Origin of the sequence: Mesorhizobium sp. M1227, assembly GCF_040318315.1 — a bacterium.
GTDB lineage: Bacteria > Pseudomonadota > Alphaproteobacteria > Rhizobiales > Rhizobiaceae > Mesorhizobium.
This window is the reverse complement of sequence record NZ_JAMYLZ010000025.1, coordinates 1-56,239: the sequence shown is the minus strand read 5'-3', so window position 1 is coordinate 56,239 and position 56,239 is coordinate 1. Positions and strand designations below refer to the sequence as shown.

At 62.9% G+C, this 56,239-nt stretch carries 54 protein-coding genes; 28 read left to right on the top strand and 26 right to left on the bottom strand.

The genetic code is table 11. From position 1 onward, the window contains the following. Window positions 1–122: 122 nt before the first annotated feature. On the top strand, window positions 123–1,211 hold the full coding sequence (locus NKH28_RS24100) for a S1 family serine peptidase (protein ID WP_352980605.1): 1,089 nt from the start codon (window positions 123–125) through the stop codon (window positions 1,209–1,211). A gap of 92 nt (window positions 1,212–1,303) precedes the next feature. Here NKH28_RS24100 and NKH28_RS24095 read toward each other — a convergent pair whose 3' ends face one another. After that, a complete protein-coding gene (locus tag NKH28_RS24095) occupies window positions 1,304–1,654 on the bottom strand; it encodes a hypothetical protein (protein WP_352474874.1) in 351 nt (116 codons plus the stop codon). Window positions 1,655–1,844: 190 nt separating this feature from the next. On the opposite strand from NKH28_RS24095, the gene NKH28_RS24090 reads away from it, so the two are divergent. Further along, entirely contained in the window at window positions 1,845–2,141 is a 297-nt protein-coding gene (locus NKH28_RS24090; protein ID WP_352539431.1) for a DUF2934 domain-containing protein, read from the top strand. A 604-nt stretch (window positions 2,142–2,745) separates the two neighbouring features. Beyond that, window positions 2,746–3,042 carry a hypothetical protein gene (locus NKH28_RS24085; RefSeq protein ID WP_352980604.1) on the top strand — a complete coding sequence of 99 codons (297 nt, stop codon included), beginning with the start codon at window positions 2,746–2,748 and terminating at the stop codon, window positions 3,040–3,042. 129 nt (window positions 3,043–3,171) lie between these two features. Here NKH28_RS24085 and mgrA read toward each other — a convergent pair whose 3' ends face one another. From mgrA to NKH28_RS24050, 7 genes are all read right to left on the bottom strand, one after another. Then, the gene (mgrA, locus tag NKH28_RS24080) at window positions 3,172–4,218 is read right to left on the bottom strand and encodes an L-glyceraldehyde 3-phosphate reductase (RefSeq protein WP_352980603.1); all 1,047 of its coding nucleotides are present in this window, start codon (window positions 4,216–4,218) and stop codon (window positions 3,172–3,174) included. 129 nt (window positions 4,219–4,347) lie between these two features. Further along, on the bottom strand, window positions 4,348–5,496 hold the full coding sequence (locus tag NKH28_RS24075; RefSeq protein WP_352613089.1) for a Gfo/Idh/MocA family protein: 1,149 nt from the start codon (window positions 5,494–5,496) through the stop codon (window positions 4,348–4,350). A gap of 12 nt (window positions 5,497–5,508) precedes the next feature. Beyond that, window positions 5,509–6,255 (bottom strand): sugar phosphate isomerase/epimerase family protein, encoded by a 747-nt coding sequence (locus tag NKH28_RS24070; RefSeq protein ID WP_352980602.1) that lies wholly within the window; start codon window positions 6,253–6,255, stop codon window positions 5,509–5,511. An 86-nt stretch (window positions 6,256–6,341) separates the two neighbouring features. After that, the gene (locus NKH28_RS24065) at window positions 6,342–7,454 is read right to left on the bottom strand and encodes an ABC transporter ATP-binding protein (protein ID WP_352448362.1); all 1,113 of its coding nucleotides are present in this window, start codon (window positions 7,452–7,454) and stop codon (window positions 6,342–6,344) included. 5 nt (window positions 7,455–7,459) lie between these two features. Then, window positions 7,460–8,389 carry a carbohydrate ABC transporter permease gene (locus NKH28_RS24060; protein ID WP_023675222.1) on the bottom strand — a complete coding sequence of 310 codons (930 nt, stop codon included), beginning with the start codon at window positions 8,387–8,389 and terminating at the stop codon, window positions 7,460–7,462. Beyond that, window positions 8,382–9,275 (bottom strand): carbohydrate ABC transporter permease, encoded by an 894-nt coding sequence (locus NKH28_RS24055; RefSeq protein ID WP_352448363.1) that lies wholly within the window; start codon window positions 9,273–9,275, stop codon window positions 8,382–8,384. The genes NKH28_RS24060 and NKH28_RS24055 overlap by 8 nt, the downstream gene beginning before the upstream one ends. 107 nt (window positions 9,276–9,382) lie before the next feature. Continuing rightward, window positions 9,383–10,621: an ABC transporter substrate-binding protein gene (locus NKH28_RS24050; protein ID WP_352980601.1), complete on the bottom strand. Its 1,239-nt coding sequence runs from the start codon at window positions 10,619–10,621 to the stop codon at window positions 9,383–9,385. Between the two features lie 394 nt (window positions 10,622–11,015). Between NKH28_RS24050 and NKH28_RS24045 the strand changes: the two genes are divergently transcribed. Together NKH28_RS24045 and NKH28_RS24040 are read left to right on the top strand one after the other, a co-directional pair. After that, window positions 11,016–12,065 (top strand): LacI family transcriptional regulator, encoded by a 1,050-nt coding sequence (locus NKH28_RS24045; protein ID WP_352980600.1) that lies wholly within the window; start codon window positions 11,016–11,018, stop codon window positions 12,063–12,065. Between the two features lie 428 nt (window positions 12,066–12,493). Continuing rightward, complete coding sequence (locus tag NKH28_RS24040) at window positions 12,494–12,895, top strand: hypothetical protein (protein ID WP_352980599.1); 402 nt, start codon at window positions 12,494–12,496, stop codon at window positions 12,893–12,895. Window positions 12,896–12,971: 76 nt separating this feature from the next. On the opposite strand, the gene NKH28_RS24035 is transcribed toward NKH28_RS24040, so the two are convergent. The 10 genes from NKH28_RS24035 to NKH28_RS23990 all read right to left on the bottom strand — a co-directional run bounded on the left by NKH28_RS24035 (window position 12,972) and on the right by NKH28_RS23990 (window position 25,432). Next, window positions 12,972–13,694 carry a hypothetical protein gene (locus NKH28_RS24035; RefSeq protein ID WP_502906657.1) on the bottom strand — a complete coding sequence of 241 codons (723 nt, stop codon included), beginning with the start codon at window positions 13,692–13,694 and terminating at the stop codon, window positions 12,972–12,974. 18 nt (window positions 13,695–13,712) lie between these two features. Next, on the bottom strand, window positions 13,713–14,201 hold the full coding sequence (locus tag NKH28_RS24030; RefSeq protein WP_352980597.1) for a Panacea domain-containing protein: 489 nt from the start codon (window positions 14,199–14,201) through the stop codon (window positions 13,713–13,715). Window positions 14,202–14,565: 364 nt separating this feature from the next. Next, the gene (locus NKH28_RS24025) at window positions 14,566–18,915 is read right to left on the bottom strand and encodes an NACHT domain-containing protein (RefSeq protein ID WP_352980596.1); all 4,350 of its coding nucleotides are present in this window, start codon (window positions 18,913–18,915) and stop codon (window positions 14,566–14,568) included. Window positions 18,916–19,209: 294 nt separating this feature from the next. Next, window positions 19,210–19,440, bottom strand: coding sequence for a hypothetical protein (locus tag NKH28_RS24020; protein ID WP_095488311.1), 231 nt, complete (start codon window positions 19,438–19,440; stop codon window positions 19,210–19,212). A gap of 184 nt (window positions 19,441–19,624) precedes the next feature. Further along, window positions 19,625–21,049 (bottom strand): NADP-dependent phosphogluconate dehydrogenase, encoded by a 1,425-nt coding sequence (gene gnd / locus NKH28_RS24015; RefSeq protein ID WP_352980595.1) that lies wholly within the window; start codon window positions 21,047–21,049, stop codon window positions 19,625–19,627. A 140-nt stretch (window positions 21,050–21,189) separates the two neighbouring features. Next, entirely contained in the window at window positions 21,190–22,815 is a 1,626-nt protein-coding gene (locus tag NKH28_RS24010) for a copper resistance CopC/CopD family protein (protein ID WP_352980594.1), read from the bottom strand. 56 nt (window positions 22,816–22,871) lie between these two features. Next, window positions 22,872–23,390: a YcnI family copper-binding membrane protein gene (locus tag NKH28_RS24005; protein WP_352980593.1), complete on the bottom strand. Its 519-nt coding sequence runs from the start codon at window positions 23,388–23,390 to the stop codon at window positions 22,872–22,874. Between the two features lie 25 nt (window positions 23,391–23,415). Beyond that, on the bottom strand, window positions 23,416–23,952 hold the full coding sequence (locus NKH28_RS24000; protein WP_352980592.1) for a copper chaperone PCu(A)C: 537 nt from the start codon (window positions 23,950–23,952) through the stop codon (window positions 23,416–23,418). A gap of 101 nt (window positions 23,953–24,053) precedes the next feature. After that, window positions 24,054–24,410, bottom strand: coding sequence for a DUF2946 family protein (locus NKH28_RS23995; RefSeq protein WP_352980591.1), 357 nt, complete (start codon window positions 24,408–24,410; stop codon window positions 24,054–24,056). A 119-nt stretch (window positions 24,411–24,529) separates the two neighbouring features. Then, window positions 24,530–25,432: a GntR family transcriptional regulator gene (locus NKH28_RS23990; RefSeq protein ID WP_352448373.1), complete on the bottom strand. Its 903-nt coding sequence runs from the start codon at window positions 25,430–25,432 to the stop codon at window positions 24,530–24,532. A 256-nt stretch (window positions 25,433–25,688) separates the two neighbouring features. Here NKH28_RS23990 and NKH28_RS23985 point away from each other — a divergent pair, with 256 nt between their 5' ends. The 5 genes from NKH28_RS23985 to NKH28_RS23965 all read left to right on the top strand — a co-directional run bounded on the left by NKH28_RS23985 (window position 25,689) and on the right by NKH28_RS23965 (window position 32,226). Continuing rightward, window positions 25,689–27,194, top strand: a complete 1,506-nt coding sequence (locus NKH28_RS23985) for a UxaA family hydrolase (RefSeq protein ID WP_352980590.1) — start codon at window positions 25,689–25,691, stop codon at window positions 27,192–27,194. A 329-nt stretch (window positions 27,195–27,523) separates the two neighbouring features. Beyond that, window positions 27,524–28,519 (top strand): ABC transporter substrate-binding protein, encoded by a 996-nt coding sequence (locus tag NKH28_RS23980; RefSeq protein WP_352980589.1) that lies wholly within the window; start codon window positions 27,524–27,526, stop codon window positions 28,517–28,519. Window positions 28,520–28,623: 104 nt separating this feature from the next. Continuing rightward, a complete protein-coding gene (locus NKH28_RS23975; RefSeq protein WP_352980588.1) occupies window positions 28,624–30,177 on the top strand; it encodes a sugar ABC transporter ATP-binding protein in 1,554 nt (517 codons plus the stop codon). Next, window positions 30,174–31,139 carry an ABC transporter permease gene (locus tag NKH28_RS23970; RefSeq protein WP_352448376.1) on the top strand — a complete coding sequence of 322 codons (966 nt, stop codon included), beginning with the start codon at window positions 30,174–30,176 and terminating at the stop codon, window positions 31,137–31,139. Before NKH28_RS23975 ends, NKH28_RS23970 begins: the two co-directional genes overlap by 4 nt. 70 nt (window positions 31,140–31,209) lie before the next feature. Next, complete coding sequence (locus NKH28_RS23965) at window positions 31,210–32,226, top strand: zinc-binding alcohol dehydrogenase family protein (RefSeq protein ID WP_352980587.1); 1,017 nt, start codon at window positions 31,210–31,212, stop codon at window positions 32,224–32,226. 18 nt (window positions 32,227–32,244) lie between these two features. On the opposite strand, the gene phnF is transcribed toward NKH28_RS23965, so the two are convergent. Next, window positions 32,245–32,988, bottom strand: a complete 744-nt coding sequence (gene phnF / locus NKH28_RS23960) for a phosphonate metabolism transcriptional regulator PhnF (protein ID WP_352980586.1) — start codon at window positions 32,986–32,988, stop codon at window positions 32,245–32,247. A gap of 135 nt (window positions 32,989–33,123) precedes the next feature. Between phnF and phnG the strand changes: the two genes are divergently transcribed. The 11 genes from phnG (at window position 33,124) to phnE (NKH28_RS23905) (ending at window position 43,119) form a co-directional block, all read left to right on the top strand. Beyond that, window positions 33,124–33,585, top strand: coding sequence for a phosphonate C-P lyase system protein PhnG (gene phnG / locus NKH28_RS23955; protein ID WP_352613115.1), 462 nt, complete (start codon window positions 33,124–33,126; stop codon window positions 33,583–33,585). Beyond that, entirely contained in the window at window positions 33,585–34,193 is a 609-nt protein-coding gene (gene phnH / locus NKH28_RS23950; protein WP_352980585.1) for a phosphonate C-P lyase system protein PhnH, read from the top strand. Before phnG ends, phnH begins: the two co-directional genes overlap by 1 nt. 1 nt (window position 34,194) lies before the next feature. Further along, entirely contained in the window at window positions 34,195–35,307 is a 1,113-nt protein-coding gene (locus tag NKH28_RS23945; protein ID WP_352980584.1) for a carbon-phosphorus lyase complex subunit, read from the top strand. Continuing rightward, a complete protein-coding gene (locus NKH28_RS23940; protein WP_352980583.1) occupies window positions 35,304–36,215 on the top strand; it encodes an alpha-D-ribose 1-methylphosphonate 5-phosphate C-P-lyase PhnJ in 912 nt (303 codons plus the stop codon). Before NKH28_RS23945 ends, NKH28_RS23940 begins: the two co-directional genes overlap by 4 nt. Then, window positions 36,212–36,988: a phosphonate C-P lyase system protein PhnK gene (phnK, locus tag NKH28_RS23935; protein ID WP_352980582.1), complete on the top strand. Its 777-nt coding sequence runs from the start codon at window positions 36,212–36,214 to the stop codon at window positions 36,986–36,988. Before NKH28_RS23940 ends, phnK begins: the two co-directional genes overlap by 4 nt. A 175-nt stretch (window positions 36,989–37,163) precedes the next feature. Beyond that, complete coding sequence (gene phnL / locus NKH28_RS23930) at window positions 37,164–37,871, top strand: phosphonate C-P lyase system protein PhnL (protein WP_352980581.1); 708 nt, start codon at window positions 37,164–37,166, stop codon at window positions 37,869–37,871. Further along, window positions 37,868–38,485: a DapH/DapD/GlmU-related protein gene (locus tag NKH28_RS23925; RefSeq protein ID WP_352980580.1), complete on the top strand. Its 618-nt coding sequence runs from the start codon at window positions 37,868–37,870 to the stop codon at window positions 38,483–38,485. Before phnL ends, NKH28_RS23925 begins: the two co-directional genes overlap by 4 nt. Before the next feature lie 235 nt (window positions 38,486–38,720). After that, window positions 38,721–39,569: a phosphonate ABC transporter ATP-binding protein gene (phnC, locus tag NKH28_RS23920; RefSeq protein ID WP_352980579.1), complete on the top strand. Its 849-nt coding sequence runs from the start codon at window positions 38,721–38,723 to the stop codon at window positions 39,567–39,569. 90 nt (window positions 39,570–39,659) lie between these two features. Further along, window positions 39,660–40,568 (top strand): phosphonate ABC transporter substrate-binding protein, encoded by a 909-nt coding sequence (gene phnD / locus NKH28_RS23915; RefSeq protein WP_352980578.1) that lies wholly within the window; start codon window positions 39,660–39,662, stop codon window positions 40,566–40,568. Between the two features lie 159 nt (window positions 40,569–40,727). Beyond that, on the top strand, window positions 40,728–41,684 hold the full coding sequence (gene phnE, locus NKH28_RS23910) for a phosphonate ABC transporter, permease protein PhnE (protein ID WP_352980577.1): 957 nt from the start codon (window positions 40,728–40,730) through the stop codon (window positions 41,682–41,684). Window positions 41,685–41,751: 67 nt separating this feature from the next. Then, window positions 41,752–43,119 (top strand): phosphonate ABC transporter, permease protein PhnE, encoded by a 1,368-nt coding sequence (gene phnE, locus NKH28_RS23905; protein ID WP_352613131.1) that lies wholly within the window; start codon window positions 41,752–41,754, stop codon window positions 43,117–43,119. 24 nt (window positions 43,120–43,143) lie between these two features. Here the strand turns inward: phnE (NKH28_RS23905) and NKH28_RS23900 are convergent, their stop codons facing one another. The 3 genes from NKH28_RS23900 to NKH28_RS23890 form a co-directional block, all read right to left on the bottom strand. Continuing rightward, window positions 43,144–43,995: a sugar phosphate isomerase/epimerase family protein gene (locus tag NKH28_RS23900; RefSeq protein ID WP_352823333.1), complete on the bottom strand. Its 852-nt coding sequence runs from the start codon at window positions 43,993–43,995 to the stop codon at window positions 43,144–43,146. A gap of 227 nt (window positions 43,996–44,222) precedes the next feature. Further along, window positions 44,223–45,410, bottom strand: coding sequence for a Gfo/Idh/MocA family protein (locus NKH28_RS23895; protein ID WP_352814567.1), 1,188 nt, complete (start codon window positions 45,408–45,410; stop codon window positions 44,223–44,225). 155 nt (window positions 45,411–45,565) lie between these two features. Further along, entirely contained in the window at window positions 45,566–46,621 is a 1,056-nt protein-coding gene (locus tag NKH28_RS23890; protein ID WP_352823336.1) for a sugar phosphate isomerase/epimerase family protein, read from the bottom strand. A 392-nt stretch (window positions 46,622–47,013) separates the two neighbouring features. On the opposite strand from NKH28_RS23890, the gene NKH28_RS23885 reads away from it, so the two are divergent. From NKH28_RS23885 to NKH28_RS23865, 5 genes are read left to right on the top strand one after another with little or no spacing between them, the layout of a single operon-like run. Further along, window positions 47,014–47,901, top strand: a complete 888-nt coding sequence (locus tag NKH28_RS23885; protein ID WP_352448392.1) for a sugar phosphate isomerase/epimerase family protein — start codon at window positions 47,014–47,016, stop codon at window positions 47,899–47,901. Window positions 47,902–47,956: 55 nt separating this feature from the next. Continuing rightward, window positions 47,957–49,126 carry a mandelate racemase/muconate lactonizing enzyme family protein gene (locus tag NKH28_RS23880; protein WP_292661184.1) on the top strand — a complete coding sequence of 390 codons (1,170 nt, stop codon included), beginning with the start codon at window positions 47,957–47,959 and terminating at the stop codon, window positions 49,124–49,126. Window position 49,127: 1 nt separating this feature from the next. Next, the gene (locus NKH28_RS23875; protein ID WP_292661187.1) at window positions 49,128–49,844 is read left to right on the top strand and encodes a FadR/GntR family transcriptional regulator; all 717 of its coding nucleotides are present in this window, start codon (window positions 49,128–49,130) and stop codon (window positions 49,842–49,844) included. 1 nt (window position 49,845) lies between these two features. Beyond that, complete coding sequence (locus NKH28_RS23870) at window positions 49,846–50,826, top strand: hydroxyacid dehydrogenase (RefSeq protein WP_352502603.1); 981 nt, start codon at window positions 49,846–49,848, stop codon at window positions 50,824–50,826. A 42-nt stretch (window positions 50,827–50,868) separates the two neighbouring features. Beyond that, window positions 50,869–51,252 carry a hypothetical protein gene (locus tag NKH28_RS23865; RefSeq protein ID WP_352474072.1) on the top strand — a complete coding sequence of 128 codons (384 nt, stop codon included), beginning with the start codon at window positions 50,869–50,871 and terminating at the stop codon, window positions 51,250–51,252. A gap of 14 nt (window positions 51,253–51,266) precedes the next feature. On the opposite strand, the gene NKH28_RS23860 is transcribed toward NKH28_RS23865, so the two are convergent. After that, window positions 51,267–52,562 (bottom strand): amidase, encoded by a 1,296-nt coding sequence (locus NKH28_RS23860; protein ID WP_352502602.1) that lies wholly within the window; start codon window positions 52,560–52,562, stop codon window positions 51,267–51,269. Between the two features lie 120 nt (window positions 52,563–52,682). On the opposite strand from NKH28_RS23860, the gene NKH28_RS23855 reads away from it, so the two are divergent. Then, window positions 52,683–53,030, top strand: a complete 348-nt coding sequence (locus NKH28_RS23855; protein ID WP_023675184.1) for a GFA family protein — start codon at window positions 52,683–52,685, stop codon at window positions 53,028–53,030. Here NKH28_RS23855 and NKH28_RS23850 read toward each other — a convergent pair. Continuing rightward, on the bottom strand, window positions 53,027–54,250 hold the full coding sequence (locus tag NKH28_RS23850) for an MFS transporter (RefSeq protein ID WP_352980576.1): 1,224 nt from the start codon (window positions 54,248–54,250) through the stop codon (window positions 53,027–53,029). The genes NKH28_RS23855 and NKH28_RS23850 overlap by 4 nt on opposite strands. 91 nt (window positions 54,251–54,341) lie before the next feature. On the opposite strand from NKH28_RS23850, the gene NKH28_RS23845 reads away from it, so the two are divergent. Next, entirely contained in the window at window positions 54,342–55,322 is a 981-nt protein-coding gene (locus NKH28_RS23845) for an AraC family transcriptional regulator (RefSeq protein WP_352980575.1), read from the top strand. A gap of 12 nt (window positions 55,323–55,334) precedes the next feature. On the opposite strand, the gene NKH28_RS23840 is transcribed toward NKH28_RS23845, so the two are convergent. Further along, entirely contained in the window at window positions 55,335–55,616 is a 282-nt protein-coding gene (locus NKH28_RS23840; protein ID WP_352616617.1) for a hypothetical protein, read from the bottom strand. 246 nt (window positions 55,617–55,862) lie between these two features. Further along, a partial coding sequence (locus tag NKH28_RS23835; protein WP_352980574.1) for a TOBE domain-containing protein occupies window positions 55,863–56,239 on the bottom strand: 377 nt, incomplete at its 5' end.

Here is a 56,239-nt window from a genome sequence, read left to right as displayed (position 1 = left end):
GGTGCTCGGCTTTGTGACGGATCGTGCTTCGCCGTGGAGCATGATCTCACCGGCCGGTTCCATTTCAGTGGACCATGCGTCGGCGACTGACCTGTCGGGAACATCGTCTCAGGGGGTTCGAGGTGAAGATCATCCATAGGTTCAGACCGATTGCCGCCGCCGCGCTGCTCGGCATCGCGGCGGCCTTGCCGGCCGTCAATTCCGTTCATGCCACGGACGCGGCCGCCCGGCCCGAGGCGGCGATCTCGCCGATGAAACGCGTAGCCGAGGCCAGGGCCAAGGCCAGGGCGGAGAACCCCGACGGCGCCGATCGCGTCTACGGCGGCAAAGAGGCCGAGAAGGGCGCTTACCCGTTCCAGGTGGCATTGCTGACCGCCGGCAAACTGGACAAAAGCCCGGCCTCGCAGGCGAATGCGCAGTTCTGCGGCGGCAGCCTGATCGCGCCGCAATGGGTGCTGACGGCGGCGCACTGCCTCAATGACGACGGCGAGCCGATTTCGCCTGATATGGTCACCGTGCTCACCGGCGCCACCGATCTGAGCGAGGGCAAGCGCTACAAGGCGGTGGAGATCATCGTCAACGAGGGCTACAGCGAGCAGACGCTGGACAACGATCTCGGCTTGATCCGGCTGGCCGCGCCGGCCGATGCCCCGACCATCAAAATTGCCCGTGAGCCGACACCGGACGCCGGCAAGACGACGGTCACCGGTTGGGGCAAGATGCAGGACGGAACGTTTCCCACCGCGCTGATGGTCGCCGACCTGGACCTCCAGCCGAACGCAACCTGCAACAGCGGCATCAAGGCGATTTATGCGCATGATTTGAAGGCAGCGCTCGGCGAGCTCGCCCGCCGCATGCGTTATTCGGAAAGGGGCATCGAGGCGGCCGCCAACGCGATTGCAGCCGATATGGCCGATCCGCTTACCGGCAACATGATCTGCGCCGGCACGGCCAGCGGCGAGCGCGACGCCTGCAATGGCGACAGCGGCGGACCGCTGTTCGTGACCGGCGCCGATGGTCCGGTGCAGGTCGGCGTCGTCAGCTGGGGCGAAGGTCCGGCCGACGGCGGCACCGCCTGCGGCCACAAGAACGCCTACGGCATCTACACGCGGCTGGCCAATTACACCGGCTGGATCGAGGAGAAGATGAAGACGGCGGCGCCCGCAGCGCCCAAAGCCCTCGGCACGGCGCAGAAGCCCGCCACGCCCTGACCGGTGTCATTTGCTGAACCAATGAACAGCGGGAGCAATCCCTCTGGTTCTTTCCCAAAACCCGGTTCTGTCCCAAAAACCTGGGGTCGGGACTAGAACCAGCGATCGCGGCGCTGATCTGTGGCGGCCAGGGTGAGGCCGAGTAGCGCTCCTACGGCCGCTCCGAGGATGAATGCCGACGATATTGTGCCGGGATTCTCCTGGACCACGCCCGACACCGTCTGCGCCCTGTTGCGCAGGGCTTGTGCTGTCCGAGAGGCGCGCTCGGCAGCGTTGTCATACCAGCCGCCGGCGTCTTCGATCGCCTCTTCCGCGCGTTCGGCCAAGGTCCGATTGATCTTGTTGATCTCGCGCCTCAGCTGCGCGACCTGCTTCTCCAGGGCTTCCTGAGCTTCACGTTGAGTCATCTTCGGTGCTGCGGATTCGTTCGGTTCGTCGGCCATTGTAATCTCCTTTGCTCAGGCTCGGCTCAACGGCCGGCCCACTGTGCAGGTTCCTCCGCAAAACGCGTATGTCCGGTGTTTGTTCGGTGAGAAACCGGCTTTTGTCCGGCATGTCTGCGAATTCGGCATCAACATCGGATCGTTCCGGCGCTCCCCGCGTTGGTGAAAACGCCACAAGGGAGGATCCGCCATGGACGACGATCGGCATGAAAAGATTCGGCAGCGAGCCTATGAAATCTGGGTGCGCGAGGGCCGCCCGGATGGCGCGCATGAACGTCATTGGCAGCAGGCGAAGCAACAGCTTGGCCTCGACGACGCGGACGTTCCGGCGGGAACGATCGCCAGCTCCGACGTTCTGACGGTCGAGGCACTGGCGATGCGCACCGGGATAACCGGTGATCAGGCGCAAGAGCTGATCGACAGGCTTGGCAACGACAGGGCGACGCTGGAGGAAGCCGCGCGGAACCTCAAGGCAGCCGAAAGCTAGCCGCTGGCTGTCGAGGTCGAAGACGGCTGCCAACTGAAGTGGCAAATCTGACCCCGCGCACGCGAGTTGCCGGACTTATTGTATCCCACGGCATCATCGCCGCGTCCGCATGCGCCGACCGCGGTCGGCGCCAGGACGCTGGCCTATGATGCCGAAATAAATTTTGATAAGGATTGCAGATGTACTGGAGAGTAGAGGAAGATGTATTGAGGTACCGTCCACCTCTTGTCGGCAGTGCGCGATGTCGGGTTGGACCCTGTGCGCGCGGGACTGGTGAGGCAGGCGGCCGATTGGCCTGGTCAAGCGCCCGGGCGCATCTGACGGATCAACTCGACGGCGTTGTGGATCTGAGACCGATGAAGGACCGGCTGCCATCGTCGACGGGCTGTTCGATTTGCTCGACACGGATGTCGCGGCTCAAAAAGGTGCACCGTCACCGTAATTAAATTTCACCAGTTACCGGGCGGACTGTACTGAATGATAGCGATCTTGCCTACTATGCTGTAAATCCATTCAATTCATTGAGGTTTCCGTAATGAGTAATCGGATATCGTGGATTGAGAATACCGAAGTAACTTTGATTAGAATCGAATTGTATTCGGTTGTGATTGAAGCTTTGTCCTTAGACATGGGAGATAGGATATCGATAGATATAAATAGCGATTTTAAAATCTATATTTCAGATGAGCTCTCAAAGTACGATGTCGTAAAACACAACGGATCACTTCCAATTCTTTGGAAATTAATAGGTATGAGCATAGTTTCCGTAAAATTCGATCAAGACGCCCTCGAAATAGAGCTCAACGACGGCGTACGCATCTCTGTCGAACTAGAAATTGGAAAGTTGGAGCAAGTTAGCTTTCGCCGCACAAAGCCAGATACACTCGAACACCTTCCCTGAAGCCCGGCAGAAATTACGGTGACAGTGCACTCTTTACTATGTTCGCCCGGCTGTCGTTGTGTAGATTGACCGCGTGGCTCAAATGCTCGCATCGTCGTTCCCGGTCTGAGTCGTGGATGCCGTCATCGCCTACTTCCTCGGCGGCCCCTTGCGCTCGGCCGATGCCGCCCAGAGATTGATGTCCGACTCGCGGGCAAAGGTGTCGATCTCGGCGAGTTCGGCATCGCTGAAGTCGAGCGCCTTCAGCGCGCCGACGCAGTCCTCGACCTGTTCCGGCCGGCTGGCGCCGATCAGCGCCGATGTGACCCTGCCTCGGCGCAGCACCCAGGCCAGCGCCATCTGCGCCAGCGTCTGGCCGCGGCGACGGGCGATGACGTTCAGCGCCTCGATATTGGCGATCGATTTGTCGTTGATGAATGCCGGGCGCAGCGACTTGCCCTGGCTGGCGCGGCTGCCATCGGGGATGCCGCCGAGATATTTGTCGGTCAGCATGCCTTGCGCCAGCGGCGAGAACACGATCGAGCCGACACCAAGCCCCTCCAGCGTATCGAGCAGGCCATCATCCTCGACCCAGCGGTTGAGCATCGAATAGCTCGGCTGATGGATCACGCAAGGCGTGCCGAGCTGCTTCAATATGTCGGCGGCCTCGCGGGTGCGCTGCGAATTATACGAGGAAATGCCGGCATAGAGCGCCTTGCCCGAGCGCACCGCGTGATCGAGCGCGCCCATCGTTTCCTCCAGCGGGGTGTCGGGGTCGAAGCGGTGCGAATAGAAGATGTCGACATAGTCGAGCCCCATCCGCTTCAGGCTCTGGTCGAGGCTGGCCAGCACATATTTGCGGCCGCCCCATTCGCCATAAGGTCCTGCCCACATTTCGTAGCCGGCCTTGGTCGAGATGATCAGCTCGTCGCGATAACCGGCAAAGTCCGTCCGCAGGATCTCGCCGAACGCCCGCTCCGCCGAGCCGGGCGGCGGGCCGTAATTGTTAGCGAGATCGAAATGCGTGATGCCCAGATCGAAGGCCCTGCGCGCGATCGCATGCTTGGTTCTATGCGGCGTGTCGTCGCCGAAATTATGCCACAGCCCAAGCGAGATCGCCGGCAGCTTCAGGCCGGACCGCCCGCAGCGATTGTAGACCATCTTGTCGTAGCGGTTTTCGGCGGGGACATACGGCATGGGAAATCCTCAAATCGAAACGAGCCCGACGGCGGCCGCCGCGACAGTGGGGCAGTCGAGCTTGCCACCCTTAGCCTCTCCCCGCGCAAACGGGGAGAGGCTTTTTGCGGTGCTTGGGAGGCGCGCCGCCTACTTGGTTTTCTGCTTCGCCAGCAGCTCCTTCGCCGCCTTGACGCCGAGCGCCGCGGGCCGCTCGCAGCTGGTCTGCATGGCGACGAACTTTCCGGTCTCGCCCGAACGCAACAGGCCGGTCATGACGTCGACGGCATGCAGCGCCAGTTCCATCGAGCAGCGGTGCGGCCGACCTTCCCTGATCGCGATCGCCATGTCGGCCAAACCGGCGGTGCGGTAGTTGGCCATCATGCCTTGCGAATGCATCTCGTTGGGCACGCCGAACGGATGCGGCCATTTCGGCAGCTTCTTCACCGGCTTGGCGGCATCGGTGTAGCGCACCTCGCCGCCGAAGAAGTTCGGATCCGGCACGAACACCGTGCCCGCCTCGCCATAGAGCTCCATCGGCGCGTGGCCGTGGCTCCAGACATCCCAGCTGGTGTTGAGCGTCACCACGGCGCCGTTCTCGAATTCCAGCACGCCGTGGATCGTCGTTGGCGTGGAGACCGGGATCTTTTCGCCGGCGCGCGGCTTCGAGCTGATGATGCGTTCCGTCATCGGGATCGAAGCGAAGGCGGCGACCCGCTTCACCGGCCCGATCAGCTGGATCAGGTTGGTGATGTAATAGGGTCCGATGTCGAGCACCGGCCCGGCGCCCGGCTGGAAGAAGAAGTCCGGATTGGGGTGCCAGTGCTCCATGCCATGGCTCATCACATGACAGGTCCCGCTGGTGATCCTGCCGAGCCTGCCGGTGTCGATCAGGTCGCGGACAAGCTGGTGCGCGCCGCCGAGGAAGGTGTCGGGCGCCGAACCGATGCGCAGCCCCTTGCTTTCCGCCCGTTTTTTCAGGTCGAGCCCTTCCTTGACCGACAGCACGAAGGGCTTCTCCGAATAGACGTGCTTGCCGGCGTCGAGGATCTGCTTCGACACCTCGTAATGCACCGCCGGAATGGTCAGGTTGACGATGATGTCGATATCGTCGGCCTTAAGCAGCCCCTCGACGGTCTCGGCGCGCAGTTTGAACTCTTTTGCCCGCGCTTTCGCCGCTTCCATGTTGATGTCGGCGCAGGCGCGCATCTCGATGCCGCGAAACAGCGGTGCCAGCGAGAAATACGCCTTCGAGATGTTGCCGCAGCCGATAACGCCGATGCCAAGTTTTGTTGCCATGCTGGTGTGCTCCTAATAGGTCTTGGCGGCTGCGATCGAGCGGCGGGCGAAGCGCTCGATATCATTGGGATTGTCCTGTTCCATGACGTAGTATTTTGCGGCGCTTTTGGCGCGCAGCGCCTTGATCAGGCCGGGCCAGTCGATGGTGCCGTGGCCGACATCCGACCAGCCGTCCTCGTCGAGGCCCTCGCCCGGCTTGGCCAAGTCCTTGACATGGACGGCGACGATGCGCTTGCCGTGCTTCTCGATCCAGGGCAGCGGATCGACGCCGCCGCGCACCACCCAGGCGACGTCCATCTCCCAGCCGATGTCGGGCGCGGAGGACAGGATATGGTCCTGCGGCACCGAGCCGTCGGCGAGCGCCTTGAACTCGAAATCATGGTTGTGCCAGGCAAAGCCATAGCCGGCTTTCCTGGCCGTCTCGCCGACCTTGGCCAGGCGTTCGCCGAAGCCGCGCCAGCCGGCTGTGTCGGCCGGCCTGAACTCGGCGTTCAGGAACGGGCAGATGAGCAGCGTGATGCCGAGCGCGTCGGCCGTCCTGCACACGCCGTCGAAATCCTTCTCGAGCGCGTCGATCGAGAAATGCCCGGTCGGCATGGCGAGCCCGTTCTTGTCGAGCTCGGCACGGAACGCCTTGGGATCGTCATAGACGCCGCCGAACCCTTCGACTTGGCTGTAACCAAGCTCCCCCAGCATCTTGAGCACGCCCTCCCAGGGCTGGAAATTGCGGGCGCTGTAAAGTTGGAATGACCAGTTCATCGTCTCTGTCCGTTTTCTTGTGGATGGTTAGTTTGGGGGGATGAGTCTTGCGGGAGTAGAAGAGTCTTGGGAGGCTAAATCATGCTCTAGAGGCGGTTACCTGTGGCGGCGTCGAAAAGCGAGGCGCGCATCGGGTCAAAACCGATGCCGACCGCCTCGGCGTTGTTTGGCGTGCGCTCGGCTGTCACCCGCACCGTGAAATTCTGGCCGGCGAGCTTCAGCCAGACCAGCGTGTCGGAACCCATGGGCTCGACGACCTCGACATTTGCCGTGGCTGCGAACGGCCATCCCGTGCCGCTGTTGAACGCCACGTGCTCGGGGCGGATGCCGAACACGGCCGGCCCTGGCACCGGGTCCTTCTCGAAAGCATAGGTGGCAAGCGGTATCCGCACATCTTCGGCGACGAAGTGCCAGTCGCCTGCCGCTTGCTCCAGTCTGCCGTCGAGGAAGTTCATTGCCGGCGAACCCAGGAAGCCGGCGACAAACCGGTTGACCGGCCGGTTATAGATGGTCTGCGGCGCATCGAGCTGCTGGATGACGCCGCCCTTCATCACCGCGATACGGTCGGCCAGCGTCATCGCCTCGATCTGGTCGTGGGTGACGTAGATCATGGTGTTCTCGAGCTTGCGATGCAGCAGCTTGATCTCGACGCGCAATTCCGCGCGCAGCTTGGCGTCGAGGTTGGAGAGCGGTTCGTCGAACAGAAAGACATCGACGTCACGCACAAGTGCGCGCCCGATCGCCACGCGCTGGCGCTGGCCGCCGGACAGCGCCGCCGGCTTGCGATGCAAAAGCGGTTCGATCTGCAGGATCTCGGCGGCCCGGGCGATGCGCTTGGCGATCTCGTCCTTGGCGAGGCCGGCAACGCGCAGCCCGAACGACAGGTTCTTCTCCACCGTCATCTGCGGATAGAGCGCGTAGGACTGGAACACCATGCCGATGCCGCGATCCTTGGGCTCTTCCCAGGTGACGTTCTTGCCCTTGATGAAGATGCGGCCTTCGGAAACGTCGAGCAGCCCGGCAATGCAGTTGAGCAAGGTCGACTTGCCGCAGCCGGACGGGCCGAGCAGCACGATGAATTCGCCTTCGGCAACATCGAGGTTGAGCGTCTGCAGCACCGATATCGCACCGAAATTCAGCGACAGGTTCTGGATCGAGACGCTGGTGCCGTTTGCCGCAATGCTGCCGTTTGCGTTCATCGCCATCATCCTTTCACCGCGCCGGCGGCGATGCCGCGCACAAACAATTTTCCGGACAGGAAATAGACGATCAGCGGCACCAGGCCGGTCAGGATGGTGGCTGCCATGTTGACGTTGTATTCCTTCACGCCTTGCACCGAGTTGACGATGTTGTTGAGCTGCACCGTCATCGGATAGGTGTCGGGGCGGGTGTAGACGACGCCGAACAGGAAGTCGTTCCAGATGCCGGTCACCTGCAGGATGATGGCGACGACAAAGATCGGCAGCGACATCGGCAGCATGATGCGGAAATAAATGCCCCAGAAGCCGGCGCCATCGACACGCGCTGCCCGGAACAGCTCCTCCGGCATGGAGGTAAAGTAGTTGCGGAACAACAGTGTGAGGATCGGCATGCCGAAGATGGAATGGACGATCACCAGGCCGCTGAGGCTGCCGTAAAGGCCGACTTCGCGCAGGATGATGACGATCGGATAGATCATCACCTGATAGGGGATGAAGGCGCCGACGATCAGGATGATGAAGAAGGTGTCGGCACCTTTGAAGCGCCAGTTGGCAAGCGCATAGCCGTTCACCGAGGCGAGCGCGATCGACAGGATCACCGACGGGATCGTGATGCGCACCGAATTCCAGAAGCCACGCGACAGCCCGTCGCAGTTGAGCCCGGTGCAGGCGCTCGACCAGGCCTTGACCCATGGCTCGAAGGTGATCTCCATCGGCGGCGAGAAGATGTTGCCGAGGCGTATCTCGGGCATGCCTTTGAGCGACGTCACCACCATCACATAGAGCGGCAAAAGATAGTAGAGCGCCACCACGATGAGCGTGCCGTAGAGGAAGATGTTGCGGCGCGAGAACATATGCCGCGGCTTCGGCCCGCTCGGCCCGTACGCTTCGAGCGTGCCGGGGCCGGCCGGCAAGGAAACGGTATGGTCAGACACGCTTCTTGCCTCCAAACTCGAGATAGGCCCACGGCACGATGACGATGATCACCGACAGCAGCATCATGGTCGAGGCGGCGAACCCCTGACCGAGGTTCTGGGCGAAGAACATGTAGTCATAGACATATTTGGCCGGGACTTCGGAGGCGATGCCGGGCCCGCCGCTGGTCTGGGCGACAACCAGGTCATAGATCTTGACGATACCGGCAGCGATGATGACAAGCGTGGTGATGAAGACCGGCCGCATCATCGGTATGATGATGAACAGATAGGTCTTCCAGGTCGGTATCCCGTCGACCCGCGCTGCCTTCCAGATATCCTCGTCGATCCCGCGCAGGCCGGCCAGCATCAGGCACATGATGAGCCCGGTGCCCTGCCAGAGAGCGGCGATCAATATGCCGTAGATGACGATGCTGGAATCATAGAGCGGATTGAAGCTGAAGCTCGTCCAGCCGAGGCTGCGCACCACTCCCTGGATCCCGAACTCGGGGTTGAGCAACCACTGCCAGACGAGGCCGGTGACGATGAAGGAGAGGGCGAAGGGATAGAGGAAAATGGTCCGGAACGTGTCCTCGAACCGGATCTTCTGGTCGAGCAGGGCGGCAAGCAGGAAGCCGATCACCAGCGAGAACAGCAGCGACAGCACGCCGTAGATCAGCAGGTTCTCGATCGAGACCAGCCAGCGCGGCACCGACCACAGCCGGTAGTACTGGTCGAGCCCGACGAAATTTAGCCGTGGCAGGAGCTTCGAACTGGTGAAGGAATAAAGCACCGTCCACGCGCTGCCGCCGACAAAGATCACCAGCGCTGTGAGGATCATTGGGATCGAGGCGATCTTCGCATTGAGGTTGCGAAAGAGTTGGCTAGGGCGTTCGCTCTTGCTCATCTGCACAGCCGCTTTGGATCGGGTAAGGGCCGGAGGGTCAAGAGGCCTTGACCCGAGCTCCCGACCCTGCGTTTGCAGGGGCGGGAGTGAGGCGGTCGGTCGATCGCTCAATCGGCCGAACCGACAATGGCGGCGAAGCGCTTCTGCGCATCTTCCACGGTCATGTCCTGCTTGGCGAAGAACTCGGAGAAAAGATCCTCCTTCTGCTTCTGGGTATCCTGCGAAAGCAGCTGGTCGGTCCAGGGCATGACATTGCCCTTGGCGAGAATTTCGAGCCCCTTCTTCATGCAGTCGTTCGCCGCCTTGAGGTCGACGTCGCCGCGTACCGGCAGCGAACCTTTCTTGAGATTGAAGGCGACCTGCGTCTTGGGATCGAGCAGCGTGTGGGCCAGCACTTCCTGTGCCTTCGATTTTTCGGGATCCTTCAGCAGCGGGAAGTAGAAAGCGTCGCCGCCGGTGGCGATCATCTCGTTGAGACCGAGGCCCGGAAGGCAAGTATAGTCCTTGCCGGCGACCTGACCGGCAACCTGGAACTCGCCCTGCGCCCAGTCACCCATGATCTGGCCGCCGGCCTTGCCGGTGATGACCAGATTGGTGGCCTGGTTCCAGTCCTGCACATTGGTGTTCTTGGCCATCTTGCGGGCGTCGTCCGCGGCCTTGAAGACCTTGGCGACCTCGGGCCCAGCGGCGAATTCCGCGTCCTTGTCCTTGTAGACCTTGAGGAAGGCGTCGGTGCCGCCGACCGCCGCAAGCAGCACGTCGAAAGCGCCGGAGGCCTGCCAGGGCTGGCCGCCGACCGCGAGCGGCTGGATGCCTGCTTTTTCAAGCGCGGGCGCCGCAGCGACATATTCATTCCAGTTCTTCGGCACCGGCACGCCGGCCTTTTTGAAGGCCGCATTCGACAGCCACAGCCACTGCCAGGAGTGGATATTGACGGGCACGCAATAGATCTTGCCGTCGAGGGTACAGCCGTCGAGCAGGCTCTTCGGCTGCACGATTTCCGTCCACTTTTCCTTGGTGGCGAGATCGGTGAGGTCGCGCATCAGCCCGGCCTGCACCAATTCTTCCGCCTGCCGGCCGTGATTGAACTGGGTCGCGCCCATCGGATCGCCGCCGGTGATGCGGCTGATCATGATCGGCCGCGCCGTGCCGCCGGAGCCGGCGATGGCGCCGTCAACCCAGTGATTGCCGGTTGCGTCGAAAGCCTTGGCGAGTTCGGCGACCGCTGCCGCCTCGCCGCCGGAGGTCCACCAATGGGTGACTTCCAGATCCGTCGCGGCCGCCGGGCCGGCAAATTGCAGCGCGGTCGTCACCGCCAGCGCGGCAGTCATGAGTTGGTATCGCATTTCGTTCCTCCCAGAATCTGAAACGTTACAGATTTTCGATACGGCAATTGCTTGAGGCGCGCAACCCCTCAGGCGAAGGTGGCATCAAGTTTTTTCGAAGCGCGAATAAAATCGCGCGGCTCGTCGGCCTACCGCATCGCAACAAGAGGGGTTGCACTGCAAAATGCAATGCTGCGACGCCAGAAAACCGGAAAAGCCCCTTCTGTCGCTCTTTTTTGCGCCGACCGGAGTGCCGCTCGTTTTGCGCCTATCACCAGTGATATCGCCACGGCAGTGACAATCTGTAACGTTTCAGTATATAGCGGTCTCATTCGGTGAAGGCCCGCGGCGTACCCGCGGCCCGCCGATTGCCGGCCTGCCCGGCAACTGCTATGCGCCTGACGGGGCGGGATGAATGAACAGGCATCAAAAAGAGAAGGCCGACGAAGCGTCGGGCCAGGGCCGGCCGACACTGAAGACGCTCGCCTTCATGACCGGGCTGGGCGTCACCACCGTGTCGCGCGCGCTGAAGGACGCCCCCGAGATCGGCGCCGAGACCAGGCGGCGCGTCCAGCTTGTCGCCAAGCAGATCGGCTATCGGCCCAACCGTGCCGGCGTACGCCTGCGCACCGGCAAGACCAATGTCATCAGCCTGGTGCTCAACACCGAGCACGAGATTATGAGCTTTGTCTCGGACATCATCTACGGTGTTTCGGAAGTCATCGCCGACACGCCCTATCATTTGATCGTGACGCCCTATTCGCGCTCCCAGGATCCGCTCGACCCGATCCGTTACCTCGTGGAAACCGGTTCAGCCGACGGCGTCATCATTTCGCGCACGCAGCCGAACGATCCGAGGGCCCGTTATATGCTGGAGCGCGGCATCCCCTTTGCCACGCATGGCCGCACCGATATGGGGCTGATCCATCCCTACCATGATTTCGACAATTACGCTTTCGCAGCCGAGGCAGTGCGCCATCTGGCCGGCCTCGGCCGTCGCCGCCTGGCTCTGTTGGCGCCGCCGGTCGAGCTGACCTATCACGGCCACACGCTCGCCGGCTTTGCCGATGCGCTGAGCGAGGTCGGCGCCAGCGAAATCCCGTTCAACACCGTTTCGATCGATCATTCGATCGAGCAGATCAGAATGCGGACCGCGCAGCTGATGCGCCGCGAAAGCCGCCCGGACGGTTTCATCAGCAGCGCCGCCGCCGCGACGCTCGCCATCGTCGCCGGCATCGAAGACGCCGGCCTCAAGCTTGGCCGCGATGTCGATGTGGTGTCCAAACAATCGTCGGAGCTTCTGCACCTGTTTCGCAGCGAATTGCTGGTCGTCAACGAGAACTTCCGACTGGCCGGCGCCGAACTCGCCCGCTCGGTGCTGGGCTGGATCGGCGGCGCCGCACCCGGCACCCTGCAAAGCCTGAGCGAGTCGGGCGAAGTGCAGGCCTATCGCCGCCCGGCGTGAGCGGGATACGTTCAGATTGAACTCCCGCTCCATCTATTTGTCATAGCCGCATTTCTGCGGCGCCAAGTGATTCCACTTGGCTGCAAAATGCGCGCTGCTGACTGGCAACCTTGGGGCCGGGGCCGACCGACCGATGTGGGGAGGCATTTGGTTGAAGCGGACGTTTCGCAGAGGCCCCTATCCCCCGACGTGTCCGCCCATTGCGTCACCTCGACGCGAACCTCGGAAACCGGCCACCGGATCGCGATCGGACCAACCCGAAGCGCCATAGAGATTGTCGCGACGCTAGATGCCGCGGTATTGCTCGGCCACAACCAATCGCAGGTGGTTGGCCATGCTTCCTGTCGTCTATGCCTGGTGGGCGGTGGACTGGGGGCTTGTGGGGCCTGAACGATGGTGCTTACGTCGCGATGACGGTGGGAGAGACAATGCCGAAGAAATACACGCACACTGCGGCCTTTGCGCATTTCGGTACAGTTCCGGTTAACGTGCAGTGGAGTTGGTCGGCTCGAAATGAGGGGACTAAGACCGTTGCCGTTACCCTTTGGCAGGACGAGTTCAAAAAATCGCCAGACGGTCGCCTTGTTTATGAGCGCGGACCTATTTGGGATGACAGCAAAACCAGTCGTGGCCACTACGAGTTGATGGAAAACCTCAGGTGGGCGCTCGATCACTGCGACGGGTGGGTAAAGGTGATCATCGCTATCGCGAAGGACAAGAATGCCAAACCGAGATCAATTAAGGATTGCGCGCCGACAAAGATGCAGGTGAAGGTCATGCAACTAGACGAAGGCAGTGGCGAGTTCTCACTGGAAGCTTTCGGCCTCTAGGAGCATGCCATGACTGGTTACTCTCAGGGGTGAGCGGTGCCGCCGTTAAGCGACGAGGCTGTTTGCTATAAAAGGATCAGGCGGGCTCTGGCTCATCTCCGAGATCGAGCAGCAGATCGTGGACACTTTGAATTTCAGGCGTCAAGTCGTCCAGTGAGAGCAGGTCAGAGCCTTCGAGACGTATTATTCGAGGATCACGGACCCTCGGCAATCGCTCCCGACGACTGGTAGGAGTTTCAAAGTCGCAGCTTAAATCAGCAAATTCGATAACAGCGCCCTCACGGTCACCGGTCGCATAGGCGTGATGGATGAGCGATAGTAGAATTGTTATTGTGCGATCTTCGAACCGAGTTCTTCTAGGCGAAGGGAACTGAAATATGAGCTCGCCATCTTTGACAAGTTCGCACTCCAAGCCAATGGCCGCTGTTCTTTTCAGCCCCAAAGGCAGATTCTTTGGAGGATGGTCATAAGCCGCATATCCTTTTGAGCGAACCATGTCGAAGAGGTGCAAAGCAGCATCGATATTGATCGCCTCGTCTACGCCCTTACAGGCCGTCTTTATATGACGCTCCAGATCGGATCGTCCGACAGGTGGGGAAGGGTCCAAGCCTCTTCTGACACCATAGATCGTGGGTATAGCCGCACGAAAATACCTATAGCTGGGAAACTTTCCGCCCTTCACGGCACGCCGAAGGTATTCTCTCAGCCAATCTTTCCGAGCGCTCGGGGGCAATGTCACCGCTTGCGCAAGGTCGATAAACTGTATTCGATTGAGAAGGCCGATGGCCTTACGCTTCATCTGTCCCAATGAAAGCCCCTACGCGATCTGCAAACCTTCAAAAAACGACCTAATGAGGTCATCCTTGATTCGCATACCGACGTTAACACGGGTTTTGGCTGATTCGACAGTTCGAGACCATGGTGTTCCAGGTCTATGCGTAAGGTCTACCAGAGCAAAGCTTGGGATTTCGAGATAATTGTAGAGGTGCCGTTCGATCGTCGTAACCGCGGCATTGTCAGTTAGTCTCGGGAAGGCCGTTGATGTCCGCGCTACCGGATCGAATTTTTGTGCCATTTCGTCAATGGGGTGATCTCCAAACCTCTTATACTCGTCGTACACGACCCGCTGAACTGGTCCGAAATCCCATGCCTCAAACTCTGTTTTGATTAACGGCTTCCCGTGTTCGACGAGATGGTGCCCGTGCAAAAAATACAGTATTTTCTGCACGTCAATCTGTGTCAGTTGAAGGTTCTCTTCCCATGCTCGAATGAGAACCTCATTCGCGATAATTCGGGCATCAAACATATTTCTCGTCCATTTGCAGCTTACCTATAATGGTGAATAGCGAGTTAAGATGGATTTAACATTTCTAGGCCGGCATTCCTAGTTTCGCTCCTTCGGCTAGAAACTTCGCTGACCTCAAGGCGGCGCTGCCGGCCGGCGACTACGCGGTCGTCTCGGAGAAGTCGGACAACAGCTCGAAGGAGGGCACGGTGACGGTCAAGGCCGGCGAGCGAACCGAACTGACGATCCAGTAGGACGCAATTCGACACCGGTGGTCGATTGCTCGCGACGGAAACGCGCCCAGCCTTGAAGGCGAGATATCGAGGCGATCGACTCCGCGCCTGACAACCCGCCGCGATAGCGCAATAGGCCAAAGCTGTGAGGATCAGCCGCCGTCTTCTGCGTCGGGATCGGGCACTAAGGTCGGCCACGGCTTACCGGACGCCAGATCAGGATGGCGCGGCTCGTCTTTGGGCGCACCGTTTTCGTCGCGAACGCGGTCGATTTCACGGAGCACGCGCGCGGCGGAATCATGAGGCCCGCCATCCGTCGTCATCGCCAAGAGCTTCCGCCGCAGCTCAGTTGCTGCAACGGGAAGTACATCGAACCCGCCGCGCCAGTGTTCGGAGGGAACGTGCTCGGTGACAGCTCTCTGAATGGTTTGCCATGAGATCAACGGGCGCTGAAGCTCATTTTCCAGCTCCACGAGCAATAGTAAACCGTTAGGGTCGTTACCCTCAGCCACGGCGCTCGCCAGCAGCGCGGCCTTTGGCGAAATGCCGTCTTTCAACAGGCCGTATGCGTAGTCGCGCAGTTCTGAATGCGTACTCAGCAACCCGGCGATTTCCTGCGACGTGTGCCAGCTATCGCGCCCGTCGACTTTGCCCTCAATGACCAGATCGAGATAGCGGCGCGCCGATGTGGGCGTGCCCCGACGCCTCACGGCATCACACCATGCGTGATTGGTGTAGAATGCGCCATCATTCTCAGCGAGCTTGAACAGCGCTTCCTCGATCTCCGGCGTCTGCACTGTCTCGGTGGCGCGGATCATCTCTTCGAGAAAGTGCGGCTCGCGCTGCTGTCGCGGCAATTCCGCGATCGTGTCGGCGAACCGCGCTGGATGGTCGGTGAATGGCAGCAGAAGGAGCCATGCCTTTAACTGCCAACCGTCATCCAGAATCCAACTGTGCTTCTTCGCATCCTCTAAGACTTCATTGATCCCGGCTTGCACGACGCAAAGCGGGATTGTCTCGCCGGAGAGGATCAGGTTCAGCACAAAATTTGATCGCGCCCCCTGCGGTGAGATCAACAAGAGCGCGTTGATCGTCTCAGGGCGCTCGCCGTGCGGCAGGCGCACGGCGTGAATAGCCAGCTTGATAGCGTGCTTCTTCTGCGCCTCGGTTACGCCCTCGGCGATAAGCGGTGCAATCGCCTCGAATATAGCCTCGGCTTCGTTGCATGTCAGCGTGGCGCGACGGGCGCGCAGCGCGCGCATTTCCTCCACGCGGGAAAAGTCCACGCTTCCACGGAAGCGTGGATCGCTCTTGGGTTCGTTCGTGAGAATCCATTGCACCTTGAGCACGAGCGCAGCGGTTTCGCCGAAATGCTCGTCGGGCAAATAGCTGACCATCAGCGCCGTCGTCTCTGGCGCATTGATCGCTGTGAACGCTTGCTGATACCTGTTCAGATAGTTCATGCGCGCTTCATTCGTCGCCTTGCCTCGCCAGCGTTCGGCCTCGGCCTGCTCGTGGAAGGCGCGGTAGCGGCGCAATTCGTCGTCGAGCAGCCGCTTGAGCATCGGAAGCAGCGCGACTGACGGGAAATGGCCGATGAGGCCGGCCACCGCGAACAGTTGGCCCCGCGTGGCGTTATGGCCGCTCGCGATCAGCCGGTCGCCCCATTGCTCGACCAACTGCATTACAGCTGCATCCGCTTCCTTTGGAAACGGGCGCGCTCTCTCGCCTTCCCCATCACGGCGGCACAGCAGGTCCGCGAGTTCACGGATGTCGTCATTGCTGGTCGGGACAGAGCGCTCCTGGACGGCGGCGACAAGGCTCGCACCGGGCGCGTGCGCGATGCGATCGCGAAGGCCGTAGTAACGGTCGCTCAAGCTTTTCTCGTATTTGCCGAGCTGCCTGATCTCAGCGAGCACGGCGAGCTTGGCGTCGATGAGTTTGCCGACGCTGCCAGGACCGAGGACGGATGCGGCGGCCTCGGCGCGGCTATCCCTCCGCTCTTGTGGGGATAGCACCATATCTAGAAGGGCGTCGTCTTCGACTACGATCCCAGAAGCGGCCAAGATGTTGTCCGCTCCATAGAACAGCTCGCGTCCCTCGCGCAGGCGCCTGAGCAATCCCAGCGCGACCGCTTGCTCGTACTGCTTGCGGGCCTCGTAGATCAGCCTGGCTTCGGCGTCTCGCTTGCGTTCAATTTCAATGGTCGCGACGAGCGCGGTAAGCTCCGCGCTATGATCTTTGCCATCGCGCGCGTACACGATCGCGTGCAACCGCTCGTAATCGGAAATCTCATTTTCGGCACGCGCACGCGCCGCCGCCAGCCGGTCTTGCACAGCCTTGTCGTCAATCTCTTCGAGATGGCTCCTTCGGTAGACGAGGTCGAAGGTGTCGTCATCGGCCGTGCTCAATACGTCCGCGACATGGCGATCCGCGCGGCGGAAGGACATTCCGCCGAGGGCTTCGGCCTTCAGTTCGGGGTCAGGGTCGCACTTCGCGATTTGTGCCGCAAGGTCGAGCCCGTCCATTCCGCTTCTGTGGGCGATCTCGGAAACAACCGTCGCCCGAACCTTCAGAGGCAGCGCAAGGATGTCCTTCATGGCATTCGGTCCGAGCACCGACGGGCGGAACCGGCGCGCCGCGCGCAAGGCCGGAAGGCTTATCTGTTCGTTCTCGTTCGTGATGAGCGGCCACACCAGGTCGCGGAATTCGGAGCGGCCCGACGTGACCATGAAGCGCACGGCGCGATCGATTTTTCCGGGGGTGTGCCACCGCCGGACCAGTTTCTGGATTTCCTCGGAAATCTGCGCCCACACCGCGTCGGTCGAGCGGAAAATCATATCCGCCGCCAAGATCGGATCGACCTCGAAGGCGGCGAGGATCGCGACGCCGCATGCCTTCTGCTGTTTCTCGTCGCCGCGCGCCATGCGCTCCACGGCGAAGAGGATCGGTTCCTCCCACGGCGTCGAGTTCAGAATGTCGGCTTTCAGCTTTTGAAGCGCGTTCGCGTCGACCACGCTTTCCAACATCGCGCGCTCGACATCCCTTGACGCGTACCACTCCTGAAACTGCTGGTGGTGGAAGTGATAGCGAACAGGTTCGCCCGTCCGCACCAGCAAATGGTGGCTCACAAGTGCATCAAGCACGTCGCTCGGCTGCGGCTTGATCGTCAGCTGACCGTCGGCGACCAAAAACTCATCCGTTTGCGAAATCGAGCGACGCGCGTTGGTGTCCGGGATCGATGTGTTGGCTGCGCGCGTCGCGGTGACAGCCAAGTCGCTCAAAAAGATCCCTTGCAGGCCATGCGTAACCGCCTTCAGCGGCTCCGTATGCTGGGCTTGCCGCTCATGCGCCTCGATGAAGCGGCGCAGCACTTCTTCCTTGGTGCGCGGGAACGGCTGCCCGTCGGGCAGGGAGAGCAGCGCTGTCAGATAGAGCGGCGTCGTTACGAGTTCGCGCACGCCGGGGGTTCGCCACGCCTCATCGACAAGACGAACACCGTGTTCGCCCTTGATCTCGCGCGCGATATCCAATTGCTGCTGTTCGCTGAGTTCAAGGACAGTCAGCAGTTGGCCGTCAAACGGCACGTCAGAAATTTCCGGACGAGTCGTGGCGACAAAGGTCGCTGCGGGCAATTCCGCGCGAAGGCTCTGTATTTCAGTGCGAGCCCTGCGACGCGCGTCACTGCCAAGCTCATTCCAGCTATCGAACATGAACACGACGCCCGGCTGCTCGGCCACGGCGCGGAGATCGATCTCCGTGAAACCTCTAAACGCGGGCCTGCGCAGGATCGCCTCAATGAGCGTAAGACCTCCGGTCGACCAGTCCGAAAGGGAAACCACAAGGGGCGTGCCACTCGCGGCGCTCACAGAGGATTCCGCCAACTGAAACAGCGCCGATGTCTTACCCGTGCCCGGCGGCGCAACGATCACCAGATCGTCCAAAGTGCCCAGCGTTTGACCGAGTGCGCTCGCAAGAACGGGTTCCGGTTGGCCTTTCACTTCGAGCATCAGGCTGACGTTCGTCGGCGGCCATTTGTTCGAGCGCTTGAAAACGTCAAGGTCGCCCGCCGCCGCCTTTTGCAGACGCGCGCCAATTTCTCCAACGGTCGGCGGCATGGTGGGTCCGAAAGGGACTTTGTGGATGATGCTACGCCACATGTCCTCCGCGTGCTTGCGCTTCCAGCTGTTCAAGACATTCTCGGAGAATGCTGGGTCATCCGAATCGATCGCCTTGGCGCAGTCCTGGCAAAGCCAAATGCCGTTCTCATGCGACTTCCGCTGTTCGTGCGTCATGTCGGCGCGATAGCGACGCGCGCTGGGTCCGGACGCTGCGGCGCAGATATGAGCGGCGACGCCAATGTTCACGTCTTTCGCGCCGTCACTCGTCGGCGCTGACGTTAAATGCCTGCAACTAGGGTTGCTGCAATGATACCGGGCTTGCTTTGCAAGCCGGTTCTTGGTCGCCTGAGAGAAGTCGTCTCTGTTGCCGTTCTTCGCCATCTGTCGCGCTGCACTTGGGTTTCTCCGACCCGGAATCCATAGCAGATCGCACGAAGACCTCTAACAGCCACTTGCCGCGCTTCACTCTTGAGTGCGCGCTTTATTCGACGTTGAGGCGCATGCAACATCCGGATCCCACCGGCCCGCTTTGCCTGGACGAACGACTGCTTCTGCAATTCGGCGCAAGCTCAGTGAGCGGCGGACATGAGGCGCAGTCCCGACGTCCAGATGGCGAACCGCCGGACCGGCCCGAGAACTCCCAACGGCGCGCTTGAGATCACCCGCGCGGCTCTACTAGTCCGAAAACCTCACGCTCACGCCGCGCTGGCGAAAATAGGCCTGCATCAACTTGCGCCCCGAGCGGTTGTTCTGCGCCAACTTGGTCGGATCGAACACCGCCTGTTTTATCCCTTCTCGTGTCAGCGCCGCTTTAAGCGTCGCGATATGTGCGTCGATGTCGGCATTATCCGCCCGCAGCGAGGCATAGATACTTTCGGTCGCCTGGGCCACGGTCGGTTCGCTCACAAGTGTCGTCCTTTGGTTTGAGCGGCGGCTTACCACAGATTCGCGGCTCCGCCGATACCGATGAGACCGTCAATCGTCTCTACCGGCATGGCAGGTTCCTGGCGCGAACCGACACCCAGTTGTTGGCTGGAGATATCTGCCTTCTGACAACCGCAAAATTGGACTCTAGGTCCAAGTCGTGGCGCTAACCGCCCGCTCCGCTCCCCCACGGGCCATGGAAAGCGCCTTGCCCATCGATGCGCTCGAAGCCGTGCGCGCCGAAGAAATCGCGCTGCGCCTGGATCAGGTTCGAAGTGCCGCGGCCCTGCCGGTAACTGTCGAAATAGGCAAGTGCGGATGACAGGGCCGGCACCGGCGAGCCGGCTTCGGCCGCCCTTGCGACGACCCGGCGAAGCGACGGATGTGCCTCCTGCATCAATGAGACGAAAGCCGGCGCCATCAACAGGTTGGTGGCTGCGCCGCCGCCGCCGAAGGCCTCCGCCATCGTATCCAGCAATTGCGAGCGGATGATGCAGCCGGCCCGCCAGATCTTGGCGATGACCGGCATCGGCAGGTTCCAGTTGAATTCCTTCGACGCGCCGCTCATTACCGCGAAGCCTTGCGCGTAGGCGGCGATCTTGCCGGCAAACAGCGCCAGCTCGAGATCGGCGAGCAGGGCGTCCCTGTCTGCGGAAATCCTGCTCACGCCGCCGGCATAGACCTTTTCGGCGGCAAGCCGCTCGTCCTTGATCGACGACAGTACGCGTGCCGCCACAGCCGCCTCGATCGCGGTGGCCGGGATGCCGAGCTGCTGCGCCTCGATCACCGACCATTTGCCGGTGCCTTTCTGGCCGGCGCGGTCGAGGATGATGTCGACCACCGGTTTGCCGGTCTTGGGATCGTCGGCGGCCAGCACCTTGGCGGTGATCTCGATCAGGTACGAATTGAGCCTGCCCGTGTTCCACTGCGAAAACACCTCGGCGATCTCTTTCGGCCCCATGCCGAGCCCGTCGCGCAAGATGCCGTAGATCTCGGCGATCATCTGCATGTCGGCATATTCGATGCCGTTGTGGATGGTCTTGACGAAATGGCCGGCGCCATCGGTGCCAAGCCACGCCGCGCAAGGCTCGCCCTTGAACTTGGCCGAGATCGCGGTCAGCACCTTTTCGACACGCTTCCAGGACTCTTCGGTGCCGCCGACCATGATCGAGGGACCGTGGCGTGCGCCCTCCTCGCCGCCGGACACGCCCATGCCGATGAAGGTCAGGCCCGAATCGGTAAGCTCGGAGAAGCGCCGCATCGTATCGCGGAAATTGGCATTGCCGGCGTCGATGACGATGTCGTTGGCCGACAGCACGCCGCGCAATGCCGCGATCTGCTCGTCGACCGGCTTGCCGGCCAGCACCATGATAATGATCGGCCGCGGCGGCCGGATCGCGGCGGCCAGTTCTTCGAGGCTGTAGCAGGGCACCACCCTATCCCGAAGCGCGCCGGCATTTTCGACAAAGGCATCGGTGCGCGCCGCGGTGCGATTGAAGACGGCTATGCGGTGCCCCTTCTCGGCGATATTGAGTGCCAGGTTGGAGCCCATCGTGCCAAGGCCGATCAGGCCTATTTCGGCTTTTTCCATCGTTTCTTCCCTGCTTTCGGATCTTGTTGGTTTGAGCCCGCGATTGGGTTGGACGCCCATTCTTGATGGCGATGATTGACGGGGGTTCGCGGCCGCGTCAACCGCCTCGCCGAATTGTCTTGCGTGGACCAGCGCTGTCTTCATGGCCGGATATCGATCGGCGCTTCGATCTTCACCATCTCGAAATCCGAGACCAGGATATCGAGCCGCGCCGTCCACCGGCCGGAGACCGGAATGACGAGATCGTCGACGCGCCAGGTGCCGTCGCCAAGCCTCGTCGCCGGGCGTTTTATCGGCTCGACACCGGAATCAGGCTTTGACAGGACCAGCGTTACCTGCTTGGCGTCGAGCGGGCCGAAATCGCCGGTCATGATGAAGATCGAAGCGGCAACAGGTCCGGTGTGCCCGGGCGCAATGCTGAGATCGGCCATCGCTTGCAGCGTGTGGATATGCACCGACGCCGGCTGTGCCGCGGCGATCGCCAGCGCGCGCGGCGGCGGCGTGAAGCGCCAGCCGGCGGCAACGCCGAAGATCGCCAGCACGATCAGCACCTCGATAAAGATCGAGCGGGCCAGCCGCCGCTGGACTTCCGTTTCGCCCGCCTCAGCCGGGGCCGTAAGCTTGAAGCGATTGACGGCGGCGAGCGTGAACAGAAAGACGAGCAGCACCAGCTTGAGCAGCAGCAGCCGGCCATAAGCGGTATGGACCAGCGCCGACGGCGTTTGCACCTGGATGACGGCGAGCACGATGCCGGCTGCCGCAAGCACCGCCACGACGAACAGGATCGCTCGTGAAAACCGGCGCAGCAACGGCCCGGCTTTGTCCGGCTGCCGTTTCAAGGCAAGACCGAGCGGCGCCAGCGCCCCGGACCAAATCGCGATACCAGTGGCGTGCAGAAACACCATCGGCCGGGTCAGCCATTGCGGCTCGGCGGCACTGGCATGCCCGCTGGCGGCAAGTGCTGCGCCAACGCCAACCAGTCCGGCCAAGGCCAGCGGCTTTGCGTCGGCGGGCGGCACGACCAGCGATAATAGGCTCAGGCCGAGCGCCATCAGCGCGATCAGCACCGTCCAGCCGAAGCTGGTGCCAAGCCCGGTCTGCCAGATGACCGGCTGCGCCAGCCGGGCAAGCGGCGCGCCGAGTGCATCCAGCCCCTGGAAACCGAGCGACAAAAGTGCGGCGGCCAGCCCGCACAGGATCGCGGCGACGATCATGTTCTGGCCGGATCGGCCGCCTTGCGCCAGCCAGCCTAGCGCAAAGGCACCGCCGACACCGAAAAACAGGCCGATGTATAGAAAAACCTTGCCGATCCAGATCGCCGTTCGAAGCGCCCGGTCGACAGCTTCGGAAGGGGCCGGCGCAGCACTCGGTGCACCGACCGAGAACAGCACCGAGCCGCCGACCGGATGCCCGTCGGCGGAAATCACCCGCCAGCTCAGCACATGCGTGCCCGACGTCAGCGCCTGCGGATTGTCGATCTCGACGGTCTGGCCGCTGAGCCGGAAGGAGCTCAGCGGGATCGACGTGCCGTCGGGCCGCACCAGCGTCAGCACCAGCGGCGAAACCGGCTCGCTGAAGGTCAGCGACATCTGCGACGGGCTCTGCGCCAGCACCGCACCGTCAGCCGGCTCGGCCTTGATCAGCGCCGCATGGGCGAAGGCTGCGTTTGGCGCGGCAATGGTGGCAAGCAGCACAATCGCGGCCAGCAGGCCGATGGCAAGCCGGCCGGTTGTGCAGGCCGTTCGCACGATGGATGCCGCACTCATGTCACCGCCACAAAGACAGCGGCGCGCTCTTTCGGATAGAGCGCGCCGCGTAAGGGTCATTTCTTCGGCAGCAGCTTGAGGCCGGGCGCCGGAAATTCCAGCGCGTCCTCGGCCTGCCCGGCCGCCGGAACCTCGATCCAGCGATCGGCAATGCCGTCACATTCCTGCACCACCGGGAAATGCAGCATCTGGCCTGCCGGCAGATCCGCCGCCAGTGTCGCGCGAAAGACGAATTCGTCGTAGAATTCGTCCGGCAGGCTGCCGGCGCTCCAGTCGACCTCCTTGACGCCGCTGGTCACTGCCTGGCCGTAGAGCTGATAGGACTTCTCGTATTTGCCGTTCTTGACCTGCAGCGTCCAACCCGGCTTCGGCATCGGTTTGACCGAAAGCACCCCTTCCGGGATCTGCACGCGCACGGCGGTCGTTGCCTTGCCCTCGCAGCCATGCGGCACCCGAAGAACCGCCTTGTAGGTCGAGCCGACTGCGGTCTCCGGCGTTTCGAGCGTGATGTGGGCAAAGGCCGCGCTGGTCCCGAGGACAAGAAGCACGCAGCCGGGCAAAAGAGATTTCTTCATGATGGTACCTCTCGAAGCGGCCAAGTCAGTCGTCGTCCTGGGGCGCCGCGCTGCCGATGCCTTGCACGGCGAATTCAATCTGCACGGGCCCGGCTTTCTCGAAGGTCAGCGTGGCGGAGAACATTTCGCCCTCCTTGGGCTGCCGCTTCAAATCCATGAACATCAAATGATAGCCGTTGGGCGCCAATGCGACCTTGCCGCCAGCCGGGATTTCGAGGCCGCCGGTGACCGGCCGCATGGTCATGACGCCATTGCTGACGCCCATCTCGTGCAGTTCGGCCTTGGCCGAAATGTCGGAGGTGATCGACAGCAGGCGATCCGCCGCACTGCCTGTGTTGGTGATGGTGAAGTAGCCGCCGGCCACCTTGGCGCCGGCTGGCGTGGCGCGCGACCAGGGGTGCCCGATCTCGAGATCGCCAAGCTTGAACTCGTGTGCCAACACCGTCTGGGCGCTGGCGAACAGGAGGGCAAGAACGCAAAGGGCGACGCCGAGACGCTGCTCGAAACGACCCAGTGAGAAGCGCCTGCGGCTGGATGCGGCAGCGCGAAAAGAGTGAGACATGATTGCTCCGTGGACTTTAAGGGGGATCGCGCCGATGGCCGGCCGCGAACGATGTCGATAAACGCGCCGGCAAAGCGTTGCGCGGCGCGAACCAGAACGGATCAGGCCGTCGCCGGTGGTGCACGCGGATTGGACGGAGTGCGGGCGCGGGCGAAATCGCGATGCCGGAAGGCCGGCAGGAAAAAGGCGATGGTTTCGACGGAAAGGCTGCGAGCCAGGCTCCCGGCGGCATCGGGCGGCGCGTAGACCGCCGAAACGAGGTTGCAGCCAAGCATGCAGCAAGCCGGCATGTGCTGCTGATGCGGATCGCCGGCGGGGAGTTGCGTCGCACCGTCATGGGTGCAGATCGTGTTGCCGAAAGCATCGAATTGCGAGGCGTTCGGCGCGCCGCCGGAAGCAAACGCGCCGAATATCGACTGGAGCATGAAAAGCCACGCCGCGGCGAACGCGACCGGCATGCTCCATCGTCTCCGGCGTATGGTCAAGAACCAGCCTCTTCACGCAGCAACGTCAGCTCTCTAGCACGGAGCCGGCGGCCGGAAAATCGCCAAAACGCTGCTGCGGCAACGCAACACAATCACGCGCGTTGCGGCTGCCTGCCCTCGGGAATGGACGTCAGCAGCGTGTGGCGGGCCGATTTCAGGTGCTTGCGGCAGGCGGCGTCGACCTTGGCGAGATCGCGCGATTTGAGCGCGGCGATATAGGCGAGATGCTCCTGGACCGCGACTTCGTTGCGCTCGCGCTCCTGCGCCTTGTTCCACTGGTAGTGGTAGTGGAAGATCATGGCGATGACGTCGTAGAAATCGACGATGAAGCGGTTGTGCGACGCCCGATGGATCAGCCGGTGAAAGCGCTCGTCAAGCTCGGAGAATTCGTTGAAGCGCACGGCGATCTCGCGCTCCAGCCGGTGATGCTCGTCTTCCAGGCGGTCGAGGTCGGCCCACACCGGGCTGTCCTCGGGCAGAGCGGCAAAGGCTGCGGCCGAGCGCAGTTCGAACATCTCGCGGATTTCGGTCAACTCCAGCGCGAAGGCGCGGGTAAAGCCTTTCAGCACCCAGTGGCTGTTGCGGCGCTTCTCGATCAGCCCGAAGCGCGAGAAGCGGATCAGGAATTCGCGCACGCTGGTGGTGCCGACGCCGATCTCACGCGCCAGTTCGAGCTCGTTGATCTGCATGCCGGCTTCGGCACCGCTGGCAAGCAGCCGCCGCATGAAGGAGCGCTCGATGATCTCGGCCAGCGTGTCGGTTTCTTCCTCGGGGAAGAAATCGTCCGGTCGCGGTTCGCGCAGGACCGTCTTGCTGCGCTTGTTCCAATCGATCAGCCCGGTTTCTTCCATGCGCGCAAGGATAGTGCGGACCGTCGTGCGGCTGACGCCGAGCAGCGTACCCAGCTCCGGCTCCGAAGGCAGGCTCCTGGTTTCGTCGAGCAGCCTCAGACCGCGATTATAGGCGTCCTTGTAAACGTTGTTGCTCTTCGACATCCCCTGCCCCGTGGCGCATCGGCGTTTGCGGCCAGTGTGAAGCGTTTCTCGCGCATGAAACCGGTACCTTTTCGGAAAACATCATGCGCAACGCTAGTTTTGGTTGTAGAGCCTACTTCTCGCATCCAAAAGACGCGTCGCGCTCTGGCGAAAAAACAATTGACGCAAAAATGTTTTTTCACGATAAAAGACATTATATGTTAAGAGCCGCGTGTCAATCCGCTCGCGCACCCAGGAACACACCCAGGAAGCTCCCGTGAACGCCGCAAACAGCATTCTTCTGTCTCCCGCCGACAATGTCGCGGTCGCCAATGGCCGCATCGAGATCGGCACCGTGCTGCCGGGCGGCGCCGTCGCCGCCGCAGTGATCGAGCCGGGCCACAAAGTGGCGATCAAGCGGATTGCGGCCGGCGAGGCCGTGGTCAAATACGCCCAGGCGATCGGCCGCGCCACGCAAAACATCGCGCCCGGCGAGCATGTCCATTCGCACAATCTGGTCTTCGAAAGCGGGCGTTTGCCGGTGGTGCCGCCGAGCGAGGCAGTGCATGCGACCGAGGCCGACCGCGCCCGCACCTTCATGGGCTACCGCCGCGCCGACGGCCGCGCCGGCACGCGCAACTTCGTCGGCATTCTCGCCAGCGTCAATTGCTCGGCCACCGTCTGCCATGCCATCGCCGACGCCGCGAACCGCACCCTTCTGCCGCAATATCCCGGCATTGACGGCTTCGTCCCGATCGTCCACGGCCAGGGCTGCGGCATGAGCGCCACCGGCGACGGCATGATGGTGCTACACCGCACGCTGGCCGGCTACGCCCGTCATCCGAATTTTGGTGGTGTGCTGATGGTCGGGCTCGGCTGCGAGGTCAACCAGCTCACCCTCTACGGCCAGAAGGGCGTTGCCGCGGGAAAACGTCATTTCAACATCCAGGAAGCCGGCGGCTCGCGCAAATCGGTCGAGAAGGCGCTGGTCGTGCTGGCCGAGATCGCCGAGGAGGTCGGCAAGCTTCAGCGTGAGCCGATCCCGGTCAGCGAGATCGTCGTCGGCCTGCAATGCGGCGGCTCCGACGGCATGTCCGGCATCACCGCCAATCCGGCGCTGGGTGCCGCAGTCGACATCCTGGCCGGCGTCGGCGGCATCGGCATCCTTTCCGAGACGACGGAGATCTACGGCGCCGAGCACCTGCTCGCCTATCGCGCCGCAACCCCCGAGATCGCCGCCAAGCTCGACGGTTATGTGAAATGGTGGGAAGACCACGTTGCCAAGCATGGCGCATCGATCGACAACAATCCCTCACCGGGTAACAAGCGCGGCGGCCTGACCACCATCCTGGAAAAGTCGCTCGGCGCGGTCGCCAAGGGCGGCCAGACGCCGCTCAACGGCGTCTTCGGCTATGCCGAAAAGGTCACCGGGCACGGGCTGGTGTTCATGGACACGCCCGGCTACGACCCGGTCTCGGCCACCGGCCAGGTGGCGGGCGGCGCCAACGTCATCGTCTTCACCACAGGCCGCGGCTCCTGCTTCGGCTGCCGGCCGACGCCGTCGATCAAGGTCGCCAGCAACTCGACCATGTATCACACGATGGAAGAGGACATGGACGTGAATTGCGGCGTCATCGCCTCGGGCGAAAAGACCATCGCCGGCATGGGCCGCGAGATCTTCGAACTGATCGTCGAGACGGCTTCGGGCCGCAAGACCAAGAGCGAAGAGTTCGGCTACGGCGACAACGAGTTCGTGCCTTGGCATCTCGGAGCGACGCTCTAAGCCGGACATGCGCAATAGTCGCGAACACCGGACGTGATCGCCAGGCGTCACAGTTCCAACGCTCCCGAAAAAGAATGAACATTCCATATTGACTGTATGATGGAATTAATATTCCATGCGACATATTGGAGGAGATTGGCAGCGGAGTTCCGAGGGAGCAAGCTTTCCCGCCCAGCCATTCGAGCGGCCATCAAACATCGCTTGCGCCGACCGAGGTGATGCACTATCAAAATGCGGTAAATGTTTTTTATTGATAAAGTTCCGTTTGGGCCGCGCCATCCGAATGGAGCTTCCGTAACATTCACCGGGCGACTTAGGGAGGACTCCTAATGAAATTCGTGACCAGCATTCTCAATCGCCGCGCCTTCGTGGCACTCGCAGCCGCCTCGATGCTTGCCGGCGTGATGCACTCGGCCCCGGCATCCGCGGCCGACGCGACCATTCCGATCATCGTCAAGGACACCACGTCCTTCTACTGGCAGATCGTTCTGGCGGGAGCCCGCAAGGCCGGCAAGGACCTCGGCGTCAACGTGCCGGAGCTCGGCGCCCAGGCCGAGACCGACGTCAACGGCCAGATCTCGATCCTTGAAAATGTCGTCGCCGGCAACCCGGCGGCCGTCGTCATTGCGCCGACCGAAGCCAAGGCGCTCGGCAAGCCGATCGACGAGGCCGCCACCAAGGTCAAGATCATCGGCATCGACTCTGGCGCCGACTCCAAGGCCTTCACCTCGTTCCTGACCACCGACAACATCCAAGGCGGCCGCGTTGCCGCTGACGGCCTTGCCGCAGCCATCGGCGAAGCCAATGGCGGCAAGGTCGAGGGCGACGTCGCCCTGATCACCGCTCTTCCGGGCGCCGGCTCGCTCGAACAGCGCGCCCAGGGTTTTAAGGAACAGCTCGCTGCCAAATATCCGGGCCTCAAGCTGGTCGCCGACAAATACGCCGACGGCCAGGCCACCACCGGCCTCAACATCGCCACCGACCTGATCACCGCCAACCCCAACCTCAAGGGCATCTTCGCCTCCAACCTGATCATGGCGCAGGGCGTCGGCCAGGCGATCGCCGAGAACAGTCTTGCCGGCAAGGTCGGGCTGGTCGGTTTCGACAGCGACGAGAAGCTGATCAAGTTCCTCAACGACGGCGTCATTTCGGCTCTCGTCGTCCAGGATCCGTACCGGATGGGCTATGACGGCATCAAGACGGCGCTCGCCGCCTCGAAGGGCGAGAAGGTCGAGGCCAATGTCGACACGGGCGCCAATTTGGTCACCAAGGCCAACATGAAGGATCCGAAGATCGACGCGCTGCTCAACCCGAAGCTCGACTGAGCATAGCCTCAGGTGAACTGTTTCCGGGGCCTTTTCGCCCCGGAAACATCCCACTCGTGCCAATCGCGAGGCCAATCTTTGGGGGCCAATCTGGGAGGATTGTCATGATGTCGACGGCGCAGGAACTCCATCCGGCCCCAACGCTCGAACCGGGCAGGACCATCCTCGAACTCCGCGGGCTGGAAAAGCGCTATCCCGGCACCCATGCGCTGAAGCCGGTCGATCTCGCCTTCAAGGCCGGCGAGATCCACGCCATCGTCGGCGAGAACGGCGCCGGCAAATCCACCCTGATCAAGCTTCTGACCGGCGTCATGCCGCGCACCTCCGGCGACGTCATCTGGGAGGGCAAGCCTGCCGCATTGGCAACGCCGCATGAGGCGATGGCGCTCGGCATCAATGCCGTGCATCAGGAAGTCGTCCTATGCCGCCATCTCACCGTCGCCGCCAACATGTTCCTCGGCGAGGAGGATTCCCGCTTCGGCATCCTGCAGCAGCGGGCGATGGTCAGGCAGGCGCAGAAGATCATCGACGATCTCGGCTTCGACCTGCCGGCGCATGTCATGCTGGGTGACCTGACCATCGGCCAGCAGCAGTTGATCGCCGCCGCCCGCGCCACCGTGCGCGGCACCAAATTCCTGATCTTCGACGAGCCGACCGCCTATCTTACCCGTAAGGAGGCCGACCAGCTGTTCACGCTGATCCGCCGGCTGAAGGGCGAAGGCGTCACCATCATCTACATCAGCCATCGCATGGAAGAAGTGTTCGAGCTCGCCGACCGCGTCTCGGTGCTGCGCGACGGCACGCTGGTCGGCACCAGGAACATTGCCGAGACCAATGACGCCGAGCTGGTCAAGATGATGATCAACCGCTCGATCGAGCAGGTCTACCACAAGGAGCATTTCACCCCCGGCGCGACCATCGTCGAAACCAGGAACCTGTCCGGCAAGGGTTTCGAAAATGTCTCGATGTCCGTCCGCGCCGGCGAGATCGTCGGCCTCTACGGCCTGATCGGCGCCGGGCGCAGCGAGTTCGTCACCACGCTCTATGGCCGCCACCGCAAATCGGCCGGCCAGATCCTCTGGGAGGGCAAGGAGGTCAAGGTCAATTCCGAACATGACGCGATCAGGCTCGGCATGGCGCTGGCCCCGGAAAGCCGCCGCGACCAGGGCCTCTGCCTCAACCTGCCGGTCGGACTCAACCTCAATCTGCCGATCTACAAGCGCATCTCGAGCAAACTGCTGATCTCCCGCGCGCAGGAAAAGGCGCAAGCCGATCGCCAGATCGCCGACCTGCGCATCAAGACGCCGACGCGCGGCGCGCTGGCCTCCAGCCTGTCCGGCGGTAACCAGCAGAAGATCGTCATCGGCAAATGGCTCGCCCATGGCGCCAAGCTATTCATCTTCGACGAGCCGACTGTCGGCGTCGACGTCGGCACCAAGGCCGAGATCTACCGCCTGTTCGGCGCGCTGTTGTCCAAGGGAGCCGGCATCATCCTGATCTCGTCCTACCTGCCCGAGGTCTATGAACTCGCGGACACGCTGCACGTGTTCCGGCGCGGCAAGCTGGTGGCCACGCACGGCTTTCGTACCGCTGACCACGAGGAGATCCTCACCCAGGCGCTGGCCGAGAAACAAGAAAGACCGGGAGGGAAGATATGAGCACCGAGGCGATCGCTGCCGAAAGGCCGAAACGCAACTACAACGCCCTGTTCGGGCTGACACTGCTGGCGCTGCTGGTTCTTTTATGGATCATCCTGTCGGTGGCGACGCCGAGCTTCGCCTCGGCCAACAACATCTCGAACCTGTTGCGGCAAGGGTCGATGATCGCCATCCTGGCGGTCGGCCAGACCTTCGTCATCATCACCGGCGGCATCGATCTTTCCGTCGGCGCCGTGGTCGGCTTCGCCACTGTCATCGTCGCGATGCTGATCAACGCCGGGACACCGGTTTTCCTCGCCATCCTGATCACCTTGCTGGTCGGCGTCGCCATCGGCATGTTCCATGGGTTCGGCATCGTCAAGATGGGCCTGCCGCCCTTCATCATCACCCTGGCGACGCTGACCTCGCTGCGCGGCATTGGTCTGTTGATGACCAACGGCAACTCGATCTCGATCAACAACGACGCCTTCCAGACGTTCTCGCGCAGTTCCTTCGCCGGCGTCCCCAATCTGTTCTGGATGGTGATCCTGGTCGGCATCCCAGCCTACATCTTCCTGCACCACAGCCGCTGGGGCCGCTATCTGTTCTCGGTCGGCTCCAACGCCGAGGCGTCGCGCCTGTCAGGCGTCAACGTCCAGCGCACCATCTACATGGCCTACACGCTGTCGGGCCTGTGCGCGGCCTTCGTCGGCGTGCTGCTTGCCTCGCGCATCGGCATCGGCAATCCGACGCAGGCCGAGGGCTGGGAATTGCAGGCGATTGCCTCCTCGGTGATCGGCGGCACCTCCCTGTTCGGCGCTGTCGGCTCCGTGCACGGACCGCTGCTCGGCGCCTTCATCCTTGCCACCATCAACAACGGCGCCAATCTGCTCAACGTCAACGCCTTCTGGCAGCGCATCATCACCGGCGTGCTGATCATCGTCATCGTCTATTTCGACGGGCTGCGCCGCCGCGGCAAATAGACTGCCTCCCAACAACCGCCGGCCTCGCGACAGCAGGGCCGGCGGTGCCATGAACCGACTGGATTGAAGCATGAAAGCCGTCGTCTGCCGCTCGCCCGGCGAACTTGTCCTCGAAGATCGTCCGGCGCCTGGCGCGCCCCCCGCCGGCTGGGCGCTGGTCGCCGTCAGCCATGTCGGCATCTGCGGCACCGACTATCACATCTTCGAAGGCAAGCACCCGTTCCTCGCCTATCCCCGCATCATGGGCCACGAGGTTTCCGGCACCGTGATCGAGGTTGGCGAGGACATCGATCTCGCCGTCGGCGAAGCGGTGGTCGTCAATCCCTATCTCGCCTGCGGCAAATGCATCGCCTGCCGGCAAGGCAAGCCGAATTGCTGCGTCAGGATCGAGGTGCTCGGCGTCCACCGCGACGGCGCCATGTGCGAGCAGATCCTGGTGCCGGCGCAAAATCTTTATCCGGCAAACGGCCTGTCGCTGGCCGATGCCGCCGCCGTCGAATTCCTGGCGATCGGCGCCCATGCCGTGCGGCGCTCGCTGGCTGATCCAGGTGCGCGCACGCTGGTCATCGGCGCAGGCCCGATCGGGCTCGGCACGGCGCTGTTCGCCCGCATCGCCGGGCTAGACGTGATGCTGCTCGACATGAGTGCGGAGAGGCTGGGTTTCGCCGAAAGCGAACTCGGCTTCGCGACCCTCGACGGCTCGCAGGGCGCTGCTGCCGACCTGGTGCGGGAAGCAACCGGCGGCGACGGCTTCGACGTGGTTTTCGATGCCACCGGCAACACCCGGTCGGTGCAGTCGGCCTTCGCCCATGTCGCGCACGGCGGGGCGCTGGTCCTGGTCAGCGTCGTCAAGGACGACATCGCCTTTTCCGATCCCGAATTCCACAAGCGCGAGATGATGCTGATCGGCAGCCGCAACGCCCTGCGTGCCGATTTCGACCATGTCGCCGCCTCGATCCGCAACGGCGCGCTGCCGCTGGCAAAGCTGGTCACCCACCGCACCAAGCTTGGCGAGACGCCGCACGACCTCGCCCGCTGGGCGCATGAGAAGTCCGGCCTGATCAAGGCCGTCATTCAGGTCGGATGATGCCAGGGCTGCCGCATCTCAGAGCGCCGACAATTTGAGCTCGATCCGCTCGGCCGGGAAGCGCGACTCCGAAAACTGTATCGGCTGACCGTCGGGCGTGACGTTGACGGCGACCGTCACCAGCACGATGGCGCCGGGCTGCAGGTCGAGGTCAGCAAGGTCGGCGGCATCGGCATGGCGCGCCGACAGCACGGTCGATTGCCTGAGATAGTCGTCGATGCCGAAACGTGCCAGCGATGCGGTGATCGAACCGGTTTCCGCCATGGCGGCATCGATGCCGGCAAAGCGCCTGGCATCGAACCAGCCGGCCGCGCGGGATACCGGCATTCCATCGGCTTCGCCGCGCGTTTCCAGGCGTATCACATCGGCCCCCGTCGCAAGGCCTAAGCCCTCTGCGACACGACGGTTGGCCGGCTCGATCGATGACGCGAGCAAGGTGATATGCCGCTCGGACGCCTGTCCTTGCAATCCCTCGGAAAAGCGGGTGCGGGCGCCGATCGGATAAGACAGCCGCTTGCGCGACAGCACGAAGGTGCCGCGCCCCTGCTCCGCCCTGAGCACACCCTCCTGCACCAGCGCTGCGATAGCGCTACGCACCGTGTGGCGGTTGACGCCATAGCGTCCGGCCAACGCGATCTCCGGCGGCAGCGCGGCATTCTCGGGAAAATCGCCGGCGGCGATCGAATGCAGGATCTGGTCGGCGATCTGCCGCCACAGCGCGACACCGCTGCGCCGCTCGATGCTGTTGGCTCGTCCGATCATCTCCCGCCCCAATTCCTCGCGCCGATCTTTTGGTCCGTGTCACGTGCCCGTCATGGACACGCGCTAGATAATGGATATAATTTGTATAGTTGTCTATATCAATAGACAAATGAAGGCAGACGAGGAGCACCGGCCATGCGAGGACGGGAAGCGCGAGAGCAGGCCGAGCGCAAGGCCGTGATGGCGACGCTGGCGCAATCGGCCGGCGACGACATCGTCCGCCTCTGGGACGAAGCCGGCCTGCCTTGCGAAGCGGAACTTCTGCGTGGCCCCGAAACCGGCCTGGTTACGGTACGCGGCCGCATCGGCGGCGGTGGTGCCCCTTTCAATGTCGGCGAGGCGACGGTCACCCGTGCCACGGTGCGGCTTGCGTCCGGCCATGTCGGCCACTGCTACGCGCTCGGCCGCGACAAGCAGAAGGCAAGGCTGGCGGCAATCGCCGATGCGCTGTGGCAGGACCCGGCCCACCGCAATGAGGTCGAGACCAGGATCGTTGCGCCCTTGCAGGCGGCACTGGCCAAGGCGCGTGAACAGCGCCGCGCCGAGACGGCGGCGACCAAGGTCGATTTCTTCACCATGGTGCGCGGAGAAGACTGATGGATATCGCCACTCAATCCATTGAAGGCGGCTTCGCCGATCCGGTATTCAATGCCCAGACCGTATTCCGTGCCGTCATGGACGCGATGGCGCGGCCGGGCAGCGTCCAGCCCTTGCCGGCCCTTGCCCACCCACCGGCGCCGCTGTCGGCCACCGCCGGCGCCGTTGCGCTGGCGCTGTGCGACAACGACACGCCGCTCTGGCTCGACCCGGCTTTGCAGGTGTCGGCGGTGAAATCCTGGCTTGGCTTCCATACCGGCGCGCCGCTGGCCAACACCCCGGCCGACGCGCATTTCGCGCTGATCGCCACGCCGGCCGAGATGATGGCGCTCGACGGGTTTTCGCAAGGCACCCAGGATTATCCCGATCGTTCGACGACGCTGATCCTCGAGGTCGGCGATCTCGTCTCCGGCGCTCCGCTGCTGCTCGAAGGCCCGGGCATCGAGAAGACGGCGACGATCGCGCCGGCGCAAATGCCGCGCCATTTCGTCGAGCAATGGAAGCAGAACAACCAGCGTTTTCCGCGTGGCGTCGATATCATCCTCGCCACGTTCGACGCAATTGCCTGCCTGCCGCGCACGACGCGCATCAAGATCATGGAGGCGTAGCATGTATGTGGCGGTAAAGGGTGGCGAGACGGCCATTCGCAATGCTCACAAATTGCTCGCCGACCGCCGGCGCGGCGACCGTTCGGTGCCCGCACTTCGTCTAGACCAGATCGTCGAGCAGCTGGCGCTCGGCGTCGACCGGGTGATGAGCGAAGGTTCGCTCTACGACCGGGAATTGGCGGCACTCGCCATCGTCCAGGCGCGCGGCGACATGATCGAGGCGATCTTCCTGGTTCGCGCCTATCGCACGACGCTGCCGCGTTTCGGCTACACAAGGGCGATCGACACCGGCACGATGCTGGTCGAGCGACGGGTGTCGGCGACCTACAAGGACCTGCCCGGCGGCCAGCTGCTCGGCCCGACTTTCGACTACACCCACCGCCTGCTCGATCCCGAGCTCGCCGCCGGCGGCGATGTCGCCGAACCGGAGCAGCGCGCAGGCGAGGAGGAAGCCATGCCGCGCGTCTCGGCCATCCTCGCCCGCGAAGGCCTGATCGAGCCCGACGGCGACATGCCTGGGGACCATACCCCCGGCGACATCACCTGCGAGCCGCTCGAATTCCCGATGGCGCGCGACATCCGCCTGCAGGCGCTGTCGCGCGGCGACGAGGGGTTTCTGCTGGCGCTCGGCTATTCCACCCAGCGCGGCTACGCGCGCAACCATCCCTTCGTCGGCGAGGTTCGCATCGGCGAGGTCGAACTGGAACTGGACGTGCCGGAACTGCCCTTTGCCGTGCCGCTCGGCAGCATCCGCGTCACCGAATGCCAGATGGTCAACCAGTTCAAGGGCTCGGCCAAGGCGCCGCCGCAATTCACCCGCGGCTATGGCCTCGTCTTCGGCCAGAGCGAGCGCAAGGCCATGGCCATGGCGCTATGCGACCGCGCGCTGCGCGCCTCGGAGTTGGGTGAGGATGTCATCGCCGCAGCGCAGGACGAGGAGTTCGTCATCTCGCATTCCGACAATGTCCAGGCGACCGGCTTCGTCGAGCACCTGAAGCTGCCGCATTATGTCGACTTCCAGGCCGAACTCGACCTCGTGCGCCGCATGCGCGCCGAGCATGATGCCCGCGAAAATGCCGGCAAGGCCGAAGAAAAGAAGGAGGCAGCGGAATGAGTGCACAACCAGCGGACATCGCCAGCTACAACTTCGCCTATCTTGACGAGCAGACCAAGCGGATGATCCGCCGCGCCATCCTCAAGGGCATTGCCATCCCCGGCTACCAGGTGCCGTTTGCCTCGCGCGAAATGCCGATGCCCTATGGCTGGGGCACCGGCGGCGTGCAGGTCACCGCTTCGATCATTGGCCCGGACGATGTGCTCAAGGTCATCGACCAGGGCGCCGACGACACCACCAATGCGGTTTCGATCCGCGCCTTCTTCAAGAAGGTCGCCAATGTCGCCGTCACCACCGAGACGGCCAAGGCGACCATCATCCAGACGCGCCACCGCATTCCCGAATATCCGCTGAGTGCCGGCCAGGTGCTGGTCTATCAGGTGCCCATCCCCGAACCGCTGCGCTTCCTCGAACCACGCGAGACGGAGACGCGCAAGATGCATGCGCTGGAGGAATACGGTCTGATGCATGTAAAACTCTACGAAGACATCGCCAGGCATGGCCGCATCGCCACCACCTACGCTTACCCGGTCAAGGTTGAGGGCCGCTATGTGATGGATCCCTCGCCGACGCCGAAATTCGACAATCCGAAGATGCACCGTTCGCCGGCTTTGCAATTGTTCGGCGCCGGCCGCGAAAAGCGCATCTACGCGCTGCCGCCCTTCACCGATGTGGTCAGCCTCGATTTCGAGGACTATCCGTTCGAGGTGCAGACCTTCGACCAGCCCTGCGCGCTGTGCGCGGCCGAGAACGTCTATCTCGACGAGGTCATCCTCGACGACCATGGCGGCCACATGTTCGTCTGCTCCGATACCGATCATTGCGAGAGGCGGCGCGCGGAAGGCCACTGCGGCCATCTCGCGCCCGAGACCCATCTTGCCCCAGGAAAAACGGAGCCGGCGCAATGACAGACGAACCGCTGCTGCGCGTTTCGGCGCTGTCCAAATTCTACGGCTCGCGCGTCGGCTGCGAGAACGTCACATTCGACCTCTGGTCGGGCGAAGTGCTGGCGGTGGTCGGCGAATCCGGTTCCGGCAAGACGACTTTGCTCAACTGCCTGTCAACTCGACTGCTGCCCAGCTCCGGCACCGCCAGCTACCGGATGCGCGACGGCCAGTTTCGCGAACTTTACCGCATGAGCGAGGCCGAGCGCCGCTTCCTGATGCGCACCGATTGGGGTTTTGTCCATCAGAACCCGGCCGACGGGCTGCGCATGACGGTGTCGGCCGGCGCCAATGTCGGCGAGCGGCTGATGGCGGTCGGCGACCGCCACTATGGAAAAATCCGCGCCACCGCGGTCGACTGGTTGTCGCGTGTCGAGATCGACGAAGACCGCATCGACGACGAGCCGCGCGCCTTTTCCGGAGGCATGCGCCAGCGCCTGCAGATCGCCCGCAACCTCGTCACCGGGCCGCGGCTGGTGTTCATGGACGAGCCAACCGGCGGCCTCGACGTCTCGGTGCAGGCGCGCCTGCTCGATCTGTTGCGCGGCCTGGTCACCGATCTCGGCCTGGCGGCCATCGTCGTCACCCACGACCTTGCAGTGGCACGTCTGCTGTCGCAGCGCATGATGGTGATGAAGGACGGCCGCGTCGTCGAAAGCGGCCTCACCGACCGCGTCCTCGACGATCCGCGCGCGCCCTATACCCAGTTGCTTGTCTCCTCGATCCTGCAGGTGTGACCATGGAACGCATTTGCCTGGCACCTACCCCCACCCCGCTGCTTCGCAGCGACCCTCCCCACAAGGGGGAGGGTAAAACGCCGGCGCCCTACCTCCCCCTTGTGGAGAGGTCGGACCGAACGTCCGGGTGGGGGTACTCCGGCCCGCAGACGAATGACGATTGGAGAAGCCTCTGATGGCAACCCCGCTCGTTGTCTCCGATGTCGCGAAGAGCTTCACCATGCATCTGCGCGACGGCATCAACCTGCCGGTGGTCGCTGGTGTCTCGTTCGCGATCAGGGCCGGTGAATGCGCCGTGCTCGGCGGCCCGTCCGGCGCCGGCAAGAGCTCGATCCTGAAAATGCTCTACGGAAATTATGCCGCCGATGAAGGCCAGATCATCGTCCAGCACGAGGGCGGGCTCATCGATCTCGCCTCGGCCAGCCCGCGCACCGTGCTTGCCGTGCGCCGGCTTACCATCGGCTATGTCAGCCAGTTCCTGAACACCGTGCCGCGTGTCTCTGCGCTCGATGTCGTGGCCGAACCGCTGGTCGAGCGCGGCGAGGAGCGCGAGGTCGCGCACGGCAAGGCACGCGCCTTGCTGGCGCAGCTCAACCTGCCGGAGAAGCTCTGGGCGCTGCCGCCGGCGACGTTCTCCGGCGGTGAACAGCAGCGCGTCAACATCGCGCGCGGCTTCATCACCGAGCACCCGATCCTGCTGCTCGACGAGCCGACCGCTTCGCTCGACGCCAGGAACCGCGACGTGGTGATTTCCCTAATCGCCGCCAAGAAGGCGGCGGGCGTCGCTTTGCTCGGCATCTTCCATGACCACGACGTGCGTGAGGCGGTGGCCGACCGCGTCATCGACGTGACCGCCTTCGCCGCCGGGAAAATCGCCGCATGACCAGGAAACTGTCGGAGGCGCCGCTGATCCACGAGACGGCGCAAGTCGAGAACTCGACGCTTGGCCGCTGGACCGAGATCGCCGAGCGCTGCCGGGTTTCCGAAAGCACGCTCGGCGACTATTCCTACATGATGCAGGACTGCGGCGTCTGGTGCGCAACGATCGGCAAATTCGCCAACATCGCCGCAAGCGTGCGCATCAACGCTACCAACCATCCGACCTGGCGGCCGACGCTGCACCATTTCACCTATCGCGCCTCGGATTATTGGGACGACGCCGAGCACGAGAGCGAATTCTTCGCCAAGCGCCGCGCCAAACGCGTCACCATCGGCCACGACACCTGGCTCGGCCACGGCTCGACCATCCTGCCCGGCGTCATCGTCGGCGATGGCGCGGCGGTCGGTGCCGGTGCGGTGGTGTCGAAGGACGTCGCGCCCTACACCATCGTCGCCGGCGTACCGGCCAAGCCGATCCGCGAACGCTTCGACCGCCGCACCGCGGAACGCTACCAGGCGCTCGCCTGGTGGGACTGGGATCATGCAAGGCTGCGCGCCGCGCTCGACGATTTTCGGGAGCTGTCGGCGGAGGCGTTTCTGGAGAAATATGGCGGCTAAGGGATCGTGAATGGTGAACGGTGAATGTGAATGGGGGCAGCGGACAGGTTTCGAGACTCAGGGAAGCCGTTCTTATCACCATTCACCATTCGAGCTTCTCGCGCCGAGTTGATCCCGCCCCGCTCCAGGCTGTGGGCAGTAACAAAACTGACATCGTTCCGACACCGCAGGTTCATGCGGCTGCGCTAGCCAGGGTTAACAGACCTTCAATTGCGATTGGACTGGAGCCTGCACCATGTCAGCTACGCTCGAAATCCGCGGCGTCACCCGCCGGTTCGGCAAGAACACCGCCGTCAGCAATGTTCACATCTCGATTCCGCAGGGCCAGATGGTCGGCATCATCGGCCGTTCAGGCGCCGGCAAATCAACGCTTCTGCGCATGATCAACCGCCTCATCGATCCCAGCCAGGGATCCATCCTGTTCAACGGCGTCGAGGTCTCCGGGTTGCGCGGCTCGCCGCTCCGGCGATGGCAGCGCGACTGCGCCATGATCTTCCAGCAGTTCAATCTCGTGCCGCGCCTCGATGTGCTGACCAATGTGCTGCTCGGCCGGCTCAACCACCGCTCGACGCTGTCCAACCTATTTGGCATGTTCTCCCGCGGTGAATGCGCCGAGGCGGTTGCAGCCCTCGAGCGCCTCGACATCGCCCGCACCGCCCTGCAGCCGGCCGGCACGCTTTCCGGCGGCCAGCAGCAGCGCGTTGCGATTGCGCGCGCCATGATGCAGCAGCCGAAGGTGTTGCTGGCGGATGAGCCGATTGCCTCGCTCGATCCGCTCAACGCCAAGGTGGTGATGGATTCGCTGCAGGACATCAATTTGCGCGAGGGCATCACCGTCATCACAAATCTGCATACGCTGGATACGGCCCGCACCTACTGCAACCGCATCATCGGCATGGCTGCCGGCAAGGTCGTCTTCGACGGCCCGCCCGAAGCCCTCAACCGCGAGGCCGTGCGCATGGTCTACGGCGCCGACAGCAATGGCGGCGAAATCTCCGAGGCCATCACCTCCACCAGTGTCGCCATCAAACAGAAAATCGCTGCATCCGCCGGACCGCTCGAGCCCGCATTCCCGGGATATTGAGAACGGCCTGATCGCCCGCCCGCGTCAAAGGCACCTGTCAAAAAATTCGAACGCTACCGGCGCGAGGCCGGGACCAACAGGAGAGAGATAATGTTCAGGAAGATGGTTTTTGGCGCCGTTTCATTGCTCGCCATCGCGGCAAGCGCCGCTCACGCCCAGGATATCAAGGAATTCCGCATCGGCATCCTTGGCGGTGAAAACGAAGCGGACCGGCTGCGCAACTTTCAGTGCCTCGCCGATCACCTGAAATCCGAATTCGGCTTCGAGAAGGTCTCGCTGTTCCCGGCCGCCGACTATGACGGCGTTATCCAGGGCCTGCTCGGCGGCACGCTCGATTTCGCAGAGCTTGGCGCGTCGGGCTATGCCAGCGTCTACCTCAAGGATCCGAACGCCGTGACCCCGATCCTCACCACCCAGCAGACCGACGGCGCGACCGGCTATTATTCGATCGGCCTGGCGCTGAAGTCGTCCGGCATCACCGACATCAAGTCGGCCAAGGGGAAGAAACTCGGCTATGCCGACCCGGATTCGACCTCCGGCTACCTGATCCCGCTGACCCAGATCCCGAAGGACACCGGCGCTTCGAACGAAACCTTCTTCGCCTCGACCCAGTTCAATGGCGGCCACGAGAACAACCTTCTCGCGGTTCGCGACGGCAAGGTCGATGTTGCGGTTGACGACTCCTCGGGCATCGGCGACTTCAAGAACGGCTACACCTCCGGCACCTTCCACAAGGAAGTCGCCAAGGGCGCCGTGGACCCCAACGATTTCGTCGAAGTCTGGCGCTCCGGCTCGATCCCGAACGGCCCGCTGGTCGTGCGCACCGCACTCGGCGGCGACATGAGCGCCAAGCTCGCCAACTTCTTCACCGGCCTGCCGGCCAAGGACAAGCCTTGCTTCGAGGCCATCGAAGGCGGCGATTTCACCGGCTATGTTCCGGTGAAGCCGGACTTCTACAGCGTCATCGTCGAAGCCCGCAAAGCCGCGATCGGCGGCTGACGACAATTGCGGAAAGGAAGGCGTCCATTAGAGCGACGTGCGTCCACTTGGACGCACAAAGTACGCTCTAACACTTAGATGCCGCATCGTGCTTTCCGAAAGTCGACTTTCGGGCCGATGCGGTCGCCGCCCTTTTTGCGTGTCCGCTCGTGATCCCGTATGACCTTCGCCGCTACAATTCGTTCAGACGCGGTCCGGCAGGCAGCAGACGCCTGGCGACGCCAGACGTCCTTGCGCCGGTTCTACACGGCGCTCGGCATCGGCTCATTGCTTGTCGCCATGTGCACAGCCATGTGGTTCGCCGACGAGGCCAATGCCGGACATTTCTTCGATCGGCTGCCGCACATACTGGATTTCCTTAGTTGGCTTGTTCCCAAGGACTGGAACGACGTCTGGCGGGCGCTGTTCGACATCACATCGCCGCACGACAAGGGCAGCCAGGAGTTCAACTTCCCGCTTGGCCGCGTCTATCTCTGGGGCGGCTTTTATCTACCCGAATATTTCGAGCTGATGCTCACCACGCTTAACGTGGCGCTGGTTTCCACTTTCATCGGCTTTGTCTTTGCGGTGCCCTTTTCCTTCATCGCCGCGCGCAACTTGACGCCCAGTCCGATGCTCAGGCTCGTCGTCAAGCGCTTCATGGAACTGCTTCGCGCCTTCCCCGAGATCGTCATTGCCGGCCTGTTCGCAGCCATCCTCTCGACCGGCCCGGTCGCAGCCATCATCGCCATCGGCCTGCATTCCATCGGCGCCCTCGGCAAGCTCTTCTACGAGATCAACGAAAACATCGACATGCGCGCCGAAGAAGGCCTGCGCGCGGTCGGCGCCAACTGGTTCGAGCGCGTGCGCTTTGCCGGCCTGCCGCAAGTGCTGCCCAATTTCATGTCCTACACGCTGCTCAGGATCGAGATCAATGTGCGTATCTCGACCATTATCGGCGCGGTCGGCGGTGGCGGCATCGGCGAGGAACTGAAGCTCTCCATCTCGCGCGGCTTCGGCGCCAAGACGCTGGCATTGGTGCTGCTGCTGTTCACGACGATCTTCCTCGTCGACCAGTTTTCCGCCTGGCTACGCCGCAAGCTCGTCGGCGAGCAGGCATTCATGATGGGTGCCTGACCATGATCCCAAAAAGTGGATTCCCGTTTTTGGAAAAGATCATGGCAAATCAACAAGAAGACTGCCCATGGCCGCAATGACCGCCGATGAGATGCGGTCGATCGAGGAGCGCTTCCCCCAAGTGTTCCGGCGGCCCTTGTACAAACGCTTCGGCCCGCTGGTCCTGTTCACCGGCATCCTGCTCTATCTCCTCTACGCCTTGTGGTTCTTCAGCCTGCCGCAAGTGCTGAGGGAATCGCACTGGGAGCGCCTGCCGCTCTTCCTGACGCAATGGATCAGCTACGATCTGCAGCCGGAATTCCGTCTCGACCAGCCTCAGATCACACCCAGATATCCGCGTTTTTCGGCGCTCGGCGAAGACCCGCATCCCGATTGGGTCATCACCAACGCCAACGGCTCCTACACCGTCCTGATCGACGGCCGGGCCAAATCGGTCACCTTCGACAAGGCCGAAGCGACGCTTGTCGCCAATGGCCAGGCGGTGCCGATGTCGTTGACCAGCGGCAAACCGGTAATATCCGGCCCGGTGCCGGAGTGGATCACCGCGCATGACGATGAGATCGTCGCCAGGATGGGCTTTGCCGGCGAGGTCCGCATAACCGTCGATCGCGTCAAGGTCCGCAAACGCTTCCTCGGCTGGGCGAATTTCGTCTTCGACACACGCTCGCCCTTCTTCGGCAAGTCGCCCGGCGAGGTGGTCTCGTTGCTGATGTCCGGACCCCAGCTCAAGCCGGGCACATCAAACATTGCGCTGGCCGCCGACAATATCTGGAACAACGCCCAATGGCAGCATGGCGACGTCTGGACGAAGCTGTTCCAGACCATCGTCATGGCGTTTCTCGGCACCTTGCTCGGCGGCATCGTTGCCTTCCCGCTCGCCTTCTTCGCCGCCCGCAACATCACCCCGAGCGGCCTGCTTAGCCAGGTGCTAAAGCGGTTCTTCGATTTCATGCGTTCGGTCGACATGCTGATCTGGGCGCTGTTCTTCACCCGCGCCTTCGGCCCGGGCCCGCTTGCCGGCAGCGCCGCGATTTTCTTCACCGAGATCGGCACGCTCGGCAAAGTCTATTCGGAGGGCCTCGAGAACATCGACGACAAGCCACGCGAGGGCATCCAGTCGACCGGCGCCAACGGCTTGCTGGTGCAGCGCTATGGCGTGCTGCCGGAAGTGATCCCGGTCTTCATCAGCCAGACACTCTATCAGTGGGAATCCAACACCAGGGGCGCGACGATCATCGGCGCCGTCGGTGCCGGTGGCATCGGCCTGAAGCTCTGGGAGGCGATGCGCACCAATTCCAACTGGGCCAATGTCTTCTACATGGTGCTCTTGGTCCTGCTCGTCGTTTTCATCTTCGACAACATTTCCAATTTCCTGCGCCGCCGCTTGAGCAGGACGATCCACGACTACAACCGGATCCAGGCCGGCCAGGGCTGACAGAGGCGTTGCGCAGGCGTGCGGTTAGGGCGCCTTCCTCCATCCATTCCTGATATGCCTGTAGCCGTCGCGGTAGACGGCTTCCGGGCCTTCGGAAAAGTCGCGCCACACCTTGGTGGCCGCGGCCAGATCCTTCAGCGAGCGGCCGAACGCCTCGATCGTCAGCCAATCGTCATAACCGCTCTTGCGGATGGCAGAGAACGTCTCTTTCCAAGGGACGTGGCCGCGGCCCGGCACGCCGCGATCGTTCTCCGAAATGTGGATATGGACGATGTTCTTGCGGTTGCGCGTATAGGCCCCGATCGGGTCAGCCTCTTCGATGTTGGCATGGAACGTGTCGTACATCGCCTTGATGTGCGGCCGGTCGATCGCGTCGATATGCGCCGACAAATCGTCCATCGTGTTGAGCAGATAGCATTCGAAGCGGTTGAGCGCCTCCAGCCCGATGGTGACACCCTTGTTGCCGGCATGGTCACCGATGACGCGCTGCGAAGCGACCGAACGTTTTTTCTCGGCCGCCGTCGGCCCGCTGCCGGAGAAGACCCCGAGTGTCGAATGGAGCGGGCCGCTCAACGTGTTCGCGCCAAGCGCCTGAGCGCAGTCGATCGTCGATTTCATGTAGTCGATACCGGCCTTGCGCGTCGAGGCATCCGGCGAGATCAAATTCATCGCCGGATCGCCCATCGCCGAGACGGCGGTGCGTTGCAGCCCGATACGGTCGAGCAGCTCGCCGAGTTTCCTGTAGTTGTCCGGCGTGCCGGAGAAGACCGGTATCTCGACGCCGTCGAAGCCGGTCGCCTTGATGTCCCTCAACAACGGCTCGTGTTTTTTTGAGACACTGGTCGTCCACAACAACATGCACATGCCGATTTTCATCGACGCCCCTCCCCTTTTTACGGCCGGGCTTGCTCCTCCGGCGACTTCGCCACAAGCCCCCTCATCCGGCCGCTTCGTGGCCACCTTCTCCCCGCCGGGGAAAAGAGGTGAACGCCAGCGCCAACGATCTCCTCTCCCCACGAGGAAAGGTCGGATTGCCCCGAATTGCCTTGCAATTCGGCTGGCAATCCGGGTGACGGGGACTTCCCATTAACCGGGCGCAGCGATTAAAGCTTCGTCCACGCTCCGTTCTTCTTCGACGACTTCACGCAGGCCTCGATGAAGGCCATGCCCTCGACGCCGTCCTGCACGGTCGGGAAGACGACATCCTTGGCCGGCTTCCCGCCCTTCCGGCGCGCTGCACGAATAGCCCGCGCGGCTTCCTGATAGATGTTGGCGAAACCTTCGAGATAGCCTTCCGGATGCCCTGGCGGAACGCGGCTGACGCGCCCGGCGACGGGGAGCGCGCCGGCGCCATTACGGGTAATCAACTGCTTCGGCTGGCCGAACGGCGTGTACCAGAGATAGTTCGGGTCGGCCTGCACCCATTCGAGGCCGCCCTTCGAGCCGTAGATGCGCAATTTCAACCCGTTCTCGTGGCCGGGCGCCACCTGGCTTGCCCAGATCATTCCCTTCGCCGGGTGCGACCCGCCGACCGGCTTGAAGCGCAGCAGCACATTGATGTTGTCGTCGAGCAGCCTCCCCGGCACGAAGGCATCGAGATCGGCCGACAACGAATCGAGCTCCAGCCCGGAGACGAAACGGGCAAGGTTGTAGGCATGCGTGCCGATATCGCCCAGCGCACCGCCGGCACCCGCCTGCTTCGGGTCAGAGCGCCACGCAGCCTGCTTCTGGCCGGTGGCGGCCAGGTCTTCGGTCAGCCAGTCCTGCGGATATTCCGACTGCACGATACGGATATCGCCGAGCTGTCCCTTGGCCACCATCTCGCGTGCCTGCCGCACCATCGGATAGGCGGTGTAGTTATGCGTCAGCACGAACACCTTGCCGGTCTTCTCGACCAGCGCGGCCAACCTCTTCGCCTCGGCCAGCGACGTCGCCAGCGGCTTGTCGCAGATGACATGGATGCCGGCCTCGAGAAAAGCCTTGGCTGCCGGCACGTGCACATTGTTCGGCGTGACGATGGCCACCGCCTCGATGCCATCCGGCCGCTTGGCCTCCGCCTTGGCCATCTCGGCATAGGAGCCGTAGCTGCGTGCCGGATCGAGCCCAAGCTCGGCCGCCGAGGCCTTGGCGCGCTCCGGATTCGACGAGAGGGCCCCGGCAACCAGCACGAACTCGTTATCAATGCGCGCCGCGATGCGGTGCACCGCGCCGATAAAGGCGCCTTGTCCGCCGCCAACCATGCCGTAGCGGATCGGACCGCCTCCCGTTTCCGTCTTCGATGCGCCAACCATGATTTTCTCCCTCGTCACTGAAATACCCCTCCGCTGAGGGGAAGGTGGCCCGCACGGCCGGGTGGGGTTGGTTCATGCCGAGCTCTACGCCCGGCGACCCCACCCCGATCCGCTGCGTGGATCGACCCTCCCTTCGAGGGGGAGGGATATCTGTGCTAGATCCCCATCATGCCGCGCAGCATCTTTTTATCGGTCGTGCCGCCGGCGAAGTCGTCGAATGCTTTTTCCGTCACCCTGATGATGTGGTGCTGGATGAAGGGAGCGCCTTCGGCCGCACCATCCTCCGGGTGCTTGAGGCAGCATTCCCATTCCAGCACCGCCCATGAATCGTAATTGTATTGAGTGAGCTTGGAGAAGATGCCGCCGAAATCCACCTGCCCGTCGCCGAGCGAGCGGAAACGCCCGGCACGGTTGGTCCAGCTCTGGTAACCGGAATAGACACCTTGCCGCCCGGTCGGATTGAACTCGGCATCCTTGACGTGGAACGCCTTGATCCGCTCGTGGTAGATGTCGATGAATTCGAGATAATCGAGCTGCTGCAGCAGGAAGTGCGACGGGTCGTAGTTGATGTTGCAGCGCTTATGGCCGCCGACCGCATCGAGGAACATCTCGAATGTCGCGCCGTCGAACACGTCCTCGCCCGGATGAATTTCGTAGCCGACATCGACGCCGTTCTCGTCATAAACGTCGAGAATCGGCTTCCAGCGCTTGCCGAGTTCGGCAAACGCTTCCTCGATCAATCCCGCCGGCCGCTGCGGCCAGGGGTAGAGGTATGGGAAGGCCAACGCGCCGCAAAACGACACCGACGCCTTGAGCCCGAGATTCTTCGACGCCTTGGCGGCGAACTTCATCTGTTCGACCGCCCATTGCTGCCTTGCTTTTGGATTGTTGTGCACCGCAGCCGGCGCGAAGCCGTCGAACTGCGCGTCATAGGCGGGATGCACCGCCACCAGTTGCCCCTGCAGATGCGTCGACAGTTCGGTGATCTCGACGCCGGCATCGGCGCAGATGCCCTTCACCTCGTCGCAATAGGCCTTGGAGGAGGCTGCCTTCTCGAGATCGAACAATCGGGCGTCCCATGTCGGGATCTGCACGCCCTTGTAGCCCAGACCAGCCGCCCATTTGGTGATCGAGGCCAGCGAATTGAACGGCGCGGCGTCGCCCGCAAACTGCGCCAGGAACAGACCAGGCCCCTTCATCGTCGTCGGCATCGGCATCTCCCTATGTTTCACGACCAAGCATAGCGCCGATTGAAAACAGGGCCAGCGTCTTTGGTCTCTTTGCACAGCGCGCTCAGCGCCGCTATTCTGGTATTACCAAATGCCGAAATCCGGTCAAGCCATTTGACGCGCTGCCGCGGTCCTGCAACCATGCCGAGTTAGGCCACATGTTTAAGTATAATCAATAGCATAGACAGGAGCCAACGCTTGATGGCAGCACTTCTTGCCGTCCAGATGAAATTACTGTAGACCTCCCATCAGGCCCAATTGGTCGAACCAGTTTGCAAAAAATGCTGGGACGCCTTGGGGAAGAATCATGCGGCACGCTTCGGCAGAGTGCGCCGCAGGCGAACTGGTACAGGCGATTCTGGGAAGGATAGACCATGCATCTTTCGACGCACAATTGGATGCGGGCGGAGCCGCTGGAAACGACGCTCAAGCGCATCAAGAAATTCGGCTACGAGTCGATCGAGATCTCCGGCGAACCCGATCAGTACAAGCCCAAGGAGACGCGCGCACTGTTGAACGAGTACGGCATTCGCTGCTGGGGAGCGGTGACGCTGATGCTGGGCGAGCGAAATCTCGCCGCCAAGGACCAGGGCCAACGCGAGCGCTCGGTGCAGTATGTCAAGGACGTGCTGACCATGGTCAGCGAACTTGATGGCGAGATCATCACGCTGGTTCCGGCCACCGTCGGCAAGGTGGTGCCGGACGGCACCGAGGAAGAGGAGTGGAAATGGGTGGTCGACGCCACCCGGGAATGCTTCACCCACGCCAAGAAGGTCGGCGTCAAGATCGCGGTCGAGCCACTCAACCGCTTCGAGACCTATCTGTTCAACCGCGGCGCCCAGGCACTGGCGCTGGCCGATGCGGTCAGCCCCGAATGCGGCGTCTGCCTCGACGCCTACCACATCCACATGGAAGAATTTAACGTCTACGACGCCATCCGGCAGGTCGGCAAGCGCCTGTACGACTTCCATGTCGCCGACAACAACCGCTTCGCCGCCGGCCTCGGGCAGATCGACTGGCCGAAGATCGTCGGCACGCTGAAGGAGATCGGCTATGACGGCGCGCTGACCAATGAATTCGTCGCCCCCGTCGACCGCACGCCGGCTGCCCCCTATCCCGACATGGTCGAACGCAACCCCGTCGACATCTCGCCGGAGCAGCTGAAATTCATTCAGGACCACGGCTCCAGCGTGCTCACGGAGAAATTCTACACCGACCAGATGCGCATCAACGCGGAAACGCTGCTGCCGCTGATCAAGTAGCCGAGCCGTTTGGAAAGAGCCCTTCCGCCTCACCGCGGCCGGGCCGAGGATGAACATGCGCATCAAGACGGTCCAAGCCTGGTGGGTCCGCATACCGATCGAAGCCGCGAAGCAGCACCGCAGCGACTTCGGTCAGGTGGCGACGTTCGACGCCGCCATCCTGCGCATCGAAACCGACGACGGGCTGGTCGGCTGGGGCGAAGGCAAGAATGCCGCCGGCAGCGCCGGCAGCTACGGCGCCCTTGTCCATTTGCTGAACTACGAGGTCGGCCCGCAGCTGGTCGGCCGCGACCCGGCCGACATCGGCGTCATATGGGAGATGCTCTATAATGGCACGCGCCACGACAGCGCCGCTCGCGCCGGCCACGCCATGCCGCAATTGGCGCGACGCGGCATGAGCATCGCCGCTATCAGCGCCGTCGACATCGCATTGTGGGACATTCTTGGCAAATCGCTCGGCGTTCCGGTCTGGCGGCTGCTCGGCGGCCGCAAGCTGGACCGCATGCCGGCCTATGCTTCCGGCGGCTGGGCCACTGCGGAAGCAATTGGCGACCAGCTGCAGTCCTACATCGCCAAGGGCGGTTTCAAGGCGCTGAAGATGCGCGTCGGCGCCATGGACGGCGCCCCACACATCTCGGCCGCTCGCGTCCGTGCCGCCAGACAGGCGCTCGGTCCCGATATCGACCTGATGGTCGACGCGCACGGCACCTACACGGTGGCCGAAGCCAAGCGCTTTATCCATCTCGCCGGCGACCTCGATCTCGCCTGGTTCGAGGAGCCGGTGATCGCCGACGACAAGCCCGGCATGGCCGAGGTGCGCGCCTGCGGTTCGATCCCGATCGCCACCGGCGAAAGCGAGGCGACACGCTATGCCTTCCGCGACCTCGCCGTGCTCAAATCCGCCGATATCTTCCAGCCGGATCCGGCCTTTTGCGGTGGCATCAGCGAGGCGATGAAGATCGGCACCATCGCCAGCGCCTTCAATCTGCGCTTTGCGCCGCATCTTTGGGCCGGCGCGCCCTGCTTCTTTGCCGGGCTGCATGTCTGCGCCGCTTCGCCGGCGAGCTTCACCGTCGAATATTCGCTCGGCGCCAACCCGATGATCCACGATCTGATCGAAGAGACTGTCGAAGCAAAGGACGGTATGGTAGCGATCCCTGATAGACCCGGGCTGGGATTCACCATTTCGGAGCGGTTCCTGGAGGCGCACGCGCAACACGGCTGACATGAAAGAAAAGAACCTTCTCGCGGAACTCGCCGCCTATCTGTTCTCCCATTCGGACAAGGAGACGGGCCGCACGCCGTCGGAGCGCGAACTGGCAGAGCATTTCAGCGTCAGCCGCGGCCAGATCCGCGAGGCGCTGGCCATTCTCGAGGCCATGCGCATCGTCGAGCGACGGGCGAAATCCGGCATCTACATCGATACGAAGCAGGCGAGCGTCGAGGCGATGGCGCTGTTCGCCCGCGCCGGCCTGCCGCTCGATCCCGTCCAGATCTACGAGACGGTCGAGTTGCGCAAGATCCACGAGATCAAGGCCGCCGAACTTGCCTGTTCACGCGCCACCGAGGAGAATTTCGAGCGGCTGCGCGAGATCCTGAAGGCCTCCGAGGATCGCATCGCCGCCGGTGAAGGGCTTGCCCGGGAAGACCGCGAGTTCCACCTCGAGATCGTGCGGGCGACCAAGAACAGCGTCTTCCACAATATCTGCAGCGTCTACTACATGATGGGTGAACTGCGCCTGCCGATCTATTTCAACGATCCCGAACGCAGCGTGCGCTCCCATGCCGAGCATATCCAGATCTACGAGGCGCTGCTGCGCCGCGACGGCAATCTCGCCCAGGCGCTGATGAGCGCCCACCTGCAAGGCGCGGAAAGCTACTGGAAGGGGCTGATCGAGGGGCGTGGGGCGGAACCGGAAAGCCCTGCGCTCGAAAAGGCCTGAAATGCCCAAGATCCTGTCAACACACAGACTGCACCCTCGTGCCGCTTCCATGCTGACCGGGGCCGGCGAACTCGTCGTTGCTTCCGCCCTCGATGCGGCCACGCTGGCCGCCGAGGCGAGGAACGCCGATGTCATCATCGTTCGCGCTCCCTTGCCTGCGGCGCTTTTCGAAGGCGCGAAGAAGCTCAGGGCCGCAATCCGCCACGGCGCCGGGCTGGACATGGTACCGATGGAAGCGGCCAATGCGGCCGGCGTGCTGGTGGCGAATGTGCCGGGGGTGAACGCGCGATCTGTCGCCGAATATGTGATGTTCGCGGCGCTGGCGCTGCTTAGGCGCTTCCGTGTGTTGGACCGCGACTTGCGTGCGAAGGGCTGGCTGGCGGGCCGCGAACACACGGTGGTAGCCAGCGAGCTAGCGGGCAAGACGATCGGCATTGTCGGCCTCGGCGCGATCGGTCAGGCGGTTGGCCACATCGCCGCCCATGGGTTCGATCTGAATGTGGTGGCGACGACGCGCAGCATGCGGCCGGCGCCGGACAGGGTCGGCTTCCTGTCGATCGATGCACTCATCGAGCAGAGCGACATCATCGTTCTGTGCTGCCCGCTGACGCCCGAAACACGGGGGCTGATCAGCCGCGAGCGCATTGCGCGGATGAAGCCGGATGCGCTGCTGATCAATGTTTCGCGCGGGCCGGTGATCGATGACGACGCGCTGATCGAGGCCTTGCAGAAGGGGCGCATCGGCGGCGCCGCGCTCGATGTTTTTGCTACACAACCGCTACCGCCCAACCATCCTTATTTTGGCTTCGACAACGTCATCGTCACCCCGCACATGGCTGGGATTACCGAGCAGTCGATGATGCGCATGGGCGTCGGCGCGGCTGGCGAAGCCTTGCTGGTGCTGGCCAACAGATTGCCGGTCAATCTGCGCAACCCCGAAGTGGTCGAGCACTACCGGCGGCGGTTCCCTGCCGATTTCTGAAAGCGCCCCAATTTTCCCGAATTCGCCGGCGATGGTGCCGGCATGGCAAGCGTCACAAAATTTCTGCTGACCGCCGGCTTCTGCGTGGCGACGGCGCAAGCCTTCGCCAACGAACAGGGCAGCTACGTGTTCTGCGACAACGGCATACGCTGCCTGGCGGCGCCCTGTCCATCGAACAGCGCACTCGACCTTGCTGCTGGGAAGCTCATCAAAGGCGTTTCAATCGACATCGATCGCCTGCCGCAACAAGACAAGGCGCTCGATCTTTCAGACAAGCTCTATGCCGGCAAGGTCGTTGTTGTCGGCTCGATCGAGAACCGTACCCGGACCTTCAACGGCAAGCGGTACACCCTGCCTTGGCTGGTCGCCACCAGCATCGAACGCGCCGCCAAGGACAGCGAACGCGGCCACTGCTCGTCGCGCTGACACGCGCTATCCGATCAATTTGCAAGCAGCTCCTCCACGCCGGCTGCGATGCGCAGCAGGTGGTGGTCATGGCCATTGCGCGCCACCAGCATCAGCCCGGCCGGACGCGTCATTCCGGGCATCGGCAGCGAGATGGCTGATAGATCGAACTGGTTGGCGACCTGCGTGTTGCGCAGCAGAAGGCCTTCCATCCTGTTGCACAGCGCCTCGTCGCTGGTCATCGACACGATCGTCGGCGCCGTCACCGGTGTGGTCGGCAGGGCCAGCACGTCGACCGACGCCAGCCGGTCATCCATCGCGGCGGCCAGCGCCGTGCGGCGGCGCATTGCCCTGATATAAACCGTGGCCGGAATGGCGGCGGCGCGCGACAATGGCCCGCTTACCCGCGGGTCGACCGGCCTCGTCGCTCCCGCCGCCAGCCAGTCGGCATGGATCTCCGCCCCTTCCATCGCCGCGATCGACGCGCGTTGGGTTGCCACGCGCAGATCGGCAAGCAGGTCGTCGATCGACAGCTCCACAAGCCGTGAGCCGCTAAGCTCTATCTTGCGCAGACACCGGTCGAACGTCGTCGCGACCTCTTCCTGCGTATCATCGAACAGCACGCCGCGCGCAATACCGATGCGCAGGCCGTCCAGCGGCAGCGGCAACAGTGCCGCCAGGTTTTCGCCCGACATCACTGCATCGGCCGCCGCACATTCGGCGACGGTGCGGGCCAGCGGACCGATCGAGTCCAGCGTGGCTGACAGCGGAAACGCACCCGCAAGCGGCACGCGCCGCGCAGTCGGCTTGAAACCGACGACGCCATTCAGCGATGCCGGAATGCGCACCGAACCACCGGTATCGGAACCGATGGAGATTTCGCTGGTGCCTTCGCCCACCGAAACGCCGGCGCCTGAGGAGGAGCCGCCCGGAATACGGCTGGCATCGCTAGCATTGCCGGGCGTGCCATAATGTGGATTGACGCCGATTGCAGTAAAGGCGAACTCGGTCATGTTGGTCTTGCCGAGGATGATTGCACCGGCCTGGCGCAACTGTTGCACGACAATGGCATCCCGCAGCGCCGGCGCTGCGTTGGCGAGCAGCAGAGAGCCGGCCGTGGTCGGCTCGCCGGCGACATCGAACAGATCCTTGATCGAGACGATCGCCCCATCGAGCGGCCCGAGCGTGACGCCGGCTTTTCGCCGCGCATCGGTGGCGTCCGCCGCCGCCCGTGCGACTTCCGGGTAGAGCTTTACGAAAACCCTCTCATCGTCGACGCGAGCGGCAAGAGGCGAAAGAATTGCTTCGAGGTGATCGCGGGCTGATTGCATTTTTCGGTGTCGGACTCCGCGCGCTTGCAACGTCTTAAGGTAGCAGCCAGAAACTGGCCGCAGGAGACATAGCCCGGCGCGGTCGGATTTGCACCTGTCGAACCGAAGGAGGAAGGCCCGATGCTCTACCAAGGCAGCTGCCACTGCGGCAAGGTCGCGTTCGAGGTCGAAGGCGAGCTGACCGGAGCCGTTCGGTGCAATTGCTCGATCTGCTCGCGCAAGGGTGCACTGTTATGGGCAGTTCCGCATGAGAGCATGCGGGTGCTTGCCTGGGGCGATGATCTCGGCCGCTACAGCTTCGGCAACCATGTCATCGCCCACCGCTTCTGCCGCAGCTGCGGCATTCACCCCTTCGCCGAGGATGTCGGCGAAGGGAGCGGGCGAAGTGCCTATATCAATATCAATTGCATCGAGGCGTTGGACGTCGCCGCCGTGCCGGTCTTCGACTTCGACGGCCGTTCCGTTTAGGCCTTGGGGTCGTCGATCGGATTGGGGCCAAGGAAGAACGCCGCCAGTGCCGCAAGCAACGTCGCCGCCGCGCAATAGGCGAAGGCGGTGGCAACGCCGGTATTGTCGACCAGCAGGCCGCCGAAGACGGCGCCCAACGCGATGGCGACCTGGAACGTCATAACCATGAGCCCACCGGCGCTTTCCGCCTGATCGGGGGCGGCCCGCACCAGCCAGGTCTGCAGCCCGACTGGGACGGCGCCGAAGGCAAAGCCCCAGCTGGCCACTGCTATTGCAGCCACGACGGGTGAACCTCCGACCACCAGCAGCAGGAGCGCCGAAAACGCGATCAGCAGGGGCGCCAGGCTGACGGCTGCCTTGAGGCTGCGTTCGGCAATTAAGCCGCCGGCAAAATTGCCGAAGAAGCCACCAATGCCGTAGGCGAGCAGCACAAGCGAGATCGTCTCGATGTCCAGCGCGGGCACCTTCTCGAGAAACGGGCGGACATAGGTGAAGCCGGCAAAATGTCCCGAGGCGACCAGCAGCACCACCAGCAGTGCCACCCTGATCATCGGCCGCTTCATCACCTCCAGCAGCGTGCGAAAACCTGCCGTACCTGCAGGCGGCAGCTTCGGAATGGTAGCCACCTGCACCAGCAGCGCCAGCGCACCGACCACGGCGGCGATCATGAACGCCGTCCGCCAGCCCCAGATGTCGCCGACATAGGCGCCGACCGGAGCCGCGCAGACCGTCGCCACTGAAACGCCGGTGAGAATGATCGACATGGCGCGCGGCATCAGCCGCATCGGAACGAGCCGCATCGCCATGGCTGCCGACATCGACCAGAAGCCGCCAAGACTGATCCCGAGCATGATGCGGGCAATCAGAAGAACGGGAAGCGAGGACGCAAACGCGGCCACCAGGTTTGACAGCACAAGCAGCACCGTCAGCGCCCACATGACCAGCCTGCGGTCCAGCCGCTTGGTGACAATGGCCATGGTCGGCGCCGCAATCGCGCCAATGACGGCGGTTGCCGTTACCGCCTGCCCGGCGGCGCCTTCGGTGATGCCGAGATCCTGCGCAAGCGGCGTCAGCAGGCTGGCTGGCAGAAATTCCGCGGTCACCAGGCCGAAGACTCCGAGCGCCAGGGAGACCACTGCCCCCCATGCGGGCTCGGATCGTTCGCCGGTTTCTGATGGGTCGAGAACGGCGTCCATGACGCCTGTCGCCGGTTCGGTCATGAGGGATCTCCCATCTGGTTGCAGCGCAGCATCTGGCTGCAGTGCAACATAGGGAGTGACTGTCTGGAGTTTCCATGCTAGAAACACCATTATGCTTGACCGTTCGTCCAAAATCCCCGTCACCGGTGATCCGCTGACAGACATATTGCGCGGATTGCGCCTCGAAGGCGTCGATTACGGCCGTTGCGAGATGAAGGAACCCTGGGGTATCCATTTTCCGGTTCAGGCGGCGGCACGGTTTCATTTCATCGGCCGCAGAGGCTGCTGGTTGCTGCAGGCGTCCGGCGAATGGGTCGAGTTGAAGGCGGGCGACGCGGTATTGTTGCCGCGCGGCTCAGCCCACACGCTGGCGAGCGAGCCGGGTACCGAGGCGGCGCCGATCCACGGCTATGAGGTCGAGGAAATCTGCAAGAATGTCTATTGCATGTCGAATGACGGCATGCCCGGCTGCCGTCCGGGGACCTTGCTGTTTTTCGGCAGCATGTATTTCAATCTCGATGGCTTGCACCCCTTGCTCGGCATGATGCCGGACGTGATGCGCGCGCATGAGTTGGAGGCCTATGAGCCAGGTATCCCGCATTTGCTGGAAGCGATGGCCCGCGAGGTGACGATGGAGCGCGTCGGCTCCGGCGGCATCCTGGCGCGGCTGGCCGATGTGCTCGCCGCGACCGTCATCCGCTCATGGGTCGAGCGCGGCTGCGGCGACTCTTCCGGTTGGATTGCGGCGGTCAGGGATCGCGAGATCGGCCGGGTGCTGGCCGCGATCCATCTGGAACCGAACCGCGACTGGACGGTGGAAGCTCTGGCGAAGATGATGGGTGCCTCGCGATCAGGTTTCGCCGAGCGCTTCGCAACCATTGTCGGCGAAACACCGGCAAAGTACGTCACGCAGGTGCGGATGCACCAGGCGAGGCAATGGCTGGTCCGCGACCGGCTCAAGATTTCCGTCGTCGCGGCTCGTCTCGGCTACGAATCCGACGCCTCCTTCAGCCGCGCCTTCAAACGGGTCATCGGATCGCCGCCTAGCCATTTCCGGGCTGAGGAACAGGCTGATATCCGCCAGGCCGGCTAAACGTTGGCCGGATTATTGCTCGGTGATGCAGGCCGAGCCGGCGCTGCTCTTGCAATATTTACCGGAAGCCCCGCACCTGCCATCCGAGACTTCCACGACGGTGCCGCTCAACAACAGCTTGCAGTCGCTGGTGGACAGATTGACCGTGCCGTTGAGATCCTTGATCTTCTTGGCGTCGACCTTCGCGCCTGCGACAACTTTCTTGGCTGCCTGCGCCTCGCCCAGATGCGCCGCCGACAATCCCATACCGGCGACGAGTAGGATCGTCGCAAAACCGCGAAATAGATTTCCCATAGCCAACCCTCCGTTTTGGGCCTCCAAATTGGGCTTGCAAAGCCCGTTTGGGACCAAAGGATCAGCCTATTCGACAAATCGGAGCATCCGCATCCCCCGTATGGGGGATGACGGGAAGACTCGAGCATTTAGCAGCCAAGGGAATCACTCGACGTCGCACAAATGCAGCTAAAACACATGGTTTAGAGCGGTATGCACGGCTCGATTTGAACGCATCCGTTCTAGCTGCAGCAAAGAGGCTTGTACTTAGCCGGTGTGACGCAGGCTTATTCCGCTGCCCTTGTCGAACAGCACCACCTTGTCCGGGTTCCAGGCAAAGCGCACCGGCTGCTCTATCTGCACGTCGGTCCTGGCCGGCACGGTGGCGCGCAGCATGGTGTCGCCGACCCGCAGCGTCAGGATCTTCTCGACGCCATGGTTCTCGACATCGTGGACCCGCGCCTCGACCGGCGCGCCGGTCTCGAGATAGACGTCTTCAGGGCGAATTCCGAAGACGAGCGGGCGACCGTCGGTCGCCGCGCCCGTCTTTTGGGGGGGGGGGGGGGGGGGGGGGGGGGGGGGGGGGGGGGGGGGGGGGGGGGGGGGGGGGGGGGGGGGGGGGGGGGGGGGGGGGGGGGGGGGGG

What these genes read in the sequence shown, in the direction of transcription:
- phnF (WP_352980586.1), bottom strand. Translation starts at nt 32,988, where the DNA reads ATGATCGGACGAGCCAACAGCATCGAGCGGCGCAGCGGTGTCGCGCTG.
- phnH (WP_352980585.1), top strand. Translation starts at nt 33,585, where the DNA reads ATGGATATCGCCACTCAATCCATTGAAGGCGGCTTCGCCGATCCGGTA.
- NKH28_RS24040 (WP_352980599.1), top strand. Translation starts at nt 12,494, where the DNA reads ATGCCGAAGAAATACACGCACACTGCGGCCTTTGCGCATTTCGGTACA.
- NKH28_RS24025 (WP_352980596.1), bottom strand. Translation starts at nt 18,915, where the DNA reads ATGGCGAAGAACGGCAACAGAGACGACTTCTCTCAGGCGACCAAGAAC.
- NKH28_RS24035 (WP_502906657.1), bottom strand. Translation starts at nt 13,694, where the DNA reads ATGAAGCGTAAGGCCATCGGCCTTCTCAATCGAATACAGTTTATCGAC.
- NKH28_RS23900 (WP_352823333.1), bottom strand. Translation starts at nt 43,995, where the DNA reads ATGAAAATCGGCATGTGCATGTTGTTGTGGACGACCAGTGTCTCAAAA.
- gnd (WP_352980595.1), bottom strand. Translation starts at nt 21,049, where the DNA reads ATGGAAAAAGCCGAAATAGGCCTGATCGGCCTTGGCACGATGGGCTCC.
- NKH28_RS23940 (WP_352980583.1), top strand. Translation starts at nt 35,304, where the DNA reads ATGAGTGCACAACCAGCGGACATCGCCAGCTACAACTTCGCCTATCTT.
- NKH28_RS23980 (WP_352980589.1), top strand. Translation starts at nt 27,524, where the DNA reads ATGAAATTCGTGACCAGCATTCTCAATCGCCGCGCCTTCGTGGCACTC.
- NKH28_RS23885 (WP_352448392.1), top strand. Translation starts at nt 47,014, where the DNA reads ATGCATCTTTCGACGCACAATTGGATGCGGGCGGAGCCGCTGGAAACG.
- NKH28_RS23865 (WP_352474072.1), top strand. Translation starts at nt 50,869, where the DNA reads ATGGCAAGCGTCACAAAATTTCTGCTGACCGCCGGCTTCTGCGTGGCG.
- NKH28_RS23860 (WP_352502602.1), bottom strand. Translation starts at nt 52,562, where the DNA reads ATGCAATCAGCCCGCGATCACCTCGAAGCAATTCTTTCGCCTCTTGCC.
- NKH28_RS24055 (WP_352448363.1), bottom strand. Translation starts at nt 9,275, where the DNA reads ATGAGCAAGAGCGAACGCCCTAGCCAACTCTTTCGCAACCTCAATGCG.
- NKH28_RS23875 (WP_292661187.1), top strand. Translation starts at nt 49,128, where the DNA reads ATGAAAGAAAAGAACCTTCTCGCGGAACTCGCCGCCTATCTGTTCTCC.
- NKH28_RS23975 (WP_352980588.1), top strand. Translation starts at nt 28,624, where the DNA reads ATGATGTCGACGGCGCAGGAACTCCATCCGGCCCCAACGCTCGAACCG.
- NKH28_RS23945 (WP_352980584.1), top strand. Translation starts at nt 34,195, where the DNA reads ATGTATGTGGCGGTAAAGGGTGGCGAGACGGCCATTCGCAATGCTCAC.
- phnE (WP_352613131.1), top strand. Translation starts at nt 41,752, where the DNA reads ATGGCCGCAATGACCGCCGATGAGATGCGGTCGATCGAGGAGCGCTTC.
- NKH28_RS24030 (WP_352980597.1), bottom strand. Translation starts at nt 14,201, where the DNA reads ATGTTTGATGCCCGAATTATCGCGAATGAGGTTCTCATTCGAGCATGG.
- phnC (WP_352980579.1), top strand. Translation starts at nt 38,721, where the DNA reads ATGTCAGCTACGCTCGAAATCCGCGGCGTCACCCGCCGGTTCGGCAAG.
- NKH28_RS23895 (WP_352814567.1), bottom strand. Translation starts at nt 45,410, where the DNA reads ATGGTTGGCGCATCGAAGACGGAAACGGGAGGCGGTCCGATCCGCTAC.
- NKH28_RS24095 (WP_352474874.1), bottom strand. Translation starts at nt 1,654, where the DNA reads ATGGCCGACGAACCGAACGAATCCGCAGCACCGAAGATGACTCAACGT.
- NKH28_RS24010 (WP_352980594.1), bottom strand. Translation starts at nt 22,815, where the DNA reads ATGAGTGCGGCATCCATCGTGCGAACGGCCTGCACAACCGGCCGGCTT.
- NKH28_RS23880 (WP_292661184.1), top strand. Translation starts at nt 47,957, where the DNA reads ATGCGCATCAAGACGGTCCAAGCCTGGTGGGTCCGCATACCGATCGAA.
- NKH28_RS24090 (WP_352539431.1), top strand. Translation starts at nt 1,845, where the DNA reads ATGGACGACGATCGGCATGAAAAGATTCGGCAGCGAGCCTATGAAATC.
- phnL (WP_352980581.1), top strand. Translation starts at nt 37,164, where the DNA reads ATGGCAACCCCGCTCGTTGTCTCCGATGTCGCGAAGAGCTTCACCATG.
- phnG (WP_352613115.1), top strand. Translation starts at nt 33,124, where the DNA reads ATGCGAGGACGGGAAGCGCGAGAGCAGGCCGAGCGCAAGGCCGTGATG.
- NKH28_RS23990 (WP_352448373.1), bottom strand. Translation starts at nt 25,432, where the DNA reads ATGTCGAAGAGCAACAACGTTTACAAGGACGCCTATAATCGCGGTCTG.
- NKH28_RS24065 (WP_352448362.1), bottom strand. Translation starts at nt 7,454, where the DNA reads ATGAACGCAAACGGCAGCATTGCGGCAAACGGCACCAGCGTCTCGATC.
- NKH28_RS23965 (WP_352980587.1), top strand. Translation starts at nt 31,210, where the DNA reads ATGAAAGCCGTCGTCTGCCGCTCGCCCGGCGAACTTGTCCTCGAAGAT.
- NKH28_RS23840 (WP_352616617.1), bottom strand. Translation starts at nt 55,616, where the DNA reads ATGGGAAATCTATTTCGCGGTTTTGCGACGATCCTACTCGTCGCCGGT.
- phnD (WP_352980578.1), top strand. Translation starts at nt 39,660, where the DNA reads ATGTTCAGGAAGATGGTTTTTGGCGCCGTTTCATTGCTCGCCATCGCG.
- NKH28_RS24050 (WP_352980601.1), bottom strand. Translation starts at nt 10,621, where the DNA reads ATGCGATACCAACTCATGACTGCCGCGCTGGCGGTGACGACCGCGCTG.
- NKH28_RS23845 (WP_352980575.1), top strand. Translation starts at nt 54,342, where the DNA reads ATGCTTGACCGTTCGTCCAAAATCCCCGTCACCGGTGATCCGCTGACA.
- NKH28_RS24005 (WP_352980593.1), bottom strand. Translation starts at nt 23,390, where the DNA reads ATGAAGAAATCTCTTTTGCCCGGCTGCGTGCTTCTTGTCCTCGGGACC.
- NKH28_RS23995 (WP_352980591.1), bottom strand. Translation starts at nt 24,410, where the DNA reads ATGCCGGTCGCGTTCGCCGCGGCGTGGCTTTTCATGCTCCAGTCGATA.
- NKH28_RS24000 (WP_352980592.1), bottom strand. Translation starts at nt 23,952, where the DNA reads ATGTCTCACTCTTTTCGCGCTGCCGCATCCAGCCGCAGGCGCTTCTCA.
- NKH28_RS24075 (WP_352613089.1), bottom strand. Translation starts at nt 5,496, where the DNA reads ATGGCAACAAAACTTGGCATCGGCGTTATCGGCTGCGGCAACATCTCG.
- NKH28_RS23890 (WP_352823336.1), bottom strand. Translation starts at nt 46,621, where the DNA reads ATGCCGACGACGATGAAGGGGCCTGGTCTGTTCCTGGCGCAGTTTGCG.
- NKH28_RS24045 (WP_352980600.1), top strand. Translation starts at nt 11,016, where the DNA reads ATGAACAGGCATCAAAAAGAGAAGGCCGACGAAGCGTCGGGCCAGGGC.
- phnK (WP_352980582.1), top strand. Translation starts at nt 36,212, where the DNA reads ATGACAGACGAACCGCTGCTGCGCGTTTCGGCGCTGTCCAAATTCTAC.
- phnE (WP_352980577.1), top strand. Translation starts at nt 40,728, where the DNA reads ATGACCTTCGCCGCTACAATTCGTTCAGACGCGGTCCGGCAGGCAGCA.
- NKH28_RS24070 (WP_352980602.1), bottom strand. Translation starts at nt 6,255, where the DNA reads ATGAACTGGTCATTCCAACTTTACAGCGCCCGCAATTTCCAGCCCTGG.
- mgrA (WP_352980603.1), bottom strand. Translation starts at nt 4,218, where the DNA reads ATGCCGTATGTCCCCGCCGAAAACCGCTACGACAAGATGGTCTACAAT.
- NKH28_RS23925 (WP_352980580.1), top strand. Translation starts at nt 37,868, where the DNA reads ATGACCAGGAAACTGTCGGAGGCGCCGCTGATCCACGAGACGGCGCAA.
- NKH28_RS23850 (WP_352980576.1), bottom strand. Translation starts at nt 54,250, where the DNA reads ATGACCGAACCGGCGACAGGCGTCATGGACGCCGTTCTCGACCCATCA.
- NKH28_RS23870 (WP_352502603.1), top strand. Translation starts at nt 49,846, where the DNA reads ATGCCCAAGATCCTGTCAACACACAGACTGCACCCTCGTGCCGCTTCC.
- NKH28_RS23970 (WP_352448376.1), top strand. Translation starts at nt 30,174, where the DNA reads ATGAGCACCGAGGCGATCGCTGCCGAAAGGCCGAAACGCAACTACAAC.
- NKH28_RS23855 (WP_023675184.1), top strand. Translation starts at nt 52,683, where the DNA reads ATGCTCTACCAAGGCAGCTGCCACTGCGGCAAGGTCGCGTTCGAGGTC.